This is a genomic window from Cedecea davisae DSM 4568 (assembly GCF_000412335.2).
GTDB classification, from domain to species: domain Bacteria; phylum Pseudomonadota; class Gammaproteobacteria; order Enterobacterales; family Enterobacteriaceae; genus Cedecea; species Cedecea davisae.
The window spans coordinates 1,125,914-1,181,930 of sequence record NZ_KE161030.1; the positions used below are offsets into that span (position 1 = coordinate 1,125,914).

53 protein-coding genes (2 of these 53 cut by a window edge) are annotated in these 56,017 nt (G+C 57.4%); 28 read left to right on the forward strand and 25 right to left on the reverse strand.

The window, feature by feature from the left end:
* Window positions 1–437 carry the 3' portion of a TetR/AcrR family transcriptional regulator gene (locus HMPREF0201_RS05355; protein ID WP_016535477.1) on the forward strand. The gene continues 130 nt to the left of window position 1, outside the view, so the window shows 437 of its 567 coding nt (coding positions 131–567); its start codon lies off the left edge, out of view; its stop codon occupies window positions 435–437.
* On the opposite strand, the gene HMPREF0201_RS05360 is transcribed toward HMPREF0201_RS05355, so the two are convergent.
* Window positions 434–997 carry a DedA family protein gene (locus tag HMPREF0201_RS05360; RefSeq protein ID WP_016535478.1) on the reverse strand — a complete coding sequence of 188 codons (564 nt, stop codon included), beginning with the start codon at window positions 995–997 and terminating at the stop codon, window positions 434–436. The two genes, HMPREF0201_RS05355 and HMPREF0201_RS05360, sit on opposite strands and share 4 nt — an antisense overlap.
* A gap of 164 nt (window positions 998–1,161) precedes the next feature.
* On the opposite strand from HMPREF0201_RS05360, the gene HMPREF0201_RS05365 reads away from it, so the two are divergent.
* Entirely contained in the window at window positions 1,162–1,749 is a 588-nt protein-coding gene (locus tag HMPREF0201_RS05365) for a Yip1 family protein (protein ID WP_039898013.1), read from the forward strand.
* Window positions 1,750–1,910: 161 nt separating this feature from the next.
* A complete protein-coding gene (gene pbpG, locus HMPREF0201_RS05370; protein WP_016535480.1) occupies window positions 1,911–2,852 on the forward strand; it encodes a D-alanyl-D-alanine endopeptidase in 942 nt (313 codons plus the stop codon).
* Here the strand turns inward: pbpG and HMPREF0201_RS05375 are convergent, their stop codons facing one another.
* Together HMPREF0201_RS05375 and dld are read right to left on the reverse strand one after the other, a co-directional pair.
* Window positions 2,853–3,407: a GNAT family N-acetyltransferase gene (locus HMPREF0201_RS05375; RefSeq protein ID WP_039898015.1), complete on the reverse strand. Its 555-nt coding sequence runs from the start codon at window positions 3,405–3,407 to the stop codon at window positions 2,853–2,855.
* A 125-nt stretch (window positions 3,408–3,532) separates the two neighbouring features.
* Window positions 3,533–5,272 (reverse strand): D-lactate dehydrogenase, encoded by a 1,740-nt coding sequence (dld, locus tag HMPREF0201_RS05380; RefSeq protein WP_016535482.1) that lies wholly within the window; start codon window positions 5,270–5,272, stop codon window positions 3,533–3,535.
* 178 nt (window positions 5,273–5,450) lie between these two features.
* On the opposite strand from dld, the gene bglX reads away from it, so the two are divergent.
* Window positions 5,451–7,748 carry a beta-glucosidase BglX gene (gene bglX / locus HMPREF0201_RS05385; protein WP_039898016.1) on the forward strand — a complete coding sequence of 766 codons (2,298 nt, stop codon included), beginning with the start codon at window positions 5,451–5,453 and terminating at the stop codon, window positions 7,746–7,748.
* A gap of 55 nt (window positions 7,749–7,803) precedes the next feature.
* On the opposite strand, the gene HMPREF0201_RS05390 is transcribed toward bglX, so the two are convergent.
* On the reverse strand, window positions 7,804–9,216 hold the full coding sequence (locus HMPREF0201_RS05390) for an alpha,alpha-trehalose-phosphate synthase (UDP-forming) (protein WP_039898017.1): 1,413 nt from the start codon (window positions 9,214–9,216) through the stop codon (window positions 7,804–7,806).
* Window positions 9,217–9,245: 29 nt separating this feature from the next.
* Entirely contained in the window at window positions 9,246–10,664 is a 1,419-nt protein-coding gene (locus tag HMPREF0201_RS05395; protein WP_016535485.1) for a glutamine synthetase family protein, read from the reverse strand.
* Between the two features lie 281 nt (window positions 10,665–10,945).
* On the opposite strand from HMPREF0201_RS05395, the gene osmF reads away from it, so the two are divergent.
* Genes osmF through HMPREF0201_RS05415 form a run of 4 tightly spaced genes read left to right on the forward strand, consistent with a single transcriptional unit; the run spans window position 10,946 to window position 14,684 of the window.
* The gene (gene osmF / locus HMPREF0201_RS05400) at window positions 10,946–11,857 is read left to right on the forward strand and encodes a glycine betaine ABC transporter substrate-binding protein OsmF (RefSeq protein ID WP_039898018.1); all 912 of its coding nucleotides are present in this window, start codon (window positions 10,946–10,948) and stop codon (window positions 11,855–11,857) included.
* Between the two features lie 16 nt (window positions 11,858–11,873).
* Window positions 11,874–13,028 carry an ABC transporter permease gene (locus tag HMPREF0201_RS05405; protein ID WP_016535488.1) on the forward strand — a complete coding sequence of 385 codons (1,155 nt, stop codon included), beginning with the start codon at window positions 11,874–11,876 and terminating at the stop codon, window positions 13,026–13,028.
* Window positions 13,025–13,969, forward strand: coding sequence for an ABC transporter ATP-binding protein (locus tag HMPREF0201_RS05410; RefSeq protein WP_016535489.1), 945 nt, complete (start codon window positions 13,025–13,027; stop codon window positions 13,967–13,969). The genes HMPREF0201_RS05405 and HMPREF0201_RS05410 overlap by 4 nt, the downstream gene beginning before the upstream one ends.
* Complete coding sequence (locus HMPREF0201_RS05415; RefSeq protein ID WP_016535490.1) at window positions 13,953–14,684, forward strand: ABC transporter permease; 732 nt, start codon at window positions 13,953–13,955, stop codon at window positions 14,682–14,684. The genes HMPREF0201_RS05410 and HMPREF0201_RS05415 overlap by 17 nt, the downstream gene beginning before the upstream one ends.
* Here HMPREF0201_RS05415 and HMPREF0201_RS23300 read toward each other — a convergent pair.
* From HMPREF0201_RS23300 to HMPREF0201_RS05425, 3 genes are all read right to left on the reverse strand, one after another.
* Window positions 14,665–14,772, reverse strand: coding sequence for a membrane protein (locus tag HMPREF0201_RS23300; RefSeq protein ID WP_039898019.1), 108 nt, complete (start codon window positions 14,770–14,772; stop codon window positions 14,665–14,667). The genes HMPREF0201_RS05415 and HMPREF0201_RS23300 overlap by 20 nt on opposite strands.
* Before the next feature lie 70 nt (window positions 14,773–14,842).
* Window positions 14,843–15,598, reverse strand: coding sequence for a MerR family transcriptional regulator (locus HMPREF0201_RS05420; RefSeq protein WP_039898020.1), 756 nt, complete (start codon window positions 15,596–15,598; stop codon window positions 14,843–14,845).
* A gap of 146 nt (window positions 15,599–15,744) precedes the next feature.
* Complete coding sequence (locus HMPREF0201_RS05425; protein ID WP_039898021.1) at window positions 15,745–16,866, reverse strand: ribosomal protein uL16 3-hydroxylase; 1,122 nt, start codon at window positions 16,864–16,866, stop codon at window positions 15,745–15,747.
* Window positions 16,867–17,153: 287 nt separating this feature from the next.
* On the opposite strand from HMPREF0201_RS05425, the gene HMPREF0201_RS05430 reads away from it, so the two are divergent.
* Window positions 17,154–22,619, forward strand: a complete 5,466-nt coding sequence (locus HMPREF0201_RS05430; RefSeq protein WP_016535494.1) for an AvrE-family type 3 secretion system effector — start codon at window positions 17,154–17,156, stop codon at window positions 22,617–22,619.
* A 10-nt stretch (window positions 22,620–22,629) separates the two neighbouring features.
* On the forward strand, window positions 22,630–23,049 hold the full coding sequence (locus HMPREF0201_RS05435; protein WP_244878501.1) for a type III secretion system chaperone: 420 nt from the start codon (window positions 22,630–22,632) through the stop codon (window positions 23,047–23,049).
* Between the two features lie 41 nt (window positions 23,050–23,090).
* On the opposite strand, the gene HMPREF0201_RS05440 is transcribed toward HMPREF0201_RS05435, so the two are convergent.
* A complete protein-coding gene (locus HMPREF0201_RS05440) occupies window positions 23,091–23,588 on the reverse strand; it encodes a lytic transglycosylase domain-containing protein (protein WP_039898022.1) in 498 nt (165 codons plus the stop codon).
* Between the two features lie 235 nt (window positions 23,589–23,823).
* On the opposite strand from HMPREF0201_RS05440, the gene HMPREF0201_RS05445 reads away from it, so the two are divergent.
* From HMPREF0201_RS05445 to HMPREF0201_RS05495, 11 genes are all read left to right on the forward strand, one after another.
* Entirely contained in the window at window positions 23,824–24,822 is a 999-nt protein-coding gene (locus HMPREF0201_RS05445) for a lytic transglycosylase domain-containing protein (RefSeq protein WP_016535497.1), read from the forward strand.
* Between the two features lie 807 nt (window positions 24,823–25,629).
* Window positions 25,630–26,604 (forward strand): sigma 54-interacting transcriptional regulator, encoded by a 975-nt coding sequence (locus HMPREF0201_RS05450; protein ID WP_016535499.1) that lies wholly within the window; start codon window positions 25,630–25,632, stop codon window positions 26,602–26,604.
* Between the two features lie 92 nt (window positions 26,605–26,696).
* The gene (locus HMPREF0201_RS05455) at window positions 26,697–26,906 is read left to right on the forward strand and encodes a hypothetical protein (protein WP_016535500.1); all 210 of its coding nucleotides are present in this window, start codon (window positions 26,697–26,699) and stop codon (window positions 26,904–26,906) included.
* Window positions 26,907–26,971: 65 nt separating this feature from the next.
* Window positions 26,972–27,388, forward strand: coding sequence for an EscI/YscI/HrpB family type III secretion system inner rod protein (locus HMPREF0201_RS05460; protein WP_039899153.1), 417 nt, complete (start codon window positions 26,972–26,974; stop codon window positions 27,386–27,388).
* Window positions 27,389–27,394: 6 nt separating this feature from the next.
* Window positions 27,395–28,195 (forward strand): type III secretion system inner membrane ring lipoprotein SctJ, encoded by an 801-nt coding sequence (gene sctJ, locus HMPREF0201_RS05465; RefSeq protein ID WP_016535502.1) that lies wholly within the window; start codon window positions 27,395–27,397, stop codon window positions 28,193–28,195.
* A gap of 15 nt (window positions 28,196–28,210) precedes the next feature.
* Complete coding sequence (locus HMPREF0201_RS05470; protein ID WP_016535503.1) at window positions 28,211–28,801, forward strand: hypothetical protein; 591 nt, start codon at window positions 28,211–28,213, stop codon at window positions 28,799–28,801.
* Window positions 28,802–28,819: 18 nt separating this feature from the next.
* On the forward strand, window positions 28,820–29,440 hold the full coding sequence (gene sctL, locus HMPREF0201_RS05475) for a type III secretion system stator protein SctL (RefSeq protein WP_016535504.1): 621 nt from the start codon (window positions 28,820–28,822) through the stop codon (window positions 29,438–29,440).
* A gap of 85 nt (window positions 29,441–29,525) precedes the next feature.
* Complete coding sequence (locus HMPREF0201_RS05480) at window positions 29,526–29,756, forward strand: HrpF protein (RefSeq protein ID WP_016535505.1); 231 nt, start codon at window positions 29,526–29,528, stop codon at window positions 29,754–29,756.
* A 129-nt stretch (window positions 29,757–29,885) separates the two neighbouring features.
* On the forward strand, window positions 29,886–31,961 hold the full coding sequence (gene sctC, locus HMPREF0201_RS05485; protein ID WP_016535506.1) for a type III secretion system outer membrane ring subunit SctC: 2,076 nt from the start codon (window positions 29,886–29,888) through the stop codon (window positions 31,959–31,961).
* 9 nt (window positions 31,962–31,970) lie between these two features.
* Window positions 31,971–32,156, forward strand: a complete 186-nt coding sequence (hrpT, locus tag HMPREF0201_RS05490) for an HrpT family type III secretion system protein (RefSeq protein ID WP_016535507.1) — start codon at window positions 31,971–31,973, stop codon at window positions 32,154–32,156.
* A 179-nt stretch (window positions 32,157–32,335) separates the two neighbouring features.
* Window positions 32,336–33,271, forward strand: coding sequence for a hypothetical protein (locus HMPREF0201_RS05495; RefSeq protein ID WP_016535508.1), 936 nt, complete (start codon window positions 32,336–32,338; stop codon window positions 33,269–33,271).
* 157 nt (window positions 33,272–33,428) lie between these two features.
* On the opposite strand, the gene HMPREF0201_RS05500 is transcribed toward HMPREF0201_RS05495, so the two are convergent.
* The 13 genes from HMPREF0201_RS05500 to sctW form a co-directional block, all read right to left on the reverse strand.
* Window positions 33,429–33,899, reverse strand: coding sequence for a type II toxin-antitoxin system YhaV family toxin (locus HMPREF0201_RS05500; RefSeq protein ID WP_016535509.1), 471 nt, complete (start codon window positions 33,897–33,899; stop codon window positions 33,429–33,431).
* Entirely contained in the window at window positions 33,899–34,237 is a 339-nt protein-coding gene (locus HMPREF0201_RS05505) for a type II toxin-antitoxin system PrlF family antitoxin (RefSeq protein WP_016535510.1), read from the reverse strand. Before HMPREF0201_RS05505 ends, HMPREF0201_RS05500 begins: the two co-directional genes overlap by 1 nt.
* A gap of 104 nt (window positions 34,238–34,341) precedes the next feature.
* On the reverse strand, window positions 34,342–35,424 hold the full coding sequence (gene sctU, locus HMPREF0201_RS05510; protein WP_016535511.1) for a type III secretion system export apparatus subunit SctU: 1,083 nt from the start codon (window positions 35,422–35,424) through the stop codon (window positions 34,342–34,344).
* Between the two features lie 23 nt (window positions 35,425–35,447).
* Window positions 35,448–36,257: a type III secretion system export apparatus subunit SctT gene (gene sctT, locus HMPREF0201_RS05515; protein WP_016535512.1), complete on the reverse strand. Its 810-nt coding sequence runs from the start codon at window positions 36,255–36,257 to the stop codon at window positions 35,448–35,450.
* Window positions 36,254–36,520 carry a type III secretion system export apparatus subunit SctS gene (gene sctS / locus HMPREF0201_RS05520; protein ID WP_016535513.1) on the reverse strand — a complete coding sequence of 89 codons (267 nt, stop codon included), beginning with the start codon at window positions 36,518–36,520 and terminating at the stop codon, window positions 36,254–36,256. Before sctS ends, sctT begins: the two co-directional genes overlap by 4 nt.
* 6 nt (window positions 36,521–36,526) lie before the next feature.
* Window positions 36,527–37,192, reverse strand: a complete 666-nt coding sequence (gene sctR, locus HMPREF0201_RS05525) for a type III secretion system export apparatus subunit SctR (RefSeq protein WP_016535514.1) — start codon at window positions 37,190–37,192, stop codon at window positions 36,527–36,529.
* Window positions 37,192–38,247, reverse strand: a complete 1,056-nt coding sequence (locus HMPREF0201_RS05530; RefSeq protein WP_016535515.1) for a FliM/FliN family flagellar motor switch protein — start codon at window positions 38,245–38,247, stop codon at window positions 37,192–37,194. The genes sctR and HMPREF0201_RS05530 overlap by 1 nt, the downstream gene beginning before the upstream one ends.
* Entirely contained in the window at window positions 38,244–38,861 is a 618-nt protein-coding gene (locus tag HMPREF0201_RS05535; protein ID WP_016535516.1) for a type III secretion system HrpP C-terminal domain-containing protein, read from the reverse strand. Before HMPREF0201_RS05535 ends, HMPREF0201_RS05530 begins: the two co-directional genes overlap by 4 nt.
* Complete coding sequence (locus HMPREF0201_RS05540) at window positions 38,858–39,325, reverse strand: hypothetical protein (RefSeq protein ID WP_016535517.1); 468 nt, start codon at window positions 39,323–39,325, stop codon at window positions 38,858–38,860. The genes HMPREF0201_RS05535 and HMPREF0201_RS05540 overlap by 4 nt, the downstream gene beginning before the upstream one ends.
* A complete protein-coding gene (locus HMPREF0201_RS05545; RefSeq protein ID WP_392397290.1) occupies window positions 39,309–40,676 on the reverse strand; it encodes a FliI/YscN family ATPase in 1,368 nt (455 codons plus the stop codon). The genes HMPREF0201_RS05540 and HMPREF0201_RS05545 overlap by 17 nt, the downstream gene beginning before the upstream one ends.
* Window positions 40,670–41,617, reverse strand: coding sequence for an FHA domain-containing protein (locus HMPREF0201_RS05550; RefSeq protein ID WP_016535519.1), 948 nt, complete (start codon window positions 41,615–41,617; stop codon window positions 40,670–40,672). The genes HMPREF0201_RS05545 and HMPREF0201_RS05550 overlap by 7 nt, the downstream gene beginning before the upstream one ends.
* An 11-nt stretch (window positions 41,618–41,628) precedes the next feature.
* Entirely contained in the window at window positions 41,629–43,725 is a 2,097-nt protein-coding gene (gene sctV, locus HMPREF0201_RS05555; protein ID WP_016535520.1) for a type III secretion system export apparatus subunit SctV, read from the reverse strand.
* 26 nt (window positions 43,726–43,751) lie between these two features.
* Complete coding sequence (gene sctW / locus HMPREF0201_RS05560; protein ID WP_016535521.1) at window positions 43,752–44,927, reverse strand: type III secretion system gatekeeper subunit SctW; 1,176 nt, start codon at window positions 44,925–44,927, stop codon at window positions 43,752–43,754.
* A gap of 261 nt (window positions 44,928–45,188) precedes the next feature.
* On the opposite strand from sctW, the gene HMPREF0201_RS05565 reads away from it, so the two are divergent.
* Entirely contained in the window at window positions 45,189–45,782 is a 594-nt protein-coding gene (locus HMPREF0201_RS05565) for an RNA polymerase sigma factor (protein ID WP_016535523.1), read from the forward strand.
* A 45-nt stretch (window positions 45,783–45,827) separates the two neighbouring features.
* Complete coding sequence (locus HMPREF0201_RS05570) at window positions 45,828–47,303, forward strand: PAS domain-containing sensor histidine kinase (protein ID WP_016535524.1); 1,476 nt, start codon at window positions 45,828–45,830, stop codon at window positions 47,301–47,303.
* On the opposite strand, the gene HMPREF0201_RS05575 is transcribed toward HMPREF0201_RS05570, so the two are convergent.
* Window positions 47,281–47,913, reverse strand: coding sequence for a response regulator (locus HMPREF0201_RS05575; RefSeq protein ID WP_039899157.1), 633 nt, complete (start codon window positions 47,911–47,913; stop codon window positions 47,281–47,283). The genes HMPREF0201_RS05570 and HMPREF0201_RS05575 overlap by 23 nt on opposite strands.
* A gap of 259 nt (window positions 47,914–48,172) precedes the next feature.
* Here HMPREF0201_RS05575 and HMPREF0201_RS05580 point away from each other — a divergent pair, with 259 nt between their 5' ends.
* From HMPREF0201_RS05580 to ybiB, 4 genes are all read left to right on the forward strand, one after another.
* Window positions 48,173–49,504, forward strand: a complete 1,332-nt coding sequence (locus HMPREF0201_RS05580; protein WP_039898024.1) for a hypothetical protein — start codon at window positions 48,173–48,175, stop codon at window positions 49,502–49,504.
* Between the two features lie 2 nt (window positions 49,505–49,506).
* Entirely contained in the window at window positions 49,507–49,905 is a 399-nt protein-coding gene (locus HMPREF0201_RS05585; protein ID WP_016535527.1) for a CesT family type III secretion system chaperone, read from the forward strand.
* A 260-nt stretch (window positions 49,906–50,165) separates the two neighbouring features.
* On the forward strand, window positions 50,166–52,325 hold the full coding sequence (gene dinG, locus HMPREF0201_RS05590) for an ATP-dependent DNA helicase DinG (RefSeq protein ID WP_016535528.1): 2,160 nt from the start codon (window positions 50,166–50,168) through the stop codon (window positions 52,323–52,325).
* Window positions 52,326–52,339: 14 nt separating this feature from the next.
* A complete protein-coding gene (gene ybiB, locus HMPREF0201_RS05595; protein ID WP_016535529.1) occupies window positions 52,340–53,308 on the forward strand; it encodes a DNA-binding protein YbiB in 969 nt (322 codons plus the stop codon).
* Between the two features lie 130 nt (window positions 53,309–53,438).
* Here ybiB and ybiJ read toward each other — a convergent pair whose 3' ends face one another.
* Window positions 53,439–53,699, reverse strand: coding sequence for a DUF1471 family protein YbiJ (gene ybiJ, locus HMPREF0201_RS05600; RefSeq protein ID WP_016535530.1), 261 nt, complete (start codon window positions 53,697–53,699; stop codon window positions 53,439–53,441).
* Between the two features lie 362 nt (window positions 53,700–54,061).
* On the opposite strand from ybiJ, the gene HMPREF0201_RS05605 reads away from it, so the two are divergent.
* Window positions 54,062–54,901 (forward strand): helix-turn-helix domain-containing protein, encoded by an 840-nt coding sequence (locus HMPREF0201_RS05605; RefSeq protein ID WP_016535531.1) that lies wholly within the window; start codon window positions 54,062–54,064, stop codon window positions 54,899–54,901.
* A gap of 29 nt (window positions 54,902–54,930) precedes the next feature.
* Here the strand turns inward: HMPREF0201_RS05605 and HMPREF0201_RS05610 are convergent, their stop codons facing one another.
* On the reverse strand, window positions 54,931–56,017 hold the 3' portion of the coding sequence (locus HMPREF0201_RS05610; protein WP_016535532.1) for a leucyl aminopeptidase family protein. It continues 356 nt past the right edge of the window; 1,087 of the gene's 1,443 nt are visible here — the last part of the coding sequence; its start codon lies beyond the right edge, outside the window; its stop codon occupies window positions 54,931–54,933.

The window sequence follows — 56,017 nt, forward strand, 5'->3', positions numbered from 1 at the left end:
TTTATCGGCATTTTCCGGCTAAGAATGACCTGATTGGGGCTTTTCTGGATTACCGGCACCGGCGCTGGATGGCGTGGTTTAGCGAAACGCTTAAGCAGGAAATGGCCCGCACGGGAAGTCTGGTGCAGTCTCTGGCGGCAGCGTTAGAAAACTGGTTTGACGACGAGGCATTTCGCGGATGTGCGTTTATTAACTCGGCGGTTGAAATGGCGGAGGCCCTGCCTGAAACATTACCCATCGCCCGGGCGCATAAACAGGCGATGGTCGAGTGTCTTGCGGGCTATCTGCCGCACAATGAAGCCGGAAAGCAGCAGGCCGAAATGCTGGCGCTGGTTATAGACGGGGCGATAGTCAAAGCCCAGCGTGACGGCGGCGGGGAAGAGGCGCTGATACAACTGCGGGCCTGGCTGGCGCTGTTGCCCGCAGCGGAGAATTAATCTTCTTTCTGGCGGTGTTTAAACCATAACCGCACGCCTATCACCAGCGCGACGGCGGCTATCAGCCATATCCAGTGTCGGAGATGTTGGTCGAGGTTATGCAGCCATGGGCCGACCACTTCGCCGCCCAGATAGCCGAGAGTGGTAAACAGCGTTGCCCAGAGGATCGCACCACAGATATTCAGCGGAATAAACAGCTTAGGCGGCAGCTTGCTGGCACCGATAATAATCGGCCCGACGATACGAAATCCGTACATAAAGCGGCTGCCAATCACAAACAGATAAGGATGGCGGTTAATCAGCGCCTGAGCCTTAGCAATTTTCTTGTGGTGTTTTTTGAACCGTGCCAGCAGCGAGCCGCCAAAATGCCTGCCCACCAGAAACAGAACCTGGTCGCCAATCATGCCGCCAAGCGCGACGGCGGCAACCACCAGAGGAAATTTGAGTAATCCCTGATGCGCGGCCACCCCGCCCAGCAGAGTAATCGTTTCGCCTTCCGCCATGCTGCCGACAATCAGCGCCGCATAGCCGTACTGCTCTATTAAACCGTTGATATCCATCAGCCCGGACTCATCTCCATGTTCATTGTTTCCCTAAAGCATACAACCCATAGCCGCCCGGTTTGCAAATAAACGCAGATATTTTTCACTTGGCTAAATATTAACCGCACGGTGAATTATACTTAGGCTATTGCAAGCATTTGCGCTGCAGGTCAGGAGGTTGTATGAGCCACGTCTGGGGATTGTTTTCCCATCCTAATCGCGAAATGCAGGAAATTAAGCGCGAGAACGAATCCGTCTCGCACCACTACACTCACCATGTGCTGTTGATGGCGGCGATACCCGTCATCTGCGCGTTTATCGGCACCACGCAAATTGGCTGGAATTTTGGCGACGGTAGCTACGTGCAGCTTTCGATGTTCACCGGCCTTTATCTCGGCATACTTTTCTACGCCTTGATGCTGGCGGGCGTTGCGGTGATGGGGCGAGTCATCTGGTGGATGGCGCGTAACTACCCGCAGCGGCCATCGCTCGCCAGCTGTATGGTATTTGCTGGCTATGTCGCCACGCCGCTGTTCCTGAGCGGGATTGTGGCGCTTTATCCGCTGGTCTGGCTGTGCGTAGCGGTAGGCGCTCTGGCGCTGGTTTACACCGGCTACCTGCTCTATGTCGGCGTGCCTGATTTCCTCGGGATCGACAGGGAAGAGGGCATGAGCTTCGCCAGCTCAACTCTGGCAATCGGCGTACTGGTGCTGGAGGTGCTGCTGGCGGCGGCGGTAGTGCTGTGGGGGTACGGCTATCGCCTGTTCTGACGGTGCGGAATTTTTAGAAACTTTTGATATAACGTTACCATTCTTAACTGGTAGTTTAACGGGGCGCCGGAGTATGATTCTGGCGCCCCGCGTCTTTGTTTATTCAGATAAATGTCTGCGGTGAGCCTATACTTTTCCGGAATCATTACAGAAGTGTCACCATGCCGACAAAAATCCGTTTATCGTTGTTCAGCCTTGCGCTGATGATGACTGTGCCTTTTGCCCCGCAGGCAGAAGCCAGTAAGGCCGTCACTCAGGCGGCCAGCGCCGGTCAGGAGATTGCCTCCGGCAGCGCCATGATTGTCGATTTGCAAAGCAACAAAATTCTCTATTCCAGCCATCCGGATCTGGTTCGTCCTATCGCCTCGATTACCAAGCTGATGACGGCGATGGTGGTGCTGGACGCGCATCTGCCGATGGATGAAATGCTAAAAGTGGACATCAGCCATACGCCGGAGATGAAGGGGATTTACTCTCGCGTGCGTCTGAACAGCGAGATCAGCCGTAAAAATATGATGCTGCTGGCGCTGATGTCTTCTGAAAACCGCGCGGCAGCGAGCCTGGCGCACCACTACCCTGGCGGCTACGACGCGTTTATTCGTGCGATGAACGCCAAGGCTAAGTCATTGGGCATGACCCACACGCGTTACGTGGAGCCAACCGGCCTGTCGATTGAAAACGTCTCGACCGCCAACGATTTGACCAAACTGCTGATTGCCACCCAGAAATATCCCCTGCTCGGGCAGCTCAGCACCACTCATGAAGATATGGCGACCTTCCGCAACCCTTCTTACACGCTGCCGTTCCGCAACACTAACCATCTGGTGTACCGCGAAAACTGGAATATTCAGCTGACGAAAACCGGCTTTACTAATAATGCCGGCCACTGTCTGGTGATGCGCACCGTGATTAAAGGGCGCCCGGTGGCGCTGGTCGTGCTGGATGCCTTCGGGAAATATACCCATTTTGCCGACGCTAACCGCCTGCGCAACTGGATGGAAACCGGGAAGATAACGCCAGTTCCCGCTGCGGCATTAAGCTACAAGCGTTCAAAAGCGGCGCAAATGGCAAACAACACCGTTTCCGCCGGGGAAGAAGAGTAATTATTGAGGCAGCGTCTGGTCTCCGCCGTTGAGCGGGCGCTGCATCATTACCGTATCGCGCCAGTCTCCAAGCTTGAACCCGACGCTGCGCAGCCGTCCTACCGTTTCAAACCCGTGCTGGCTGTGTAATCGGCACGATCCCTCGTTATTTTCGCCGTCACCAATCACGGCAATCATCTGCCGCCACGGCCCTTGCTCACAGCGCGCTATTAACTCGCCGAGCAAAGCTTTGCCGATGCCACGCCCCGTCATGCCGGTGTCGATATAAACGGAGTCTTCGATGGTGTAGCGGTAGCCGGGGCGAGGGCGATAAACAGTGGCGTAGCAGTAGCCAACAATCCTGCCATCTATAACCGCAACCAGCCACGGCAGGCCATAGCCACGAACTGCCGCTAGGCGCTCGGCCATTTGCTGCTCGCCAGGCGGCGTCTCTTCGAAAGAGCCTTTGCCGTTTAGCACATGCCATTGATAAATGCTTTTTATTGCCGGGATATCGTCTGGAGTGGCCTCCCTTATCCCCGGCAGTGTGGAAGGTAATACTGCTATTGCCGACATGTCTGTTTCGCCCCCTGGCAGGAAAAAAGGGTGAAGAAACATCTTCACCCTGTCTTTTTAATCTATGCCGAAAAAAGAGCGAAACATAGGCTGGTGGTCATAGGAGAAACTTATCTCCTGCCCGGTCAGCCATGTTCCTTGCCGCAGCCGCAATTATCCTCAGCCCAGCCTTTACGCTTCGTCGTTTTGCCGATACCGGGGTTCATGCTGTTGGTCGGATCGTTGGCTTTATAGAACTGCTTCAGCGTTTCCGGCGCTTTATAGAGATGGCCCACGTTGTGCTCCGCCGGGTATTGCGCCCCGCGCTCTTGCAGCAGGGCCAGCATCTGCTCTTTCAGCTCATGAACATCAACGCCTTTCTTAACAATGTAATCCTGGTGGAAAACATGGCACATAAAATGGCCGTAGTAGAGGCGGTGAATCAGCTTATCGCCAATTTCCGGCGGCAGCTCTTCGAACCAGTCGCTGTCGTTGCGGCGCAGCGCAATATCCAGCGCCAGAATGTCTTCCACCTCATCGGCATGAACCGCATGGTAGCGAATGGCCGCGCCTGCGGCGGCAAAACGATGAAGGAAAGCTTTGCTGCCTTCTTCCGGCGTGCAGACGAAGAAATCGCCCTCGGCGGTTTTGAAATACTCGCTTAGCCAGGCTTTGGCCTCATCGATTCCGTCGCCCGCCATTTTTAGCAGCAGATGGTGAGGATATTTATCGCGCCAGGTTTTCATGCGCTCCGGCAGGTGCGCCGGGAACGCGCCGCCAAGCTTTTGCATAAAGCGGTCGGTGAAATGCGGTTTAAACAGCGGAACCTTGTCCAGCATGGCATCTGCGCGGCCCTTCATGGTGAAGAAGAACGGCATTTTGTCGGTGCCGAGCTTATCGATCATCAGGAAGGTATCCTTGCCGTACTTTTCCGCAATATCGTAAATATCGCGGTGCATATACTCTCCGGCAACCGGCAGGTTTTCGAAGTTAGCCAGAATATGGCGGCGAATTTCGCTCAACACGGCGGGCTGACTGGTGCCGATGTAGAACACCTGCTGGCGTTTTTCCGCCGGGAAGGTGTCGAGGCGTACCGCAAAAACGGCCAGCTTTCCGGCGCAGCCGGAAGACTCAAACAGGCGGTCAGGGTCGGCGTTATAGCGGGCCGGAGTATCGGCTTCAACGTCGCGCACGCGGGTAACATAATCATGGTCATGAGCGTGGCGGCCGTCGTGCTGTACGTCGCTATCCTTCACGCGCTCGTCGTCCAGCGTGCTGAGGATCTGCTCCGGCGTGGCGCCAAGATTAATGCCCAGATGGTTCACCAGCTGAAGCTTGCCGTTTTCGTCGATGCGGGCAAACAGCGACATCTCGGTATAGGCCGGACCGCGCTGCACCAGCGAGCCGCCCGAGTTATTACAAATCCCGCCAATCACCGACGCGCCAATGCAGGAAGAGCCAATCACCGAATGCGGCTCACGCCCCAGCGGCTTAAGCGCTTTTTCCAGCGAATAGAGAGTGGTGCCGGGGAAAGCCAGCACCTGCTCACCTTTGTCCAGTAGATGTAATTTATCAAGGCGCAGGGTGCTGATAATGACGATATCGCGGTCGTAGTCGTTACCGCTCGGCGTGGAGCCTTCGGTCAGGCCGGTATTGGCGGCCTGCATCAAGATTATTTTGTCGGCCGCCACGCAGGCGCTGAGTACGCGCCACAGTTCCAGCAGCGAGCCGGGGAAGACCACCGCCAGCGCCTCGCCCTGCCCGGAGCGGAAGCCCTTGCGGTAGCGTGCGGTTTTAGCGGGGTCGGTCAAGACGTGGTGAGAGCCAACGTGGCGAGCGAGTTCGTTTATTAACGTTTTATTATCGGAAGTCATCAGAACAGACATGTATCCACTCCTTTGGTGGCAGCAAAAAGCCTGCCGTTAAGCATAGCGCCGAAAAACGTGAGCGTAACGAGGAAATATCTACGAAATCAGAACATAGCCTCTGCTACGCTCTTCTTACCCTTCGGGTGATGTGGCAAACTGCACCCCTTAACAAAAGCTTGTGTAGAGAGTGAATCCGATGAAATGGCTCTGTTCTGTAGGTGTCGCGGTAAGCATGGCGCTTCAGCCTGCGCTGGCCGACGAGATGTTTGGCCCGCACCCTTTAACGCCGGAAGCGCGTGATGCCTTCGTCACCGGCCTGCTCAAAAAAATGACCACCGATGAAAAAATCGGTCAGCTGCGCTTAATCAGCGTCGGCCCGGATAACCCAAAAGAAGCTATCCGCGAGATGATCAAAGACGGGCAGGTTGGGGCAATCTTTAACACCGTCACCCGCCAGGACATCCGCGCTATGCAGGACCAGGTGATGCAGCTCAGCCACCTGAAAATCCCTCTGTTCTTCGCCTACGATGTGGTTCACGGCCAGCGTACCGTGTTCCCGATAAGCCTCGGCCTCGCCTCCTCCTTTAACCTCGACGCGGTGAAAACCGTGGGCCGTATCTCGGCCTATGAAGCCGCCGATGATGGCCTGAACATGACCTGGGCGCCGATGGTTGACGTCTCGCGTGACCCGCGCTGGGGCCGCGTTTCAGAAGGCTTTGGGGAAGACACATACCTGACCGCCACTATGGGTCGCACCATGGTTGAAGCGATGCAGGGCAAAAGCCCGGCGGATCGCTACTCGGTAATGACCAGCGTGAAACACTTCGCCGCCTACGGCGCGGTTGAGGGCGGCAAAGAGTACAACACCGTTGATATGAGCCCGCAGCGGCTGTTCAACGACTATATGCCGCCGTACAAAGCCGCCCTGGACGCGGGCAGCGGCGGCGTGATGGTTGCCCTGAACTCACTGAACGGTACGCCAGCCTCGGCCGACAGCTGGCTGCTGAAAGATCTGCTGCGCGACGAATGGAAGTTTAAAGGCATTACCATCTCCGACCACGGGGCGATTAAAGAACTGATCAAGCACGGCGTTGCCAGCGACCCGAAAGACGCGGTGCGTATTGCCCTGAACTCCGGCATCAACATGAGTATGAGCGACGAGTATTACAGCAAATACCTGCCCGAGCTGGTGAAAAGCGGCGCAGTGCCGATGAAAGAGCTGGACGACGCTACCCGCCACGTACTGAACGTGAAATACGATATGGGGCTGTTTAACGATCCGTACAGCCACCTTGGCCCGAAAGATTCTGACCCGCAGGACACCAACGCCGAAAGCCGCCTGCACCGCAAAGAAGCTCGCGAAGTGGCGCGTGAAAGCATGGTGCTGCTGAAAAACCGCCTGCAAACGCTGCCGCTGAAAAAGAGCGCAACCGTCGCGGTGATTGGGCCATTGGCCGACAGCAAGCGTGACGCCATGGGCAGTTGGTCTGCCGCAGGCGTTGCCGCTCAGTCCGTTACTCCGCTGGAAGGCATCAGAAATGCCGTGGGCCAGCAGGGCAAAGTGGTGTTTGCCAAAGGCGCGAACGTCACCGATGAAAAAGACATTGTGGCCTTCCTGAACCAGTACGAGCCGGCGGTTACCGTTGACCCGCGTACGCCAAAAGAGATGATCGACGAAGCGGTTAATACCGCGAAAAGCGCCGATGTCGTGGTGGCGGTGGTCGGCGAAGCCCAGGGCATGGCGCACGAAGCCTCAAGCCGCACCGACCTGACGCTGCCGCAAAGCCAGCGCGACCTGATTGCCGCCCTGAAGGCGACCGGCAAGCCGCTGGTGCTGGTCCTGATGAACGGCCGTCCTCTGGCGCTGGTGAAAGAAGATCAGCAGGCAGACGCGCTGCTTGAAGCGTGGTACGGCGGCACCGAGGGCGGGAACGCCATCGCCGACGTACTGTTTGGCGACTACAATCCGTCCGGCAAGCTGCCGATGTCCTTCCCGCGCTCGGTTGGGCAAATTCCGACTTACTACAGCCACCTGAACACCGGTCGCCCGTACAACCCGGAAAAGCCAAATAAATACACTTCCCGCTACTTCGATGAAGCAAACGGGCCGCTGTATCCGTTTGGCTATGGCCTGAGCTACACCACATTCAACGTCTCAGACGTTAAGCTGTCCTCGCCGGTGATGAAGCGTGACGGCAAAGTTGAAGCTTCCGTTACGGTCACCAATAGCGGCGATCGCGAAGGCGCGACCGTGGTGCAAATGTACCTCCAGGACGTGACCGCTTCGATGAGCCGCCCGGTGAAAGAGCTGAAGGGCTTTAAGAAAGTGACGCTGAAAGCGGGCGAAAGCCAGACCGTCAGTTTCCCAATCGACGTTAACGCGCTGAAGTTCTGGAACGCGAAGATGAAGTACGAGGCGGAACCTGGCAAATTCAACGTGTTTATCGGGCTGGACTCCGCCCGCGTGAAGCAGGGCGAATTTGAACTGAAATAAGCCACGCTGAGTGATGAAAGCCACCTTCCTGAATGAAGGTGGCTTTTTTTTGCCGCTAATAAATTCTCTGCGGCGTAAAAATACCGTGATGGGAGGCGCGGAAGGGCGCGGCGGCGGGAGCCTGGTCGGCGCAGAGTTCGTCAAGAAACGCTCTGGCCCACCACTGGGCGTCGTATCTTTCCACTTTTGCCAGCAACTGATGATGCCTGCGTTTGCGCTCGTGCAAAGGCATGGTCAGCGCCGAATAAAGCGCGCGGCTGACCTCGGCAGCGTCATAAGGGTTGACCAGCACCGCCTCGCCCAGTTGTTCCGCCGTGCCGGTAAAGGCGGAGAGCATCAACACGCCAGGATCTTCCGGGTCCTGGGCGAGAATAAACGCTTTAGCCCGCAGGTTCATCGCCTCGCAAAGAGGAGTGAACATCGCCACGTGCGCCTTGCGGTAAAGGGCATAAATCAGGTCAGGGTGGCACAGGTTATTGCGGATATAGTTGACCGGATACCAGGACGCATCGCCAAATTTGCCGTTAATTTCCCCGCACTGGCGCTCAAGCCGGGCGCAAAGATCGTGCGTTGAATAGGGATAACCTCTGGACGTGTCGGAGAGTTGCAGCAGGCTGACGTCGCGCAAAAATTCAGGGTGGCTATGAAGAAAAATCTCCATTGCGTCCAAATGGTAATGCACGCCGCTGATATCGCTGATGGTGTCATTGCTGATAATAATCTGGCGATGATAGTTGCTCATCGCCTCCGCGCCGTTTTGCGTCAGCGGAGGCGTTTCTTTATCAATGCCGCAGGGAAAAATACCGAGCTTGATCGAGTGCCCATTCAGCTGAATCAGGTTATCCGCCAGCCGCTCAACGCGGTAAAACCTCAGCGCGTAGGCAAGGAAATTATTCACGTCGCCGCTGGACTGGAATCCGAGCAGGTCGTAGCTAAAAAAGGCCTGCATAATCGCGTCGTGCTCGGGAACCGAGCGCAGGATCTCTCCCGGCGGGAAAGGTTGGTGCAGAAAAAAGCCGCAGCGGTTGGCGTGGCCGTCTTCTCTGAGCATCTTCCCGCTCAGCAATAAATGATAATCCTGCACCCAGACCACATCGCTCTCGCCAATCTCGGCGGCAACTCTTTCTTTTACATCGTGATTATAATTTTTCCAACAGGTGAAATACTCTTTCTTATAGTGAATAAGGTCCGGGCGGTTGTGAAACACCGGCCACAGAACGTTATGCATATAGCCCTGATAGAAATTGTCGTATTCTCCCGGCGTCAGCCCCCAGCTGTGCTGCCGGTAGCCGGAATGGTGACTGCATCGATCTTTCCTGTATTTTTTACCGGGGCTGATTTCACCGCTCCAGCCAAACCAGATCCCGGGGCGTTTTCTAAAGATTGAACCCAGCGCCGCAGGGAGGAGGCTGCCGCTTTGGCCGTGCTCAGGCTCGCAGCGATTAGACAGCATAATAAGACGAGACATAAATCACCTCGGGTCGATGTTCAGGCGTTTTAACGGCTAAAAGCCGCTTCTTCCGGCGTGACGATGGTTTCAAACCGCGCCAGCTCCGTTAGCTTGTGGGTCACCCACTGCTGCGCAAAGGCTTCGCCGAGATTTGCGCTCATATAGGCGCTCTGGCGGAATTCTTCGATAGCCGTGTTCTGGAACAGCGGCAGCTCGGGGGCGAACAGGGCGGTATTTTTTAGCGTATCGCTGTCGATGTTCTCCAGCCCGTAAAGCATGCCGGTGAGAATGGCGGCCATCGCCAGATAAGGGTTCACGTCTGCCCCGGCGAGGCGGTACTCAATGCGGCGATTGCCGTCGTCAGAGCAGGGGATACGCAGAGCGGCGCTGCGTTTGTTATAGCCCCAGGAGCTAAACAGCGGCTCGTTAAGGTTTTTGCGTAGTCTTCTGAAAGAGTTAACGTGGGGCGCGATGACCGCAACGGTGGCGGGCATTAATTGCAGCATCCCGGCCAGGCAAAGCTGCGCCATCTCGTTCAGGGCCTCGGCCGGGGAAGCGAACACATTATCGCCATTACGGTCATTGAGGCTGATATGAAAATGCAGGCCGTTACCAGCTAGATGGGAAAAGGGCTTCGCCATAAAGTTGGCCTGGTAGCCAAACTTATCGGCCACGATGCTGGTCAACCGGCGCAGGGCCAGCACGTTCTCGCAGATTTCCACCACCTTGCGTGAATGCTTCAGGTTCAGCTCAAACTGCCCGGCTTCGGCTTCACAAACGATGGCGCTCAGCGGCAGACCCTGGGCGGCAGCGGCTTGTTCCAGTTCTTCAATAAAGGCGGTGTAATCGGAAGGGACGGGCATATAGAAACAGCCCTGCGCCGGGCTCTCCTGCTGGGCTTTACTCACCAGATAGAACTCAATTTCCGGGGCGGCTACCGGGTAAAGTCCGTGATAATGGAACTTATGCAGCACGTTTTCCAGCACCACTCTCGGCTCCAGCGCATACCCGGTGCCGTCGTTTTGCTTCATGGTTAGCAGCAGCTGCGCATTATGGCGCGGATCGTGAACGCAGGGCCTCAGCGTGCTCGCCACCGGGAGACAAAGACCGTCGGGCTCATCGTTTTCATGGCTGCCGTCGGCGTGGCTGAGCGGCTTTCCCTCGTGATCCATAGCGTAAACAGACTGCGGGAAATAACAGCCGGAAGAGAGCGCCAGCAGGCTGTCTACCGCAATACGCTTGCCGCGAAACGTGCCGTTTACGTCATTCAGGTAGATATCAACATGCTTAGTGTCGGGGTGAGACAGCAGATAGCGCTGCACTTCTCCGGCAAACTCTTTTGCGCGCTCTGCGGCAGGTTTCGAAGCCGCAGACCGGCTCCCGACTTCGTCGTTAGATGAAGTCTGAGGGAAAGCGAAAAGCGTGAAGATATTTTTGACAAGTGAATGATTAATAAGTGAGTTCATGATGTTCTTTGTCTGAGCCTCGCGGCGATGAACAGAGCATATTCACTGGGGTATAAAAAGAAGGTAAAAATTGCCGGGCGGCGGATAAAAAAAATATAAATGGCACTAAAACCAGGGGAATAGCCGCGAAGCCGGGCCTGTTGGGGGGCGTGGCGTTTCCCCCGAATCATCCAAACGTCCGCGCATATCATATACCGCTTAGTGCTTTCCCCCGCTTGTTAAAACTCGGCTATTCTTTGTTTACTGCATGATTTTTAAGTAAAGAACAACGAGGAATAACTATGAACTTATCAACACGTTGGGGCATGGCGGGTTTAGTGATGTTGGCGACGGGTGCGCAGGCAGCGGAGCCGGTGAAAGTAGGCTCAAAAATCGATACCGAAGGCTCGCTGCTCGGCAATATCATTTTGCAGGTGCTGGAAAGCCACGACGTTAAAACCATCAATAAAGTCCAGCTCGGCACTACGCCGGTAGTCCGCGGGGCTATCACTTCCGGGGAGCTGGATATCTACCCTGAATACACCGGCAACGGCGCATTCTTCTTTAAAGACGAGAACGACCCGGCCTGGAAAGATGCGCAAAAAGGCTACGAAAAAGTTAAGCAGCTCGACTACGACAAGAACCACCTGGTCTGGCTGACCCCTTCTCCGGCCAACAATACTTATACCATTGCGGTACGCAAGGACCTGGCAGAGAAAAATCATCTGGTTTCGTTGGCCGATCTTAGCGAATATCTGAAGAAGGGCGGCACCTTTAAGCTGGCGGCCTCCGCCGAGTTTATCGAGCGCTCCGACGCCCTGCCTGCTTTTGAAAAAGCCTACGGCTTCAAGCTGGATCAAAGCCAGCTGCTTTCTCTGGCTGGCGGCGACACGGCGGTAACGATTAAAGCGGCGGCGCAGCAGACATCCGGCGTTAACGCAGCCATGGCCTACGGCACGGACGGCCCGGTAGCCGCGCTGGGCCTGGAAACGCTGACCGACCCGAAAGGCGTGCAGGCCGTTTCCGCGCCAACCGCCGTTGTGCGTGAAGCGGTGCTGAAAGAGTACCCGCAAATCGCAGACTGGCTGAAACCGGTATTCACCTCTCTTGACCAGAAAACCCTGCAACAGCTGAACGCTAAAATTGCGGTGGAAGGAGAGGATGCCAAAAAAGTGGCAGCCGATTACTTAAAACAAAAAGGCTTCGTTAAATAGCCTGCTGGAATGACGTTTGCTAAAAATTCATAACAGGGTTTTGCTGCTGCTGGTGTTACTGCTGGCGGCAGCCTTGATGTTGCTCCCGATCATCAATCATGCGCCAAACCGCCTGGTATCCGGTGAACCGCTGGGGATAACCCAGCTTGCCGGTACGCTGCACTATTGGTTGGTGCTTCCGCTTGTGGTTCTCGCCGCTTTAACGCTGGCCCCCCGGCATCCAGGCTCCCTGCTGGCGACCATTATTACCGGTGAATTGCTGTTTATCGGCCTGTTGGTACTGATGGGGCACAGCGCGAGCCAGTTTGCTCAGGAGGGCAGCTCGCTTGCCCGCACCTCGCCCGGCAGCGGCCTGTGGCTGATGTTAGCCCTTAGCCTGCTATTGTGCGCCGACGCGGCTAATCGGCTGACTCCGAAGCCGCTGTGGCGTCTGCTGCTCAACCTGCAAATCTGGATTGTCCCGATAGCGCTGCTGGCAAGCGGCTATTTTGACTCTCTTTCGCTGATGAAGGAGTACGTCAACCGTCAGGATGTGTTCGATGATGCCCTGAGCCGCCACCTTGCGCTGCTGCTCGGCACATTAGTTCCCGCGCTGGTGATTGGCGTTCCGCTCGGCATTCTCTGCTACCGTCGTCCAGCCTGGCAGTCCGGCGTATTCTCCGTGCTTAACGTGATTCAAACCGTGCCGTCCGTGGCGCTGTTTGGCCTGCTGATTGCGCCGCTGGCCGGGCTGGCAGCCTGGCTACCGTGGCTTGGCAAAATCGGCGTTAGCGGGATTGGCGTTGCGCCCGCTCTGATTGCCCTGGTGCTCTATGCGCTGCTGCCGCTGGTGCGCGGCGTGGTGGCCGGACTGGAACATGTGCCCCGCAATATTGTGGAAAGCGCGCTCGGCATGGGAATGTCCCGTGTGCAGATTTTCTGGCGTGCCGAAGTGCCGCTTGCGCTCCCGGTTCTGCTGCGCAGCCTGCGCGTGGTTTGCGTGCAAACTATTGGTATGGCGGTCATCGCCGCGCTGATTGGCGCGGGTGGTTTTGGTTCGATAATTTTCCAGGGGCTGCTCAGCAGCGCGCTGGATCTGGTTCTGCTCGGCGTCATGCCGGTAATTGCCCTGGCGGTAATTATCGACGCGCTGTTTAAGCTGTTTATTTCATTGCTGGAGGCAAAACAATGATCGAGTTCGATCGCGTCAGCAAATACTTCCACGGCGAAGCGGCGGTCAGCGACCTGACGCTCAATATTCGCGAAGGGCAGTTTACCGTGCTGATAGGCACCTCCGGCTCGGGAAAGTCCACCACGCTGAAGATGATTAACCGCCTCGTCGAGCATGACGAAGGCCTGATTCGCTTTGCCGGAGCTGAAATTCGCAGCTTCGACCCGAAAGCGTTGCGCCGCCGCATGGGCTACGCCATTCAGTCGATTGGCCTGTTCCCGCACTGGACGGTGGCGCAGAATATTGCCACCGTGCCGGAGTTGCTGAAGTGGCCGAAGGCGCGCGTTGCCGAACGTATTGATGAACTACTTGAGCTGCTTGGCCTCGATGCTGAGCAGTTTTGCGACCGCTACCCGCACCAGCTTTCCGGCGGCCAGCAGCAGCGCGTGGGCGTTGCGCGAGCGCTGGCGGCTGACCCGGAAGTGCTGCTGATGGACGAGCCTTTTGGCGCACTTGATCCGGTAACCCGAGCCACCTTGCAGCAGGAGATGATCCGCATTCACCAACTGCTCGGGCGCACCATTGTGCTGGTCACGCACGACATCGACGAGGCGCTTATCCTGGCGGATAACATTGTGCTGATGGACGGCGGGAAGGTGATTCAGCAGGGCACGCCGCTGGAACTGTTAACCCGCCCGGCCAACGACTTTGTGCGCGACTTCTTTGGCCGCAGCGAGCTGGGCGTAAGGCTGCTGTCGCTGCGCTATGTAGCGGACAGCATTCGTTCCGACGAGCGGCTGGAGGGGGAGCCTATTCGCGCCGACATGACGCTGCGCGAAGCGCTGTCGCTGTTTATTGACCGCCAGTGCCAGCGGCTCCCGGTGGTGGATGCGGATAATCAGCCCTGCGGCGTGCTGCACTTCAGCGATCTGGTGAGGGGTGAAAATGCGACTGCTACGTGACCCGCTTCTTTGGCTCATCATCCTGTTTGTTGGCCTGCTTGAGCTGCTGCCCCACACCAGCGGGCTGTTTAGCTGGCTGTTTCCGCAACTGACCCGGCCGCTTTACCAGCAGGATAGTTTTACCTCGCTGGCGCTGGCCCACCTTACGCTGGTGGGCATTTCAAGCGTGGTGGCTATCGTGATTGGCGTCGGGCTTGGCGTGCTGGTGACGCGTCCTGCGGGGGAAGAGTTTCGTTCCCTGGTAGAAACCATTACCGCCGCCGGTCAAACATTCCCGCCGGTTGCGGTGCTGGCTATTGCGGTCCCGGTGATGGGGTTCGGCCAGGAGCCGGCGATAATCGCCCTGGTGCTTTACGGGCTGCTGCCCATTCTTCAGGGGACGCTGGCCGGGATTGGCGCGGTGCCGGAGTCGGCGCGTGAGATTGCTCTGGGAGTCGGCATGAGCCGCTGGCAGATGCTGCGTAAGGTTGAGCTGCCGCTGGCCGCGCCGGTGATTCTGGCGGGGATCAGAACCTCGGTGATTATTAATATCGGCACCGCGACTATCGCCTCCACCGTCGGGGCTAATACTCTCGGGTCACCGATTATTATTGGTCTCAGCGGCTTCAACACCGCCTACGTTATTCAGGGTGCAGTGCTGGTGGCGCTGGCGGCAATTGTGACCGACCGCCTGTTTGAGCGCCTGTTGGGCTACGTTACGCGCCATGCAAAATGACGATGTAGCCGACCAGCATCACGCCGCCGATGCCGCCGACCGCCATGACAACCATTCCGCCCACCAGGGCTATTTTAGACAGTTTCATTATTCGCTCCGTTTGTTAACGAAGCGATTATAAAGGGAAGCAGGGTTGTTAATGAAGCTGCAAATGCGGATTATCCGGCAGGCTGCCGGTGTTCGCCCGCGCCAAGGGCAAAAACCGGCAGTCCTGCGCTTTGCCACGACTCAAGCTGGCTGATTTGGCGCTCGCCGGGGCAGTCGCCGCACCACACCAGCAGCGTCTGGCGTTCAAACATCTCAGGTTTAAGCTGGTTCAGGGAGTTTGCCAGGACGTCTACCCGCCAGCCCTGCTGGCTGGCAATCCACGCCGCCAGCCACAGCCGGGTGGTGTCCTGCACGTTCCAGCCCACCACTAACGCATCCCTGCCGCTTTGCTTGCGGGCGGAGGCGATGCACATGGCGATATAGTTAATCAACGCTCCGTCCAGCAGGCTCAGCATGGCGCAGAGCGCAACCTGCTGCCCGTGGAGACGGCGTCGAAGCGGAAGATAAAGATGGTGAACCAGGGTTTGGGCGGGATAGATGCGTCCTATGTCGGCAATCCAGGCGCGCAGCAGGTTTGGGTTACCGCTTTGCAGGTGGCGCAGCAGCGTTTCCTGGCGTTCTCCCCAGGCGTGTTCTTTATCGCGATGCTCACCGCTAAGCAGCGCCTTCACCTTGCCAACCTGTACGCCTTGCTCAATCCAGGCCTGAATCTCGCGAATACGTTCGATGTCGGCGTTATCAAACAGGCGATGACCGCCGTCGCTGCGCTGCGGTTTCAGCAATCCGTAGCGTCGCTGCCAGGCACGCAGGGTTACCGGATTGATATTGCAAAGCGCAGCCACTTCTCCAATGGAATAAAGCGCCATGTCATCACCCCAAGCCGCACGGGAAGACCCCATTTAACTGTAGTAACTTCTACTGAATTCGGGTGATTTTATCGCCAGTTCTCAGACTTTAGTGGCGGATAAACAAAACCCGACGAGCGCTCGCCGGGTTTCGCTTCAGGAAGGGATTAATCTTCGAAGTACCAGTAACCCTGGTTGATTAAGTCAGTCAACTGGCGGATGAATGCTTCATCCTGTACCGCATCGCCCAGCTCGCTCTTCATCAGCCGGGTATAGCGGCACAGCGCTATGGCAGCGTCCCGGTGATTCACTTCCATCGGTTCGCTGTTAACAAAGAACTCATCGCCCACCTGCAACACCCGCAGCCCGCTCAGACGCACCAGCTCTTCGCCAGACTTCAGGGCTTCGGCCACTTCTTCTGGCTGGTACGGCGGTTCGGCGGAGGCGATATCCAGTTCGTGGCGCGGAGTAGTAACAAAGCTGCCAAACCACTGGTTGAACGCTTCCGGCTGGCTTATCAGATTGGTCATCATGCTGCGCAGACGTTCCAGCTCGTAGTTTTCCACTTTGCCAGGATTAGCGCGGCAGGTGAGATCCGGGTCGCTGTAGTGATCGCCGCCAAGATCGTTTTCCAGCACGTAGTCGGCAAAGCTGCTTATCAAGTCCCGGCTGTTAGGCCCGCGGAAGCCAACGGAGTAGTTAAGTGCGGTTTCATGGGTGAAGCCGTCGTGCGGGAAGCCCGGTGGAATATAGAGAATATCGCCCGGCTCTAAATCTTCATCGATGATCGGCGTAAACGGCTCAACGTGCAGCAGCGCCGGATGCGGGCAGAACTGCTTAAGCGGCAGACGGTCGCCCACGCGCCAGCGGCGGCTGCCCATGCCCTGAATAATGAACACGTCATAGTTGTCGATATGCGGGCCTACGCCGCCGCCCGGCACCGAGAAGGAGATCATCAGGTCGTCTAAACGCCAGTCCGGCAAGACGCGGAACGGTCGCACCAGTTCGGCAGCAGGCGCGTGCCAGTGGTTCACCGCCTGGGCCAGCAGCGACCAGCCGCTATCGCCAAGGTTATCAAAGTGCTCAAACGGACCGTTGCTGGCGTGCCATTTTCCCTCTTTAAAGCTGACCAACCTGCTGTCGACTTCGTTTTCCATCGCCAGGCCCGCCAGTTCGTCCGGCGTAATAGGGTCGACAAAGTTCGGTAGCGCGTTTTTCAGCACCACCGGCTTTTTCTGCCAGTAAGTTTCCATAAACTCTGGCCAGTTGAAATTGAGTTGATAATCCACGGTTATTTACCCCTGTACGAAAGGAGGCCGATTATAAGTAGCCTGCCTCAGTCGTCGCCTTGTCATGGGTCAAGCAGCCGCTAATCTTCCGGCTTATTGCTGCCTCTGGATCGGATGGCTATCGGTTTTTTCTGATTTGTTTTTTCTCTCTTATTTCGCCACAGGCCCCGCTATTGCTGGTTTTTTAGATATTCAGGCGGTCTAAGAAAAATATTAATCGGGAACCGGAACCCCGTTCATTCCACCTATCAAACGGAGAAAGTGTTTGACTGTTGAGGAGTAACAGAATGGGACCGGGAATATCAGCTTTTATCAAACCAGGCCGCGCTATCCGCGACCAGGAAATCGCCAATCTACAGCAGGGGAGAGCGCAAACCGCGCAGCTTAAACAGGCACATGTCGCGCCAACACAAACCGCAACCGGATCGTTATTCTCAAGGGCGGCACAGGCGCAGGCTCCGGCCGGGGTGAAGCAGAGCGCTGGCGAAGCGCAAACGTCGAACAAAGGGATGTTCAGCCGTTTTCTTAGCCGCAAGCGCGGCCCGGACCTGCCCGAGTCAATTCATACCGGCGTATCTAACGCCAGCAGCCCGAGCCTCTATAGCCAGCAAAGCGCCGACAGGCCGGGCGTGTACGGCCAGGCCAGCGCCAGTTCGCCGAGCCTCTACAGCCAGCCGGACATTTCCGAGCCAAACCCTGTCCCCAGCAACGTGGTCGGCACGCCGGGCAGCCATTTTGCCGAGCTGGCGACGGAGCCGGAACCTGAAAAAAATATGCTGCTGGAGACAAAGCTGACGCTGGATAAAAAGGGTCGTCTCGAAATAGACACGCCCGAAAGCTCGGCCCCTTTGCATGCGCTAATGAAAGAAACGCTCGGCCACGACCGACTTCGCTACCAGACGCATCTCGCCAGCGATGACGGCCATCAGCATGTGCTGCTGGATAAAGAGGGGCGGCTGATGACCGTGCGCAGCGAGCCGGGCGTATTTATCGCCCTCAGCCACAGCCAGCAGAAAGTCGAATGGGAAGAGGTGTCGCGGCACCGCAGGGGCTTTATGCGCCGCCAGAGCCTGGAGCCGACCACTCAGCCTCTCTCCTGGCATGACCGCCAGACGGTGGATATCGGCGGTGAGAAAGTTCGCCTTCCCGAGACCGGCGTGCGCGACCGCCTGACCGACAGCGTGACCGACGGAGACGGCACTCGCTACCGCCTGCATGATAAAAAACTCTTTGGTTTTAACAGCGCGGCCAACGCCTGGCAGCCGCTTTCCGCTGAAGACGACAAGCTTTCGGCCCTGTCGCGCCAGGGGGACGGCATGCTGTGGCGGGTTAACGACGATAAGCAGCTCGGCAGCGCGGTGGGCGGGACGGTTAACGTTAAGTTCGACCATAAGATCGATCACTATTCCGTTGGCCCGAAGCGCGACGCGCTGGTGCTGATGAGCGACGACGAGAAAAAACCGAAGGTAGCGTATGTCGCTAACCTCACCGCGGCGGACCCGCAGCCCAAAGAGCTGACGCTGCCGGAAAATATGACCCTGAAAAAAACCGCGCTGCACGGCTCGCTGCTGTTTGCTCTGGACAGCAATGGCCGCCTGCACTGCGGCGACAAACCGGGAGAGCAAAGCACTTCCCTGAGCTTTGATGGCGCAAAGCATAAGCCTTTACTCGACAATATCTCTCAGTATGTCACCGCCACCGTGGGCGACGGGGCGAAGCTTGAAGATATGCTGGCCGATGAGACCGACCGCCTGCACCTCATCGTCAAAGACGGCTATGACCAGAAGCACGCCATTACCTTCCACTGGCACGGCGGCGATTTGAAACCGCAAAGCAGCTGGAATCTCAGCGACAGCCTGGTGCTGGACTACCAGAAGGGCCTGCCGCAGATAGCCCCGGCCGCGCACGACGTGGTTGACCTCGGGCGGCTGGGAAAGCTGGCTCTGCATGAAGGCAAAGTGCATTACTTCAATGAAACGACCGGCCTGTGGAGCGCTTCGGACGAGAAGGCCGACAAGCTCCAGTGCGGCCTTGACGGCCAGCCGTGGCTGATGAAAGACGGCGAATTAAAGCGCCTCAAGGTTAACCTGAGCAGCAATAAAATTGACCACGGCAGCAACGTGTTCGCCCTGGGGCAGGTGACCAAAAGCGTCAGCGCCGACCTGGCGACAGCCGGGCTGGATAAAAACGAAAAAGCGCAGGCCTTCACGGTCATAGACAGCAGGCGCTACCTGGCGGTGAATGAAAAGGGCGACATTGGCCTTCACCATATCGACACCACGACCCGCCGCAATCAGCGCGGCACACAAACCCTGAGCCAGGAAGCCCTGAACGCCCAAATCGCTAAACTTGAATCGGCAAGCGCGGGCAATGAAGATGCTTCCAGAGTCAGCGACCTGGCGATGAGCGAAGATAAGCAGCTGTGGTTATTGAGCAAGCAGGGAGCGCTTTTCAGACTGCCGGAAAATAGCTGGAACAGCGGTAAAACCGACGGTATGACGAAAGCCGCACTGCCCGCCAATGAGGACGGCAGCCAGCCTGAACTCAGCGCCCTGCAAACCTCGGCCAAAGGGCAAATCAGCGCCCAGGATAAGCAGGGAAACACCTTTGTCTTCAAAGAAGGAGCCTGGGCAAAAGGCGAGCCGCTCACCGCGCAGGCCGATGAGCCGAACGTGGCTCGTCAAAACTATCAGCGGTTAACTCAGGCTTCAAAAGACTGGCGTTTGCCCGGAACCGGCATCACCTTCAAGCGTGAAGTCAACTTCCTCGGCCAAACCGGGCAGGACGGCAAGCATGTTCGCACCTCGTTCCGTACGCGCATCAGCACCTTTGCCTTCCGCCCTTCGCTTGAATGGCCGCGCCCGATCAAAACCGCCGCCTATTCTATTCAGCATCGCTACGCCGGGCGCGAAGGGTTAAAAGACGTTTACCAGCAGCAGGGGGCGCTTACCCGGCAGCTAAAGGCAGCGCACCAGCAGCCGGGGACGCATACGCCAAGGCCGGGCCTTAGCCAGCGTCTTGAAATTATGCGCGGCGAAGAGGCGCGGCGCTGGCAGCCGCAGGAGAAAACATTGCTGGATGAAATGGCAAGCTTTGCGCGCCAGCTTTCCGACAGCAGCAACCATTATTGCGAGCAGATTGGCCAGCACTACGGCGTGCGCGACGAGCGCCGCCAGGCGGCAACGCCTTCACGTTTTGGCCTGAACCACGGCAACAGCGGGGCATTAAATCCGTCGAGCAGCCGCCAGGATAATCTGACCGGGCAGCTAAGCGATATGCTGCGCCGCTACCCCGCAGACAAGAGTAACCACGCCGGGGCAATTATTGCCGAGCTTGAGGCGCGCGCAATTACCCTTAATCACCAGAAAGAGCAGGTGCCGATGGGCCGCCAGCGCGACATTCACGACGACATCGGACTGGTGAAGTCGCGGGTGATGCTGGACACGCTGACCCTGAAATCACTGCATGATTCGGTGGATGAAATGCAGCAGGCGTCGCTGCTCAGCGAGCCTCAGCGTTCGGCGAAAATAACCGATATAGCGGCTAACTTCTCTCGCCTTCGTGACTCAGAGTGGGGCGGGAACGTGATTAAAACGGTGACTACGCAGGGCTTTGGCAACCACAAATCGCTGGAGGCCAACTACGACGCCATTAAGGCGATGACCAAAGCATTCAGCAAAGAAAATCACGGGGTGAATATCAATACCAAAACCGTGATGCAGGCCGAGAGCCAGCGCGAAATGCAGGAGAAAATGGTGGCGACCGTGCTGTCGCTGGAGAGCGGGGAAAACCTCTCGTTCAGCCGTACCTATGGCGCTTCTGCGACCGCAACCGTGGCGCCCGGAACCCAGGTGATTGCCGGTGTTGGCGGGAAAGTGGGCGCAGATCGCGGCTACACCATGAGTTTCTCTCGCGGCGATACCGGCATTAACGTTAGCTTCGGGCGAACCGGAGCCGTTTCGGCAACCGGCATTGTCGGAGCGGGTTACAACGTGCTGACCGACTACAACAAAACCCATAAAACTTATCTCGATGGCGACCATAAACATCCGCTGTCCCAGGGCGTTCGTCTGGGCGGCGGCGTGACGCTTGGCGGCCAGCTACAGTCGCAGCACGGCGTCTCCTTCGAGCTGGCTGAACACGAAATCCCCGGCTTCATAGAACAGCTCAGCAGCGGCACGCTGGATCCGCTGGAGTTTCTTAACCGTGGGGCTAACCACAGTGTTAAGAGCGGGGCCACCCAAAGCTTCAGCGTGGACATTAATGCCGCCGCGCTGGCGAGCGTGGGCTTCCCGTTTACCGACAGCCACGAAAAAGATTTCCCCACCAGCGCCCGCATCGGCGGCGGCGTTTACGCCAACACCAACCTGCTGGCGGGCAGCAGCGAGCAAACAGAATCGCGCAACGCCGAGGGGCAGGGCATCAGCCACAGCGACCATCGCCTGAGGGCGTTTAACCAGATGAACGTGGGGGCCAACATTGCTATTCCGGTCAGCACCACCGTTCAGCCGAAACACAAAGATCCGTTCTCGGTTGGCGTGGGCGTGGGCGCAAGCGTGCAGTTGTCTATCAACAACCGCACGGCGCACAGCCTCACCGTTGATTTAAAAAATGCCCAGCCGGTGGAAAGCGTTCACCTGGAGAAATTGATGACCACGCTGGGCAAGCAGTTCACCGACAGCGCCTCTGCCCAGCTGCTGGCCAGGCTGAAAGAGGAGCCGAAGGAGGGCGAGCTGCCGCTTTCGGTAGCCGATAAGCTTAGCCAACTGGAGGCGCATTTTACCGCCTGGTATCCGCCGGTGGATAACGCTAAAACGCAGCGTCCGCTGTTGGATACGTTGCAGCAGCTTATTAAGCGCCAGCAGCAGGCCGACTCTCTTTCCGTGCAGTCAAATCTGCCTGAACCCGGCAACGATGAAATCGACCAGTTGATTAGCGGCATGCGGGCTGAATTTACCGATCTTGCCAGCCGCAAACTGTTCGACGAGCTGACACCTGCCGAAGGTGCGCCGCGCCTGCCGATGTCCGCCAGCGAGCGGCTGGGCAAGCTTGAGAACCACTTTGCCCGCTTTATTCCGCCTTCGCGCCACCATGAGATGGTGGGCAACGGGCCGCTGGCGGCCTTGCAGTCGCTGCAACAAACCGTGCGCCAGCAAAGCGCGGTGCTCAACCAGCAGCAACTGGTGAACAAAGCGGAATACCAGTCGACCTACAAAAACCTTTCGCGCATCGACAGCAACGGGTTGTTCCACTTCGTGCGTCATTTTATGGAAGGGGAGTTTTCCCCCAGTAACGCCGACCGAATCACCCAGATGATGGGGGAAGATTACCGGCTGAAAGCACTACTGCGAGGGTTGCAGGATAATAGCAGCTCGCAGGCGGTGGTGTCGCTGGAGCTGAAAACCAAGCCGCGTGAAAAGCTGGCAGACCAGTGGGCCAACCATACGGTGACCCAGGACTCGATAGTCGATTTACTCAAAGATAGAGACAAACTGCGCCTGAAGTCGATCGCGTTCACCAAAACGCAAAGCAAGTCGGACGGTTTCTCCACGCCTTCGTTTTTGCTCGGCGGATCTAACGGCGTGTCGCTGTCGATGAATGAAAACCTGGGCACCATCAACTTCAGCTACGGCGATGACGATAGCGCGCCGCTCAGCTATACGGTGGACGGCGGCGTGGCCCAGGCCGAGCAAGAGGTGAAATCGGCGCTGCGTGAGGCCGCCGAAGCGGGATTTATGGTGAAAGGAGGATAAGGAGATGGTTATGCAACAACGGCTTCAACAGTGGCTTGACGCCTGGGGGCGGCAGCAGAAAACCACGCTGCGTCTCGAGCAGGGAGTCTGTTTATTAACCAACGCTCAGCAGCAGGAGGTTGCGGTTATCGAGCTGCCCCCGGGGAGCAGCGCGGCTATCCTGCACTGCAAGGTAGCGGAGCTAACCGGGCAGGATGCGCTGCTGCTGCCGAACCTGCTGGCGATGAACTTTGAAATGAACGCTATGCGCGGCTGCTGGCTGGCGCTCGACGGGAAAAATGCGGTGCGCCTGTGTACCCAGAGCGAAATGGCGGCGCTGGATGCGGAAAGTTTCGGCCGCTGGCTCAGCGCGTTTATCAGCCAAAGCGAAGAAGTGAGGGCCTTTATCACCGAGCTGCCGGAGATGCTGGAGGAGGCGCAGCCGCGCTAAGGTTTACTGAAACGAAAAGGCCGGGGCTTATCCCCGGCTTTTTATTGCTTAATGGTTTCGTTGCTGGCGAATAAATCCTGCTCCCGCCGGGGCTGCTGCTTTTGCAGAGTGTTATAAATCTTGTGTACTTCGTCGGCGTAACGCTGGCGCAGCTGGCGGCGCTTTTCAGAGGGGCCGGTGTTATACATGCCGACGGTATCCCACGAGCGGCCATGCTGGCGAAACAGGCTATGCAATACCCATGCCCCGGTGGCGATGCAGGTGCAGGGATCGTGCAGCAGTCCCTCGCGCGTTACGCCGAGCTGTTTCAGCCGCCCAAAATGAACGCTGTTTACCTGCATCATGCAGACATCTTCGGTGCGGTTAGCGTTGGCGGCGTTGACCGCAGAGAGATTAAATCTCGACTCTTTCCAGGCAATGGCTTCCAGCAGCGCCGGAGAGATGCCAAACGCATTCCCGACTTTTTTGAAGCAGTCCGCCTGCGCGAGAGCCGGAAGGCTAAGCAGTAAAAGGCCCAGCCGCCACGACTTTGTCTGCATAGAAAGTTCTCCTTTTATCATCACTGGCAATGTGTAGCGAAAACGGGCGTTCGGTTCCCGTTTCGGACCTTTGCCCGTATCAACTAATTCGCCACAGACGGCTTTGCGGCGGGAACTCTTTAGCGGTGGCTCTCACTTAGAGAGACATTCCGGGCGCGGGCGAAGCTGAACTTTGCCATGAGGCGGGGCCGCGGCCGGTTATTGCTACTGGGTATCACTTAGGGGAGTGTGTTGTATGCAGATATCATCGGGACCGGGTGGATTCTCACCTCTTTTGCCGGAAAACCATTTTCCGGGCCTGGACGGGGCGCCACCCGACTCACAAAACGGCGGGAACAGTATTACCGCTAAGCTGCTGCTGAATAACGGCGGTAACACGCTGGCCATTCCGTTAGCGCTGAACTTCGCCAACGCGGGCGCCAGCGATAAGCCTTCGGCCATTAACTTCGGCGCTTCACCGGCGGGGAATAGCGGCCCGGCAAATAATCCGGCCAGCACTTCACAAAGCGACGGCAGCAATTCGGCAGACGGAATGATGCAGGAGCTACAGCAAATGCTCCAGCAGTTCCTGAAAGAGCTGATGCAGCTGTTTGGCATGAATACCGGGCAGAATAAAGATGACGCCTCATCTTCTTCCCCGGCCAGTGGCGTGGGGTCGGGTTCCGGCAGCAGCGGCAGCGGGGCTGCATCCGGTGCGGATGACGCAGGTGCAGGCGCACCGGCGGCTGGCCCGGCGGGAGCTTCCGGCGCTTCAGCCGACAGCCTGCCACCGGGCGACACCAGCCTGAAAACCAGCGATCCAACGCTGCAAAAAATCGTTTCTCAGTTTGGCGGCCAGTATGAAAAGGCCTCCGCTGAAACCGGCGTTCCGGCTAAATTACTGGCCGCGCTGACGATGCAGGAGTCGGGAGGCGACGTGAATGCCAAATCAACCAACCCGGGCAATGGCCTGACCGACAGCGGCATGAACCAGATTAACCCGGACACCTACAGGGCGATGCAGAGCAAATATCCGGACAAGCTGGGCAGCGACATGAACTCTCCGGCTAACCAGATTATGTGCTCGGCGTTGATGCTGAAAGAGGGCAAAGAGAAGTTCGGCAGCTATGATGCCGCGCTGCGCGCCTATAACTCAGGGGATAATCAGGTGAACCTGCACAACCTTTCGAGCGTCTCTCTGGGCGACCCGAACTATGTGAATGAAGTGAACAGCCATATGGCGAAATTCGCCTGATAACAGGCCATATCCTCTCATGGCCGGTTTACAAATACGCTGAAAACAGCGGTCGTTTTCCTCCGGGATGCGGCCGCTTTATTGTTGGCTAAAGCAGTTTATTGTCTTTTTGAGGCTAAATATGCGCGATAAATGGCGATAAACTCGACCAGGAATGTTCCCAATTAAGCATAAATACTGAAACTGAAATATATTTCAAAGGGAAACAGGTATGTCTGCCGGCAGTTATTATTGTAAATAATGGTAAATGGATATTATTTGAATTGACGATTGTGCAGAAAGACCATCAGCCAATTTATCTTTACCCCCGGGATTTAGCGATGAAAGTTCATTTTCCCGCCAGCCGGAGCGAATAGTCCCTGGGTTCACCTGTTTTTAATTAATTTATTCATATTTATCATTTAGTTAATTTTTTAACGATACATTTAGAATCTTTATAATACATTTGGAAATAACTGAATCGATCCTCGTTTTTTTCCAGTGTTGTTCGCGGAACCGACGCGGGAGAGAGCACTTTCTTCCCCGGCCCATCGGGCAAAAAAACGCCCCTTATCCAGACATCGGAACAGTTGAGCGCTTATCCGGGGGTAGGGATATCCCTACAGGTCGCTAAAATTTTGACTGATTGCCATTCTGCCACTCGGTGATAGCTTAACGCTGCTTCTCATAAACAAAACTCATTAATTACTGCCGGTCGCCGGGTATTTCCGGGCGGCAGTGGGCAGACAATCGTTTTACGGTTCACGTTTATGGTTCATAAGTTGGACTCATACGCCAGACCTTGAATAAGCAGGCAGCGGGGGATTTATGAAAGAAAACAGTTTGAATCACTGGGAAATAAAGCATATGCCGGTCGATATCGACCTGAATATGCCGCGTTCGGCCGCAGCTTTGCCTCCTTCTGAAAATGTACATGACGGGCTGGATATTTGGCTTCAAACGTTAGCACCCCTTAAGGTTGATTTGGTGCTGGAGGGGGAAACCGGCACCGGAAAGGACACCTTTGCCCGCCGGATTTACGAGCATTCCGGCTGCCGCGGTGCTTTTGTGCCGATTAACTGCGCGGCAATACCCGAGACGCTGGCCGAAAGCGAACTGTTTGGCGTGACGGCAGGAGCTTATACCGGCGCAAATCACTCCAGAGCAGGTTATATCGAAAGTGCTAATAACGGCGTGCTGTTCCTCGACGAAATCGACAGCATGTCCCTCAGCCTGCAGGCCAAGTTACTGCGGGTGCTTGAAACCCGAACCGTCGGGCGGCTGGGCAGCACAAAGAGCATCGCGCTCAATTTGCGGGTGATTGTGGCCTCGCAAAAGCCGCTGGCCCAGTTGATGGAGCAAAAGCTGTTTCGCCAGGATCTGTTTTTCCGCCTGACGACGGTCAAAATTTCACTGCCCGCGCTGCGTGAACGCGTCGAATGCATTATTCCGCTGTTCCGGCGCTTTGCCCAGGAGTCCGCCGCCCGTCTGAACCGGGCGCTGCCGCCGATGTCGCAGCAGTTAAGCGAGGCGCTGCTGATGCACCGCTGGCCGGGGAATATTCGTGAGCTGAAGGGGGCGGCAGAGCGGTTTGTGCTGGGGCTGCCGGCGCTGGGGCAGGTTGCTCACCCGGAAATGCGTTCCGTGCGCCTGCGCGAAAGGCTTCGCCGCATCGAATACAGCCTGATTGAAGACTGCCTGTCGCGCCACGAAAACCGGGTAGTCAGCGCGGCCCATGAATTAGGTATTCCAAGAAGAACCCTGTATCAACGAATTAAGTCTCTGACTGAAAAGGAAAATTAATTTTAATCTTTTTGGGAACTGCCGACTCCGCCGCGCCACTTAATCTGTGAATGACGCAACATTTACTGTTTAATTAACGAGGAGTAAACATCATGCCTTCAGTCAACACCGGTAACAACGCAGGCGCAAGCGGCAGCCTGGCAGATAGCTTCCAGTCCCAGATGGACTCTATCGAAAACAAATCAATGCAGGACTCGCTGGACAAAGCTGAACGTGACCGTAAAAACGCCTACGTTTCCGGCTACCAGAACTCCGCCACTACCATGATCAGTTCTCTGGCGCAGAACAAAATTTCCTTCTAATGATTATCAGGGATTCGCCGCAGTGTGAATCCCTGATCCTCTTCTCTGCTGGCGGAATCACTCATATGCACATTCTTAATCCTGCTACCGGTATGCCTTTGCCAGACCCCGACTCCCTGAGTTTGTCATCGGGCGCAGTCCCCCAGTCTTCGCCGACCTCTTCCGTAAACGGCGCGGCTAACCAAAGCGATGCGGCATTTTTTTCCGCGGCGCTGGAACAGCCGGAAGCCGTGTCGGCAATGGGCGGTATTGGCGGCAAACCAGCGCCGATGTTTGAAAAAGCTTCCGGTATGTTCAGGCAGATGGACAGCGACCAGAAGCAGATGAATAACGTGCTGCGTAAAGCCGCGCGCTCTACCGACCCGCTGGTGCTCAACCAGGTGGACGACCAGCTTTCCAACTATTACCTGGAAAGCATGATGAACGCCAAGATAGTCTCGAAGAGCGTATCGGGGCTAGATAAACTGACCAACTTGCAGTAATCCATCATGCAATTAAGCTGGCGAAAAATCCTGCAGCCCTGGCTGCTGGTCCTGCTGCTGGCAGGCTGCGACTCGCAGGTGGTGCTGAATACCGGCCTGACGGAAACCGATGCCAACGACATCATCTCCGAACTCTCGAAGTACAAAATTGAGGCCGATAAGCAAATCGATAAAACCGGCGTCACCGTGATGGTAGCTCAGGACAATATCGAGCGCTCGGTTCGCATTCTTAACGCCAACGGTTTGCCGCACAAGGCGCGCACTAATCTCGGCGAAGTTTTCCAGAAAAACGGCATTATCTCCAGCCCGCTTGAAGAGCGCGCTCGCTATATCTATGCGCTCTCACAGGAGCTGGAATCAACGCTTTCGCAAATTGACGGCGTAGTGGTGGCGAGGGTGAACGTGGTGCTGCCTGAGCGAGTCGCTCCCGGTGAGCCGGTGCAGCCCGCATCCGCGTCGGTATTTATCAAATACACCCCGGAGATGGACCCCGACAGTATTGAACCGCGTATTCGTCGCCTGGTCGCGGCCAGTATTCCCGGCCTTTCCGGGAAAAATGATGGCGCGCTTTCGGTCGTCTTTGTCCCCGCAGCGGCCTATCACGACCGCATCGAGCTGGTCACGCTTGGGCCATTCCAGCTGACGCTTTCGCAGTACGCAACGGTAAGAACGCTGTTCTTCTCGCTGCTTGGGCTACTGCTGCTAATTGGCGGTATTTTTACCCTGATCCCAAAACTCAGGGCGATAAAACGCGGTAAACAATCGCCCTCGACCGAACTGACCGTTGTTCCGGCAGAGCGGCGGTAGCGGATTGTGGAAGCTATGGATAACACATCCCCGGCGGCATGGCTGCGCTGGTGGAGCCGGGCTTTTTGGCAACAGGCGGACGCCAGCTGGCACCATTTGGCCTGGTTTCAACTGCCGGAAAGCCAGCGCAGTAGCCTGATAATCAAATCGCCGCAGGCTGTTTCAACTCTGCTGGAACTGCCGCCTGGCCTGCCGCATGAGCCGGATGAACGTCTGCTTATGCTGGCCTCGCTGAGCCAGCAGCAGAGAATGATATTGCTGGCGCTGGTGGCTGAGGTCTGCCAGCGCGGCAGCGGAGCGGCAAGGCTTGAAGACGCCCAGCTCGTCTGGTGTGAGCGCCTCACCCGGGGTTTGCGCCCCGGCGTCTGGCTGCCCGCTGGCCTGGACTTTGCCCGGTGGCCGGAAGCCTCCGCGCTCTGGCTACTGCGCCCGCTGTTTGTACCCACAGCATGGCAGCGGCTCAGGCTGAGTTTTCCCCACGCCGCCGTAACGTTAAGCGAAACGCTAATGCTTGAAGAACCCGCGCCGCCGCAAAACCGCCTGCTGGCGCTGTGGGATGGCGCAGTCTGGCAGGCCCGGCAGCACTCTTTTATGCCGAACGACTAATTACGGGAGCAAGACAGCATGTGGATCGGCCGCAAGGTGGCGTTAGAGGACGCCTCGTGTGCAATTGAGGGCGTTCTGCTACCGCAGAAAATGCTGCTCGAGCAGCAGCAGGCGTTGAGCGTTCTGGCGCTGGCGCAGCAGAGAAGCGAGGCGATGCTGGCCGAAGCCGGGCGGCAGGTTGAGCGGCTGTTGACCGAGGCGCAGCAGCAGGCTGAACGGCAGGCGGCTGCTCGCTGCGAGGAGGCCGAGCAGGCATTTTGGCAGCGTTCGGAGGCGCTGTTTAGCGAGTGGCACGATGAACGTACGGCGCAGCAGAACCAGATACTCAACCAGGCGCAGTCGCTGATTAACGCCGCTTTCGAACAGCTTTTTGGCGGCCTGACCGAGCAGCAAAAGCTTACCGGCCTGCTGGCCCAGTTGCAGCAGGCTGGCGGGCGGACGACAGAGGTGACGCTTTACCACGCCTCGCGGCATGAGGCGGTGCTGGCCGAATGGCTGGATGCTCATCCGCAGCTTGGCTGGTCGCGCTGCATCGACGATGCGATGGCGGCGGAAACCCTGCTGCTGCAAACCGCCCAGGGCGAGTTCAGTATTAGCTGGAATTCACTTCGCCAGCACCTGCTGCGCCTCGCGGATTAAGCCGTCGGAAGTTAATTTTCCGGCGGCGGGAACCCCCGCATTTTTACCGCCACTCATCATACGATTTCAACGCGAGGAGAAACGTATGAGCAATTCCTTTGATATTCAGCGCAATCTCGACAGCCAGCTGTCCCGCCTGCACCACTCGGTAGCCGAGCTGGCGCAGGGCACCCTTGGGCAGCCAGCGCCGAGCATGGGCGACATGGTTGAGTTTAAAAACGCCCTGATGAAAGAGGCCGCGGCCACTTTTACCGACAGCCAGCTCGGGTCGCTCAAGCACAGCCTGAGCAAGGAGATTATCGACTCCATCAACTAGTTATGCCGTCAACGGCTTATGCGTAAGCCGTTTTTAACTCAGCTTGCACCCTAAGCGGCCAGCTTAACGCGCCGTTGATAACAGGAGATTGAGTCGTTGAATCAGCACGTTCGTTTACTTCGTGCGGCCATGTTTGCCCTGGCCGCAACCGCCTGCGGTTTCAGCGCTCCGGCCAGCGCCCAGACGCCCGCAGACTGGCAAAATGGTGCTTACGCCTATTCGGCACAGGCCACGCCGCTGCGCACCGTGTTGCAGGATTTCGCCAGCAGTCACGGCGTCAACCTGCGTATGGGCGACGTGCCGGACAGCGCGGTTGACGGACGCCTGCGCGCCGACAGCGGCGTCGCGTTCCTCGACAGGCTGGCGCTGCAATACCGCTTTCAATGGTTTGTTTACAACGGCTCGCTATTTGTTAGCCCGCAGTCGGCTGAAACTTCAAAACGGGTGACCGTTTCGGCGGATGCCGCGCCAGATCTCAAACAGGCGCTGCGAGACGTGGGGCTGCTGGAAGACAAATTTGGCTACGGCGAGCTCCCGGATGACGGCGTGGTTATCGTGACCGGGCCGCCGGAATATGTCGCGCTGGTGGCCGACTTTAGCGCCAAAGATAAAGACAAAAAGCAGAACAAAGAGATGATGGTTTTCCCGCTTAAGTACGCTTCGGTGGCGGACCGTCAAATAAAATATCGCGAGAAATCCCTGCTGGTGCCCGGCGTTGCGAGCATCCTGAACGAACTGCTGGGCAAAAAAGATAACCGCTCCTCTCAGGGCATTCAGCCGGGGGGCGAAAGCGCTTCGCGCGAGGCGCTAAGCAAGTCGTTCCAGGAGCAGTCAGACAACATTCTCTCCGGGCTTATCCAAAGCCAGGACGGGCGGATGCGTAACTCCGGCGGCGATGATGATACCGAGCTTAACCCCATGGTTTCGGCGGACGTGCGCAATAACGCCCTGCTGGTGCGCGACGATCCGAAACGCCGCGAGCAGTATCAGGCGCTGATTTCGCAGATAGATGTGCCGCAAAAGCTGGTCGAGATAGACGCCATGATTATCGATGTGGATCGCCGCGCATTCTCTAATTTTTCCAGCAATCTTGGCGCAACTTTCGGCAACGTGACCGCCGGTTCCGCGATGTTGCAGGGGGCTGGCACGCTGTTCGTTACCGACTACAGCCGCTTCTTCGCGCAAATTCAGGCGATGGAAGGGAGCGGCAACGCTTCTATCGTGGCTAATCCGTCGATTCTGACGCTGGAAAACCAGCCTGCGGTTATCGATATGAGCGATACCGCCTTTATAACCGCTACCGGCGAACGTGTGGCAAGCATTGAGCCGGTAACCGCCGGAACCAGCCTTCAGGTCGTGCCTCGCGCCATCGGCAGCGGGCCAAACAGCACGGTGCAGCTGGTGGTGGATGTGGAAGACGGCAAAGTTGAAACCAACGATGACGGGGCGGCTACCGGGGCGAAACGCGCCACGGTGAGTACCCAGGCGCTGGTTCAGCAGAACGGTTCCCTGGTCATGGGCGGGTTCCACTCCCGCGAAACCGGCGATACCGACCACCGCATTCCGCTGCTCGGCGACATTCCTTACCTGGGCAAATTCTTCTCCTATACGCGGCATGAAACTTCGCAGCGCGAGCGCCTGTTCATTATTACCCCGCACCTGGTGGGGGATCAGGTTGACCCTACGCGCTATATCGACGAGCAGGATCGTCAGCAGCTCTCATCGGCGATGAACGAAGTTCAGCTGCGCCAGCGCTACAGCTCGATGAAGGGCGATATCGAAAATGCGATGCGCGACCTGGCTGAAGATAAAGTGCCGACCGGTTTTCAGGCGGGCGGAGAGGGCGTAGGCATCGCTCAGCTATGCAACACCCGGCCGGGGCTTTCTTCCGACAGTTCCCGCAGCCAGTGGTACAGCAACTCCTCAATACAGATAAGCGTGGGCCTGGTGCGCAACATCAGCAGCAAGCCGCAGCGTTTTGATGAGTCCAGCTGCCGCGATGACGATGTGCTGGCCGTGGCGGCATGGCCGGGCAGTAACCTGGCGCCCGGCCAGTCGGCGGAGGTTTACATTGCCTACCGCACGCGCGGCGAGGGGCGACGCAGCCGTCAGTCGCTGCTCTCCTCTGCACCCGTGTCCGGACAGCCGTCTGCTTTATCAAGATCGCATAGCTATCTGCTGCCCCCGCGCCCCGCGCTGCATTAAGGAGAGACGATGAAACCTTCAATTTTGTGCCTGCTGGCGCTGGCCTTCGCCCTTAGCGGATGCGCCACCCGCAACGATAACGGCTGCGAGAGTCTGGAGTGCAGGCCCCTGTCGGACAGCCATCACCTGACCATCTGGTGGCCTGCCGATATGCGCAACGGCGTACAGGATTACTCGCAGATGCCGGTGCGCTAATTTTTGCGGCGAGCGCCCGTTGTTTCGCGCTCGCGGCTTAAAAACGCCATTTTTTTCTTAGTGTTAGGCAGTTTTGTGGAACCGAAGCCGGTTTCTTTTCACTTAACAGGCGTCTATATACTGCGAACCAGCAGGGCTGGTCGCCTGTATCAACCCCGTTGTCATGGTGAGGTAATCTAATGAGTACGATTGGAAATATGCTGAATCTGGCCACTGCATTACCGCAGCTGGCGCTAAACGCCACCCCTGAAGGTATGGCGGCTAATTTGCTGAAGAACGTTGGCGATCAGATGGTGAACGACATTGCCTCTAAATTGACCAACCTGCTGTTCTCTGGCGGAATGAACGGCAATAACAACAACACCTTTATGTCGCCGCAGAGCCAGGGCGGAGCCAGCATGGGCAATACGCTGGCGGCAAGCAATATGCAGCAAATGCTGCAACAGGTGATTCAGCAAATGGGCGTGAATTCCCAGAACAGCCCGTTTAACAGCCAGGCCGGAGCAGGCAACATGAACGCCTTCAACGGCGGCCTGAGCCACGGACTGCAATCTCCGTCTACCGGCATCGGCCTGGTTCAGCTGCCGCTGTCTACCACCGGCAGCAACAGCGCCAACAGCTTTAACCAACTGGGCAACAATATGGGCAGCCAGCTGGGCAGCAAAATGGGCCTGCAGGCGCTGGACGACGTGAAGTCCGACACCAGCGGCCTGTGCGGCGCGCTCGGCGGCGGCGGTAAAGTGGAAGGTGGCTCCAAAGAAACCCGCGCTGAAATCGGTAAATTTATGGATCAGCACCCGGAAATTTACGGCAAGCCGCAGAGCGTTGGGGCGGGCATGCCGGGCCTGGTGCATATCGGGAAAGGTCCTTCCAGCTGGGAAGATGCCCTGAAGAACAGCAAACCGCTGAGCGGAGACGCGCTGAAGGCGTTCCAGTCGGCGAAAAATGACCTGAAAACTTCGATGGTTGGCGGCTCTATCGCCGGTTCCGGCACGACGCCTGGCTCTTCGAGCCTGCTGATGAACGCCGATGCCCAGTTGTTTAACAGCAACATTATTCAGAACTCGCTGAAGCACCACCACGGCGCGATTCTGAACCTGGCAGCGCTGGCCTAAGTTTTGCTGTTGTAGTCCACAGGCTTTCTTTTAACGCAGGGTGTGGAAAAGCCCGCCATGCGTGATTCGCTCCGACTCTTCTTCGCCCTCTATTTGACCGGTTTTTCTGCGTTAATCGCGTGGTAAACCGGTCTTTTTTTATGGCTTGATCTTTGCATTAAAGAGATTCCAGCGCCGCTTCCTGCAGCAGTTGATTCCACTCTTTTGGCGGCCTTCCCCGATGCAGCATTTTTTCGAAAACTTTATAGCTGTCGGTTTTGCTGCCGTATTCCCGAAGCGCTTCGCTATCGTTCATCCAGGCCAGAACAATAATTTTCGCGGCGCTATGGTAACGGAAAAATAAGCGATATCTGGCGTTGCCAAATTTAGCTCGTGACCAGTCTTTATTGGTGTTTCCCAGGGTTTTTCCCTGGCGATACATTGGTGAGGAGGGGTCTGATGTAATTCCTTCTTCAATGACCTTGTGCACGACGGCAAGAAGTTTTGTTGCGGCTTTCTTCCGGTATCCCTCCGGGTCTTTAATCCTTAAAGCTTCGACTTGCTCAACTAACGCGTCGTAAGCTTCCTGAAAGCACGGATGGGCATAAATTCTCCATCCGTTAATTTCCTCCGGCAGTCCTTTTTTCATTAGTCCTCGTCGCGGATCTCATCATCAAGATTAACGTCCACACCGCTAATCAACTCGCGGCCACGGGACATGTCGAATGGTTGAATGTTTTGAGGGGCATTTTTGATATCGGCGGCTAAAAATTGCAGGAACGCTTCCATAACATCATCCTCCGGTGTTTCTTCTCTGCGGCTAAGCAGAACTCTCCCGCCCGGCAAAATTTGGTATTGGAGATGATCTTTACCAGGCTGAATTTTTAGTGCCTCACGAACCGGCGCGGGTATCGTCGTTTGGCTACGGGTTGTTACCTTAGAATCGACGGTTAAAGCGGCAGTGCCTGAACGATCGTCAGCGTACATAATCTCACCTTAGATGACACGGACTTTGATTAACTTCTGAGCAGGAGTATAAGGCGAGGAAAATGGTAATGCAATTGCATTACCATGAGTGAGGGGCTTTCAGTCTACTCCTCAAACTCAATAGTCTCGCCCTTAATGCGGCCTTCGAGCTTGCGCAACAGGCGGTAGATGGCAGCCACGGCTTTTAGCGTGTCGCGGGGGATATAGGCACCTTCTTCGGTGGTGCGGTAGAGGTTGCGGGTTAGCCACACGTAGCGGACCACCGGGATATTGGCGGCGTGCGCCATTTTGATTAGCGCTTTAGCCTCCTCATCCTGTGCTTTGAACAGCAGCATTGGCAGCGGCGTTTCGTCCGGTTCGTATCGCAGCCCGACGGCAAAGTGGGTTGGGTTAACCAGCAGCACGTCGGCCTTTTCCATCTCCTGCGGCGTGACCTTTTTCGCCGGGCCGTTGAGGATCTCGTGAGCAACGTGTTTGCGGTGGCCTTTGGTGTGCGGGTCGCCTTCCATCTGCTTATATTCGTTTTTCACGTCTTCGTGGCTCATGCGGTTTTGCTTGAGGAAGAAGTATTTTTGCAACGCAAAGTCGGCTACCGCAAACACCAGCATCACGCCGACGATAGTGTGGGCGAGGGTTTCCAGAATCGCCACGCCTGCGTGCCAGAAGCCGTCCAGCGTGCCGCCCGCAAGGTTGGCCAGCAGCGGGAGGCGGGGCTTAATCAGCAGCCAGAACACGACGGAAAGGGTGATAGCTTTCAGCAGGCTGTTGAGGATCTGAAGAAACTGCTTAACCGAAAACATCTCTTTAAACTTGTTGAGCGGGTTTAACGCTTCAAGTTTTGGTGCCAGCGCGGCAATAGCGAACAGCGGGCCGAACTGGAGCCAGCCTCCGGCGATGCGCAGCAAAATAACCGTGCCGACCGTCATCATAAAAAAGACCCCGACGGTGAGCAGCGCCGCGCCGCTCACCTCGCCTAAAGCCTGAGTGAAAGGCGCGCTCAGGCGCAGCAGCGGCAGGGTCATCAGCGCCTGCAGTTTGTCCATGCTGGCATCCATCATGGTAAAAATAAGCTGCAAAACGCCAAACATAATCAGTAGTTTGGGAATATCCTGGCTCTGGCTGACCTGGCCCTTTTTGCGCGCTTCCTGGAGTTTATGGGGGCTGGCCTGTTCTGTTTTTTCGCTCACTGGTTTTACGCTCCGCTAGCGGGTTACCACGTCGCCTTACGCGCCGGTAAAATATCGGACAAATGTGGGATCAGGTCGTTTAGGGCGCTGAACTGATGGCCGGCGAAATATTCCAGCGTCGGCAGGTAAAAAATAAAGAACAGCAGCCCGGCAATGCACTTAAGCGGCACGGTAAGCACCGTGGCCTGGGGCTGAGGGCTGTAAATGCTGAGCACGCCGACGGCGAAATCGAGGAACAGCAGCAGCAGTACCAGCGGGCCTGCGTACAGCACGGTGTCGATGAACATCTGTTTGACCTGGGCGAGGAACGCCAGAAACCCCTGCTCTCGGAAGGCCGGGAGCCAGCTGTCTACGGGCCACAGGCGGTAGCTGTCCCAGATAACCTGGGTCGCCAGAGAGAGGCCGAAATTGACTATCAGCACCATCATCGACCATTGCAGCAACATATAGCCCAGCGGCGTTTCATCCGCACCCAGCGCCGGGTTGAGTTGCCCCCCGCTCAGCGCCCCGCGCTGGTTGTCAAACAGCACGCCGACCGACTCAAAAAGCCAGAACGGCAGCGCCAGCAGATAGCCGAGAAAAATCCCCAGCACCACTTCTTTGAGCATCATGGCAACAATGCCCCACTGGCTATGGGGCGCGCCGGCAAGCAGCGGCACAATAGTTGGCGTGACGAACAGCGCCAGCGGAATAACGATAGCGGTGCGGATCATGCCTTTCAGAGCGGAAAAAGCGAACAGCGGAGTCAGCAAAACGCAGGGGTAGATGCGGGCAATGGCCAGCCCGAGCGCCAGCATACCGTTGAATATGGGCGTCAGTTCGGCCGCAATCATCTCAGCGACCCTGAGGCGGCCATCATCGAGAAGGCGGACTGGGCCAGCTCAATCATTTGCAGCCCAATCCAGCGCCCGCTTAAGGCAAGAGTCGTCCCCACTGCCACCAGCTTGATGGCGAAGGGTAGCGTTTGATCCTGTAGCTGAAACACCGCCTGCAACAGGGAAACCACGATGCCCACCAGCACGGCGACCACCAGCGGCGGGGCGGAAAGTACCACCACCATCAATACCGCCTGCTTAAACATGTAGATCATGTCCATAACGCCTCACATATAGCTATAGAACAGGCCGTCGAGCAGGCGCGTCCAGCCGCTCACCATTACGAACAACAGAATTTTTAGCGGCAGCGAGATGGTCATCGGGGACACCATCTGCATGCCTAACGCGAGCAGCACGTTGGAGACAATAAGGTCGACCACCAGGAAAGGGATGAAGATCAAAAAGGCGATTTTGAAACCGTTTTGCAGCTCGGAGAGTACGAAAGATGGTATCAAAATCAAAAGGTTGTCGCGCTGGTTGATGATTTTGTCGGACAGCGCTTTCGGCCACATACGCTGGCTGTTTTCCATCAGGTGCGTTTCCAGATCCGGATCGCTGTTGCGCAGCATAAAATCAGTCAGCGGCTTGATGCCGTATTGCAGGCTGCTCTCTAAGCGTTCGGCATTGGTGGTGTCGATGGGTTTTTCCTGAAAGCGGGTTTGCATCCCGTCGAACACGGGTGCCATCACGAAGATTGTGGCCGCCAGCGCGATGCCGTACAGCGCCATGTTCGGCGGGGTTTGCTGCACGCCGATGGCGTTGCGCGTCAGCATCAGCACCATCGAAATCTTTAAAAAGCTGGTGGTTATCATCAGCACCAGCGGCAGGAGAGAAATCGCACCCAGCAGAATGGCCAGAGCCAGCGGGTTGAATGAACTGATATTCTCCGCCATCAGACCGGCTCCAGCGCCGCACCGGTATTGCGCAGCATCCGGGTAATCTGAAAGCCCAGCGTGCCGTTAACGTCAACCAACTCACCCTTAGCTAGCAGGTTATTGCCGTGGCACAGCAGCGCTTCGCCCGGCGTAACGTGCTGCACCAGCACCGTCGAACCCGCATCCAGCTGCTGCAATTCGCCGAGCGTTAGCTGTAAGTTGCCGCAGCGGATCGTCAGTTCCAGCGACAGGTCGTCGAAACTCCCCCTTGTTGTCTGCCATTCAGCTCCGGGGACAACGTCGCCGTCCCGTTGCTCGTCATACTCCAGGGGGGCGTTTGGGTAAGTCATGGTTAGCTCCTCGCTAAACGTTATGTGTAGTAAGTCTCTGTGAGCGGTTTGGGCCGCCGGTTCCAGCTGGACCTGAAATTGTCGCCGCGCCAGCGGCAATGCTCCCTGTCCGTCGGGGGAAAAAAATGTCTCCGTGGGCAGCAGCAGATCTCCAGCGGCCAGGCCGCGAGCGCGCCCGCAGGAAAGTTGCAGCCTGCCGACGGTGAGCGGGAGCCGCAGGGGCAGATCCGGGGAGAGCGGGATAACAAGCCGTTGCCAGGCCGGGTGCCGTGCCAGCCGCTGTAGCGTATTCCAGCTGAGCGAAACCGGGCTATGGGCTTGCTCTTCACCCAGCGTAATCTCAAGGCGCAGCGTGATATCGACTAGTTCTGCCTCCGCTCCCGTCGCAGGGCGCAGGTATTCGAGTAATTCAACCAGCTGCGGGCTGAGCTGCTGGCTAAAGTAGCTCCAGTACCAGCCGCTTTCCGGGGAGGGTTCGCCGGGGAGCGCGGGGCAGTCGGCCATCAGCCCCAGAACCGGGAGTGGAGCGCCGAATAGCAGCGTTCCTGCCGCACAGCTAAAAGCTTCCGCCTGCCCTGGCTTTTGGGCGGCGAGGGTTGAAGGCAACAAGCGCAGTTCGCCGTGTTCGCCAGCGCAGAAAAAAGGAAGCCGCCGACCGCTGCCAATCCAGCGCCGCAGCTGAGCCTCCTGTAAGGGCTGAGGGCTAAATGCCAGCCGCTTCATACCGCCTCCCGCCGCTTAAAACGCAGGCGCACGTTCTTGCCCAGGCGGCCGCTTAACGAGCGTTGTCCGTCTTTTTCAAAGCCGCGTACTTTGTCCCAGGCGTGGCCGGAAAAGCCGAGTGCAATATCCAGCACATCGCCGCTGGCGGGGGTGATTTGCGCCACGACTTCGCCCAGCTCCGGCAGCAGCAGGCTAAAGCGGGCGGGCAAGGTTTCCTGCTGTTCGATACCCTGAATCAGATGCGGCTCAAGCATCGCCATCAGCCGGCTGGCCTGCGATTCCGTGGCTTGCTGAGGTTGCTCTGCGCCGCCTAAGGAGCCATCAAACAAATTGAGTGAAAGCACCGGCATCAGCGGAGACGGTTCTTCGTCGGACAATAAATCGCTGAACTCTTTTTCATCGCGAGCCAGTTTCTGGCGGTCGCCGGCGCGGCTGAAGGCCGGAGCGCGTGCGGTCGCAGACGGCATATTGGGCATCGGCGCATTGTTGCCCGGCTGGCGGGGAATGCGCGGCGCTGGCTGAGCGTTATCCCGAGCTTTGTGTTCGGGCGCAGCAGGATGCGTTTGCTGCCAGGGCTTAGGTTGCTGATGTGTTTTTAGCGCGTGATGGATCATGCCGGGTCCCCCTGGTTCTGTTTAAGCAAATACTCCATTTTTTCTATTTCTCGTCGGCAACGCTGCACCGCGAGCTGCGCGGCGCTGAGCTGTTCCTGTTGCTGCTCAACTTCTTCATTTAACCGGTGCGTATGCTGAAGCTGCTGAATAACATCCGAGCGTTTCGATTTTTCAACATCCAGCGTTTCCCGCAGGTCGTTGAGCGGCTGAATGACGCCGCTGTACTGCGGCACAAACGCTTCCCGCAGTTGCAGATAGCCGAGCTTCTTCTCTTCAAGCAATTGCCTGCTTTGCCCGGCAGCGTCCCGGGTCCGCGTGAGCTGGCATTCCTGCTCATGCTGTTCGCGCTCGCAGCGGCGCAGCCTGCGGCGGCGGATCGGCAGAAGCGTGTTCAGCACCTGATTCAGCGCCAGCAGTTGAGGGTCGGGAGAGAGCGGCATTTCGGCATCAATGTGGCGGCGCATAGGCAATCACTTCCTGTAGCAGTTGGCGGGTAACGTCGAATTCGCTGGGCGCGTGGTTTGCCTGGCGCAGAAACCCGTTAATCGCATCCTGGGCCTGTACGGCGGCGTCGGTCATTGCATCGTTGCCCGGCTGGTATTCGCCGAGGCGGATCAGCATTTCCACCTGCTGATAAGCCGACATCATCTGGCGCAGCGTGCTGGCCTCGGCAACGTGCTCCCGCGCTACCACGTTGCTCATGGTGCGGCTGAGGCTGGCGAGAACGTCAACGGCAGGGTAGTGGCCGCGCTCCGCCAGGCGGCGGGTCAGGACGATGTGCCCGTCAATCAGGGAGCGGACTTCGTCGGCAACCGGGTCGTTCATTGAATCCTGCTCAATCAGCACCGAATAGAGGGCGGTTATCGAGCCGCGTGACGTTTTCCCCGCCCGCTCCAGCAGCCCCGGCAGAAGGGTATAAACCGAAGGCGGCAGGCCGCCGCGCCCCGGCGGTTCACCCAGCGCCAGGCCGATTTCACGCTGGGCGCGGGCAAAGCGCGTCAGGGAGTCGATAATCAGCAGCACGTTTTTGCCTTTGTTGCGGAAGGCTTCGGCAATCGCCGTGGCGGTAAAAGCGGCACGGGCTCGCTCCATGCTGCTGCGGTCGGAAGTGGAGCACACCAGCACGGTGCGGGCGCGCAGTTCGGCGTCCAGTTCGTGGTCGAGAAATTCACGCAGCTCGCGGCCACGTTCGCCTATCAGCCCAAATACGATGGCGTCGCAGGGCGTGTTGCGGGCCATTTCGGCCAGCAGAGTTGTTTTCCCGCAGCCTGCTCCGGCAAACACGCCAACCCGCTGACCCACGCCAATAGTCAGAACGCTATCAATGGAGCGGATGCCGGTTGGCAGCGGTGTGTCGATGCGCGGCCTGTCGGTTGGCGGCGGAGCATCGCCCAGCACCCCGCTGGCGTCGGGCGTTTCGCTGGCGAGGGCAAATGCAGACAGGCTATCTTCGTCGATGGCGCGGCCAAATCCGTCCAGCACGCTGCCGAACAGGCTGTCTGACACGCAAATTGAATGCGGCTGAAACAGCGGCGTGACGCGAGCTCCCTGGGCGATGCCGTCCAGCGGCCCCAGGGCGGAAAGCAGCGTATGGCGCGGGTTAAAGCCAACGACTTCTGCCATCACTTCCCCATCGGCACCGCGGCTGATAAGGCAAAGATCGCCGATACGCGCCTGCGGCAGGCTGCTTTCAAGCAAAATGCCGCTGATGCCGGTGATGCGCCCGTGGGCACTGACGGCGTTGAGTTTGCCCAGGGAGCCGTGACGGCTGGCGAACCAGGTGTTGAGGTCGTTCTGAGCGCTCATCATTACCACTTCACCGCAATATTTTCACGGCCGCCAAACTGCACGCTGTCGCCGGTGATGCTGGTCAGACGTAGCCCGTTGCGTTCGTCACCAACGAACAGGCGCTGTCCGTCTTCGGTGACAATATTGGCGTGCGGCCCGGCGGTTATCTGTACGATGCGAAACGGCAGGGTGGCTTCGCGCACTTTGGTTTTGTTGTTCAGCGCCACGCTAAGCTGGTAGTCACCTCGAATGCTGTCCACCATGCGGCTGACGATGGGCAACTGGTTTTCTTGTAAATCACCGCTCAGGATAATGCCCTGCGGAGTGCTGGTGATCTGCACCTTGTTGTACAGCTCGCGTTCGCGAAGATCCTGCTCGAGCACTACGCGCAACTCGTTGCTGTTAGTGATTGCCGGTTTAATCTGCGGCTCCTCGTCGCTGTTTTGCTGGGCGATACCCGGCTGGAGCACCCAGCTAAAAATGGTAAAGGTCAGCAGCAGCAGGCCAGACAGGGTAAAAATCTGCGCCCAACGCGGCAGTATTCTGCCAAGCCACGAGCGGCGTGCCGCCGGAGCGGGCTTATTCGCCGGGCTGCCGATGGGCTCGCGCGCTGCGGATGCGGGCTCGTTGTGGTCCGCCACCGGCAGAGGCGGCGGAAGAGGGCGGCTGTCCCACTCTTCATCGGCCGCTGCGAGGGTCAGCCAGACGCCGCCTACGGCAAAAATTTCGCCGGGCTGCCAAAGCTGCTGCCCGGTCAGCCTCTCGCCGTGGCGCTGGCAGACCGTGCCTTCCATCGGCGTGAGCATCCAGCCTTCGGCGCTGCGGCTAAGCTGGGCATGGCTGGCTTTTATTCCGCCGTCGCTCAGCTGCAAATCGCTTTCGGCCGCGTTGCCAAGCCGCCAGCGCTCGCCGCTAAGGGGCAGCGCTGCGCCTTCATGTAATCCGTTTAATACTCTCAGCTCATACATGGCGGCTACCTTTATGCTGTGAAGGCGTCAAGCGCGTTTTGGTGGATATCGAGGCGGCCCAGAACGTTAACCGGCAGGTTGAATTGCAGCTCGGCGAACGACAGGACGGGAACGTGGTGGAACTCATCCTGGATAAGCTGGCGCAGCGGGCTGCGCAGGTCCTGAGCGGAGAGCAGCACGCTGGTCTGGCGCTGGAACAGGGGGAAAACTTCGCGCAGCTGTTCCAGCAGCAGGGCGTGCTTATCCTGGCTGAGGGCAAAGAAGGTTTCGTTTTGCGTCTGGCGCAGGCTGTCGCGCAGTATCTCTTCGGTTTCCGGCGTCAGTAGCCAGACCTGCATCCCGCCGTCGTGGCTGTACTGGTGGCAGATATGCTCTTTAATATCGATGCGCACCTGGTCCACCAAAAGGCCTACGTCGCGCTCGTGCTGGCCGTGAACGATAAGCGACTCGGTGATGCTGCGAACCGAACGCAGGGAAATACGCTCGGCCACCAGCCGCTGTAAGACCGCGCTCAGGCGGGTTATCGGGAAAATACGCTGGAACTCCTGGGCCAGTTCAGGGAGGTCCATTTCCAGCCAGGAGATAATGGCGCGGGTTTCCTGAAGCCCGATAAAGCGCGGCCCGGAGGCGAAAAGCGCCTCTTCCATACGCGCCAGCAGCAGCTGATGTGAACTCCAGGACTCTATCTGGAACTTATCCAGCAGCGGGTCATTCTCTTCCAGCCACGCCCAGCCTTTTTCCTGCGGGTAGCCTTCCACCGCGAGTTCGGTCCCGGTCTCTTCCTGCTCCAGCAGGCGGTAGTCGAGCGCGCGTTTATGCGGCGTAAAAGTGCCGATGACCTTCGGGACTTCATAAACCAGGAAACGGAATTCGTCGTCCTCCTGGTAGGGGGAAAAGTCGATGTTGAATACCGGCAGCGTGAAGCCGTATTGATTCACGATGCGGTTGCGCAGGCGGCGGATGTCTTCTATCAGCGCCAGGGTTGCAGGGTCGCCCGCGCGGGCTGAGGAAAAACTCAGCACAAACAGGCGGCTGGGGTTAAAGGTGCGAATATCTTCTTCACCGTTGGCCTCGGGGGCGACAAATTCGGTGGGTGAACTGTTGGCTTTTGCACGTTTGGCGCGCCACAGCTGAAACAGGCCGGAACCCAGGGTAATAAAACCGAGCACGATAAAGACCAGCGTCGGCATGCCGGGCAGCAGGCTGAAGCAGAACATGCCGATGGCCGACATTATCCAGGCTTTGGGCTGGTTGGTGAGCTGGTCGCTGATTTCGCGGCCAATGTTGTTGTTCGGGATATCTTCGTTCGCCGACACGCGGGTGATCATCATCCCGGCGGTAAGCGAGATAAGCATCGCCGGGATCTGGTCAATCAGGCCGTCGCCGATGGTCAGAATTGAATAGACGTTGGCCGCATCTCCCGCCGCCATGCCCAGCTGTAGCACCCCGATACAGAAGCCGCCGACCATGTTAATGCTCAGAATCACTATTCCGGCTACCGCATCGCCCTTCACAAACTTCATGGCGCCGTCCATCGCCCCGAAAAGCTGGCTCTCTTTTGCCAGGTCTTCACGCTTGCTTTTCGCCTGCTGCACGTTGATAAGCCCGGCGCGCAGGTCGCTGTCGATGGACATCTGTTTGCCCGGCATCGCATCAAGGGTGAAGCGCGCGGCGACTTCCGCGATGCGCTCCGAACCTTTGGTGATAACCAGGAAGTTCACCACGGTGAGAATAAGAAACACCACCAGGCCTACCGCCAGGTTGCCGCCGACCACAAAGTTGCCGAAGGCGGTCACGATATGCCCGGCATTTTGCTGGAGCAGGATCTGGCGCGTGGTGGAGATAGACAGCCCGAGGCGGAACATAGTGGTCAGCAGCAGCACTGCCGGGAAGGTGGTAAACGCCAGCGGCTTCGGGAGGTACATCGCCGTCATGATAAGCAGGCATGAAACGCTGATGTTTACCGCAATCAGCACGTCGATAAGCCCCAGCGGCAGCGGGATTATCAGCATGAACACTACCGCCAGAGCGATGAAAGCCCCGACCACTTCGGAGCGCTGCATGGCGGTTATCGCCAGGCGGTTAAGAAGATTAAACAGAGTGTTCATTGGTTATTCATCCTGGTGAAATCCATTTACTGCGCAATCTGGCTGCGTTTTTCCCACGCGGCATACTCGCCGTTCAGGGTTCTGAGCAGCAGTAGCGCATTGTTGCGGGTGTCATCGTTGCCGCCCCAAATCTTCTCCGGCAGCCCCTGTAACAGAGTTAACAGCCCGTTGAAAAACAGCGATTGCTGCATCGGTTTTTCCCCGACAACTTGCAGGCCAAGCTGGGTCAGGTCGCGGGAGTAAAACCCGTTGCGGCACATGCTGAGCAGGGAGCGGGTCATCACGTCGGCCCCCATCGTGACGTGCTGGTATTTGCTTTTTAGCCGGTCGAGGAACTGGGCCACTTCCGACAGCGTGTGGGTAATAGCGCGGGCATCGTTCAGGCCGGAGAGTAAACGGCGCAGCGCGGTGGGTGGAGCGGAAGGGGCCAGGGCGGCAATATCGTCCGACATGGCGCGTTGCAGGGTGCGCAGCGCCGGAACAAAACCGTCCGCACCAAACTTATCCAGCAGCAGATCCATGATGTTGTCCGCCGACTGCTGGTTGATAACGCCGTCGTAGTAAAGCTTGCGTAGCTCGCGCTTCTGCGCCGGGTCGCTGGTGAAGGCGGCAATTGCCGGAGCGGTATTGACCCCGGCGTTGATCTTCTCCGGATGGCGCTGCTGGAGTTCGGCCAGCATCTGCCCGACCTGCGCCGCCAGTTCAGGGTTGCTGCCGTTGCGCAGGCGCATCGCCATCAGGCTGAGGGTCACAAAGGCGGATGCGGGATCTCCCTCGGCCAGCTCAAGCAGGGCGTCCAGGTCGGGGGCCTTATGGCCGCTGCCGGAAAGTAGCTGCTCAAAAGCCGACTCGCGCCCGGCCTGGCTCTGGCCGGAAGGGCTTTCCAGCAGGCGTCCAAGCTCTACCAGATGGGTCACTTTAATTGCGGCTACGGAGATGCGGCGCAGCTGGCTGCTCTGCGTGCGCTGCTCTTCGTGTTTTATCTTCTGCTCAATACTTTCGGCAAAGGTCGCCGCCATAGACTCCTGGGCGGCGCTCGGACGCTGCGGCGTGGGGGCCGCTCGCGTGGCGGAGGACGTGCTGCTTGACGTGCTCTTGTCGCTATTTGTGTCGTTGAGCAGCTCATCGACCAGGGCGTCGGCCTGTTCGCTTTCAAGACGCAGATTATGGTGATGGTGGTGCTGGGGAATTCTCATGTTCATTGCGGTATGCCTTAGCCGATTCGCCTGTCCATATGTGGGCTAAGGCCCTGGCGGGTTCCCCGTGAATAAAAAAATTTCCGCCGCTGTAGGTTGTGTAAAAAGTTGCACAAATCGCTGATTGGTCTGTGTTTATTGTTACGCAAATAGTTCTGATTTCTTTAGTTTAATTGAACAAAATCATGTTGTTATGATGTGATTTTTCGCTGGCATAGCTCTTGCTAAACGACGAACTCCTGAATCCATTCAAAAAAGGTGTTCACTATGTCAGCGATGTTTGATTTCGAATCACAGGTTTTCCCGTCAGCGCAGCCCGCGTTTGAAGCCAACGTGGTGCAGGGAGAATTCCCGGCGGTAAACTGGGAGCGCGTCATGCGGGACAACGAGCAGCGTCTGTATAATTTTATTCGTAAAAGGGTGGCGAATTTTGCCGATATAGAAGACCTGGTGCAGAACACCTGGTATGAGGTTTTCCGCAACAAGCATAAGTTTTGCGGTACCTCGCGCCCGGAAACCTGGATGTTTGGTATCGCGGTCAACCTGGTGAAGAACCACTATAAATCGGTCAAGGTCAGCTACCTGCATGACGAACTGAACGACGATGTGCTCGGCACGCTGGTGCACTCCGAGCAGCCGGAAGGGATAACGGAAGGGAAGGATATCCTGTCTAAAGTGTTACAGCGTATTGCGCAACTCCCTGAAGACTATCAACAATTATTGCAATTAATCGTCGATAACGATATCAGTTATCAGGAGGCGGCCGAGCGAATGACAATCCCTATCGGCACCGTTCGCTCCCGCCTTTCCCGCCTGCGGCAGTCGCTAAAACAGGACCTGGGGTGGGACAGCCTGAACTGAGCCTGTGGCGCTTCGTTATCCTCTGAATGAGAAGAACAACAACCTATGAAACAAGACGGCGGGCCGCACCTACGGCCCAATGACTATCCGCACCTGCTAAGCGCCGCTTTCAACAGCATGTGCGAGATGGTTTTCATTGTTGACAGGGATTTCAATATTGTTTTTGCCAACCAGAAAGCGCTCGGCATTTGCCTGACGGCGGATGCCGGGCTGCTGACCGGCGAGAATATTTTCACCCGCCTGCGCGGCTACGGCGATTTGCCGCTGCTGGGCGTGGTTGAGCGGCAGCTGGAGCGGCCGGAAAATGCGCCCTACGGCGATAAAATCAATGCCCGATTTGATGCCGGAGAGGGGCAGGTTATTCCGGTGGAGGTTTGCCCGAGCCGTTTTGAATATCAGGGCCAGATCTGGACCATGATGGTGGTTTGCGATACCCGGCATCGCAATGATATTCATCGGTTTTATTACGATCGCGAGAACGAGCTACGCGATATTCTTGATAACGTGCCGGACGCGATTCTGCGGGTAGACAGCGAGCAGCGGCTGCTGTACGCCAACGAAACCGCGCTGTGCTGTATGCCGAACGGGGCGGCCTCGATTGGCCTGAAAATGGACGCTTTGATCGGCGATTCATCCCTGATGGAGCAGATTGGCTGGTCGCTACAATTGGTCCTGCGCAAGCACGTCCAGCTGGAGGCGGTGCTTCACGGTGTGGTAACCGGCTCGCGGGTGGCGCGTATTTACCAGGCACGTTTTATACCCGAGTTCACCCGGCAGCAGGTTTTACGCTCCGTGCTGGTTATCGCCCGTCCGGCCTCGCGGCAATATTTTGCCGAGCAGCAGGTGCGCCAGACCCACGAGCAACTGCGGCAGATGACCCAGAAGCTGCAAAGCAGCGTCGAGAACGAGCGTAAACATATGGCGCGCGAAATTCACGATGAACTGGGCCAGCATCTGACTTCGCTGCGGGTGGGAATTTCGCTGCTCGGGCAGAACCATCCCGCTCTGCAACATGAAGTCGAGCCGCTCACCCAACTGGTTGATGGCACGATCAAAGTTGTGCGCGATATCGCCACTCAGCTGCGCCCTGCGGTGCTGAATATGGGGCTGAAACCGGCGTTAATCTGGCTGCGCGATCAGTTCAATAAACACCGCTCCGGGGTCTGCACGCTGACCATCCAGCCGCTGCCTGTGTCGCTGTGTGATGATGAGGTGACGGCGATTTTCCGGGTGGTGCAGGAGTCTTTGACCAACGTTCAGCGCCATGCGGGCGCGCGTGAGGTGGAAGTAAAAGTTCTGACGCGGGGCAAAATCGTGCTGGTGTGTATTAATGATGATGGCCAGGGGTTCGATCCTGGCCTGGTATCCGACCGGGCTTTCGGCCTGCTGAGCATGCGCGAGCGCTGCATGATGAGAGGCTGGATCTTCAATATCAACAGCACGCCGGGAAAGGGCAGCTGCGTACACATTGAAATTCCGTTTTCCGCCCCCGGCGTCGCTAAAGCTTATGATAGCGAATAGCGAACTTAATGATGTCGGCGTTATTGTCGAACTGCATTTTCTCCATCATGCGGGTTTTGTGGGTGCTGACGGTTTTATTGCTGATGTTCAGCGTCCCGGCAATACCGTTGACGTTCTCGCCGCCGCTGAGCAGGCGCAGGATCTGTTTTTCCCTCTGGGATAGCGTGGCGTAGCGGCGCAGCTGGTCGTTTTCCTGAGTTGAGAAAACTATCGCTTCCGCAAGGGAGGGATCGATGTAGCGCTGGCGGGCGGCGACGCGATGGATGGCGTGCAGTAATGTTTGCGGCGCCTGATCTTTAGTAATAAAGCCGTGAGCGCCGCTGGCAAGCACCATCTGGGCTATTTGCGGCTCGTTATGCATGCTAAGCACCAGCACCGGCAGGCTCGGCCACAGCCGGGTTATCTGCTGCACCAGCTCCGGGCCGGACTCGCCGGGCATCGAGAGGTCAAGCAGCAAAACATCAACTTCTATTTCCGTTAGTAGCGAGAGTACCGTGCGCCCGCAGCCGGCTTCCGCCACCACTTTGATTTTCTTATCCAGCGAAAAGATTTGTTTCAGGCCCTCGCGCATCAAAATGTGATCGTCGGCGAGGAGGAGTCTGATTGCCATACCGTCTGTCATCCATAATTTATAGTTATTAAATTGTTCATTTTTATAAAAATAGTTATCACGCACGAATTGCAAAGACGCGTGTTAAATGAACATAACAGCCCCGCCGCGGCGAATCTACCTTTGCCTGGAGCGATAAAGGTTGCAGCTTGTTACAAGTTCTGTGCGCGGGCAGCCTCTCTTTTGTTGCCGCGAAGGAACCAGGCAGCGCCTCTCCCCACTTAACCTTTTGACTCAACAACTAAAGTGGAGAGATATCATGCCGTTAAACAGCGTAGATACCAGCTTGCGGGTCGATCCTGGCCTGATAAGCGGTAATGCTAACCGTCGGGTTTCTATGCGCATCGCGCTGGAGCCGACTAATCCTGAACATTACGAGCGCACGGTCAATGTTTCTGCCCGCCAGGCCGACGCGCTCTATTACGCCAACAAGGCGATCGACGATACCTGGCGCGTGCTGGATATGGGCTCCGGCAACCAGAAGAACCATATTCGCGCCACCATGGGGGAGTCCTACAAAAGGACGCTTTTGTCGCAAAAGGCAACCGGGAATGGGGATTACACAGTTCGCGCCTGGGAAGCGTCGAAGTTTCGCGCCGGTAACTGCGGTGAAATGGCGGCGGTAAATGCGCTGCTGCTGGCTAATTCTCGCGTAAAGCAGCCGGTTTCCGTGGTGCACAATCGGGATGTAGACCATGCCTTTGTAATAATCGGCGACCCGCGGGCTGACAACAAATCGATTGTTTCGGACGCCTGGCCGGAATTTGGCCGCGCCATCCGGCTGAAGGATGCCAAATTCGGCGATACTTTCCATGTTTTGCAAACTTTCCAGCCCGGGCACCGGGACGATGATATCAGTGAGAAGCTGCTGCGAGGCAGAAAGGCGACTCAGGCCGAGGTGGATAAAGAGTTCCGCAAGGCGGCACCGCAGCTGGCGAAACTCAGCCCCGAACAGCTGAGGGACAGCACGGTAGCCGGGCCGGGATACGTTCAGCGCCACGTTTCGAGGAACCTCGGCATTCGCTATGACGGGGAAGACAGCCGCGGCGCGATGCAATCATTCGATCAGTCTTTGTCGGTTAGCCAGCTAAGGTCGCGGATGAGCGGGCCTGCCGCCGCGTCCGAAGCGCAACAGCGTGTGGCCCCGACGCCAACGTTTAGCAGTAACGATCGCCCGCGTAACCGTACCGACTCCTTTGCCGCAGAATCTTCATCCCGCGGGCGCAGGCCGAGAACCGCATCGAACGCGGTGCCGCCGCCGGTGAACCGCCGCCGCGCAAACTCCATTGATGTGCGCCCGGCGCCCGTTTATGCCCCGCCTCCGGCACCGGGAAACATGTACGGCACGATCCCTTTACCGGCATCCGGGCCTGCCTACAATTATGGTCCGCCGCCCGTCGCGCCGGTTTATAGCTACGGGCCGCCGCCGGTCCACGCCCACCCGCATGCTCCGGTTTCGGCCAGCCGCCCGCTTTACCGCGAGCCGCCGGTTATTCCGCCGGACGTTTACGGCACCGCGCCGGCGCCCGCTCGTTCGCGCCCTCGCTCAAACTCCGTGACCGCCGCTTTCCGGCGGATAATAGGTAGCTAACCATGCCCGCACCCTCACATTTAGCGCAGGTATTGCAGCCGCTGCTGGCCGATGAGTCAGGCCAGCGTGCCGAGCTGGAAAATGCAGAAGGCTATTCCGTTGAGCTGAGCGCGGGCGTGACGCTGGAGATAAGCGAATCCCCGCCGGGGCATATTTTGCTTAGCTGCGTGCTCCCCGCACGGCCGACGAGGCTTAGCGACCCGGAAACGCTGTCGGTGTTATTGCAGGCCAATTTGCTGGGAATGGATTACCCGCCGGTGCTCACCGGATTGTTAACCGAACAGCAGCAGGTGGTGCAGTGGAGCTGCCTCCCGTTCCATCAACTGGAGCCGGAAGTCCTGAAGCGGTTGTTTAACCGCTTTGCATTGCAGGCCGAAAAACTGGCCGCCTGGCTGGTGTAGCGTGAGTCGTCACGTTTTAGCCGCCGTTGCGCGGTTAGAACGTGCCGTTCCGCAAGTCAAAAGTGAGAAAAAAACATTAGGGGAGAGGAGCGGAAAGGTGAAACAATAGTGGCTGTTTATACAGTGTCTCGTCATACTTCGAGCCACAGGCGCGTTGGCGTCACTAGCTCGCCCCAGTCACTTACTTAAGTAAGCTTCTGGGGATTCTCTAGCTAGCCGCCTTCCTGCAACTCGAATTATCCAGAGAAAGAAGTGATGTTATGGCTTTGTCGTCGGCGCAAAAAGCGCAAATCGGTGCCTGGTATAAGGCGCTCCAGCAGCAGATCCCGGATTTTATTCCGCGAGCGCCTCAGCGGCAGATGATAGCTGAGGTGGCGAGAACCCTTGCCGGTGAAGAAGGGCGGCATCTGGCGATAGAAGCGCCGACCGGCGTCGGCAAAACGCTCTCCTATCTGATCCCCGGTATCGCCATCGCCAGGGGGGACCAGAAAACGCTGGTGGTAAGCACCGCCAACGTCGCCCTACAGGATCAGATTTTCAGCAAAGATCTGCCGCTGCTGCGCAAGATTATCCCCGACCTGAAATTTACCGCCGCCTTTGGGCGCGGGCGCTACGTTTGCCCGCGTAATCTCGCGGCGCTGGCGACGGACAACTTTGCCCAGGGCGATCTACTGGCGTTTCTCGACGACGAAATGGCCCCCACCAGCAAAGACGAGCAGCAGCGCTGCGCGAAGCTGAAAACCAGCCTCGACGGCTATAAATGGGACGGCCTGCGGGACCATACGGATGAGGCGATTAGCGACGATCTGTGGCGGCGGCTGAGTACCGATAAGGCCAGCTGTCTTGGGCGGAACTGCCACTGGTATAAAGAGTGCCCGTTCTTTGTTGCCCGCCGGGAAATCGACGAGGCGGAAGTGGTGGTGGCTAACCATGCGCTGGTCATGGCGGCGCTGGAAAGCGATGCGGTGCTGCCGGAAGCGAAAAACCTGCTGCTGGTGCTTGATGAAGGGCATCACCTGGCGGACGTGGCGCGTGACGCGCTGGAGATGAGCGCGGAGATAACGCCGGGCTACAGCCGTTTACAACTCGACTTGTTCAGCAAGCTGGTGGAAACCTGCATGGCGCAGTTCCGGCCTAAAAGCCCGCCGCCGCTAACCGTTCCCGAGCGTTTGACCAACCATTGCGATGAAGTCTACGAACTGTTGCATTCGTTTAACGCCATTGTCAGTCTGTGGCTGCCCGGCGAGCGCGAAGGCGAGCACCGTTTTGAGATGGGCGTTTTGCCCGAAGAGATAATGGTTATTTGTCAGCGTCTGGCCAAGTTGATGGAGTCGCTGCGCGGCTTATCCGAAGCGCTGCTTAACGATCTGAGCGAAAAAACCGCCAGTCATGACATCGTGCGTTTGCACCGTGCGCTGCTGCAAATGAACCGTGCCCTGGGCTATTTTGAAGCGCAGAGCAAGCTGTGGAAGCTGGCTGCGATGGAGCAGGCCTCGGGCGCGCCGGTTTCAAAATGGGTCGCGCGGGAAGTTCGTGAAGGGCAGGCTCATCTGTTTTTCCACTGCGTGGGCATCCGGGTGAGCGATCAGCTGGAAAAAATGCTCTGGCGTAAAGTGCCACACGTGATTGTGACTTCCGCCACGCTGCGCTCGCTTAATCGCTTCGATCGCCTGCAGGAAATGAGTGGGCTGCGCGAGAAGGCGGGCGACCGTTTTATTCACCTCGACTCGCCGTTTAATCACATCGAGCAGGGGAAAATCGTCATTCCCAAAATGCGCTACGAGCCGCTGATGGAGCATGAAGCGCAGCATATTGCCGAAATGGCGGCCTTTTTCCGCGCCCAGCTTGCAGCGGGTGAGCACAAGGCGATGCTGGTGCTGTTTGCCAGCGGCCGGGCGATGCAGCAATTTATGACCCACGTTACCGATCTGCGCCTGATACTGCTGGTGCAGGGCGATCAGCCGCGTTATCGGCTGGTGGAACTGCACCGCAAGCGGGTTCAGGCCGGGGAAACCAGCGTCCTTATCGGGCTACAGTCCTTTGCCGAGGGGCTTGATCTGAAAGGCGAGCTGCTCACCCAGGTGCATATCCATAAGATTGCTTTCCCGCCGGTGGACAGCCCGGTGGTGATAACCGAAGGCGAGTGGCTAAAAAGCCTTAAGCGCTATCCGTTTGAAGTCCAGAGCCTGCCGAGCGCCTCTTTTAACCTGATCCAGCAAGTCGGGCGTTTAATTCGCAGCCACGCCTGCTATGGTGAGATTGTGATTTACGATCGTCGTTTGCTGAGTAAGCGCTACGGCGAACGGCTGCTGGCCGCGCTCCCGGTGTTCCCCATCGAGCAGCCCGAAGCGCCGGAGGCAAAACCAATAACAACGACGCCGAAACACACCGTGCGGCGCAAACGTGTGGGCAAGAAATAGCAAGGAGAGTCTGAATGGACTACCGCAAAATCATTAAAGAAATTGGCCGTGGGAAAAACCACGCCAGGGATCTCGATTTTGATACGGCTCGCGGGCTGTACAGCCATATGCTGAAGGGGGAAATCCCGGAACTTGAGCTGGGCGGGGTGCTGATTGCCCTGCGCATAAAGGGTGAGGGCGAAGCGGAAATGCTCGGCTTTTATGAAGCGATGAAGCAGCATCTGATCGCCCTGACGCCGCCGCCCGGTAAACCGATGCCGATTGTTATTCCTTCTTATAATGGCGCCCGCAAGCAGGCCAACCTTACGCCGCTGCTGGCGCTGCTGCTCAGCAAGCTGGGCTATCCGGTGGTTGTGCACGGCGTAAGCGATGATCCAACCCGCGTGCTGACGGAAACTATTTTTACCCTGCTGGGCATCGAGCCGACTCGCCATGCCGGGCAGGCGCAGGCGAAACTGGAGTCGCATCATCCGGTTTATATTCCTGTCGGCGCACTTTGCCCGCCAATGGAAGAACAACTTGGAATGCGCTGGAGAATGGGCGTGCGAAACAGCGCCCACACGCTGGCGAAACTGGCGACGCCGTTTGCAGAAGACGCCGCCCTGAGGCTTGCCAGCGTTTCCCACCCCGAATATGTGTCCAAAGTAGCGAAGTTCTTTGCCGATATTGGTGGCCGTGGGCTGCTGATGCACGGCACGGAAGGCGAGGTGTATGCCAACCCTCAGCGCTGCCCGCAGATAACGCTAATTGACGGCGAAGGCGCCCGGGTGATTAGCGAGCGCCAGACCGACCTTGAGTCTGAAGACGTTGTGCTCCCGGCCGGTAAAGATCCTGATGTTACCGCCCGCTGGATTGAACGCTGCGTGGCGGGCGTGGAGCCGGTACCCCGGTCGCTGAAGATTCAGCTGGCCTGCTGCCTGGTCGCCACCGGTGAGGTTGCAACGCTTGAGGCGGGTTTAGCTCGGGTAGCTGAAGTTTTCTGAATGACAGGCAAAAAAAGCCCGCGACAGGCATCGCGGGCAAACAAGGGTAACATCAGGGTTAAACAAGGGTAGTGCTATCAAGGCCGATGAGGGTATCAGCCTTAATGAGGGTAATGCTCAGGTGCAGTGATTATTTGTAGATAACTGCGGTGCCGCTCATACGGCCATCGGTGTTAGCAGAAGTGATGGCGTAAGCAGATGCGCCAGCAGCGTCGGCTTTAGCGGCCAGTTTTGCTTCCAGGCTGTCCAGAGTAGATGCGCCGGTTACGGAAACTACGCCAACTTTATTCAGGTTTTGTGCCTGAGTTTCATTCACTGATTGCGCAGCGAAAGCACCGAAAGAAAGAGTAGAAAGAGCGATTGCAGCTACAGCATATTTGATGGTTTTCATGGCTAAATTCTCGCAGGTTGTTCTGTTAAGGTGACGTTGTTCCGTCGATGTGATTATGGTCACACTTTTAGGCGGAAGAATAAATCGAAGAGAATTGACGGCCTTAATCAAAAAAATTGAATTAGTTATAACTTATTGAAATAAATAATGATTGCCGGGTAAATAGTTTCACTGCGTGACGTTAACCATGGAAACCCTTAGTTTGCGCACTTTTTGCTACTCTTTTTGCCGCTGCTGGTCTTACCTGATGTGCAATCGCTTGCGCAGCATTTTTAGCGTTGTTTTGGCTTTTAGCGCTGTATGCTGCGGGGGGAGCTTTTATAATGATGTTCTTACTTTTCAACCCGATCGGATGAGGTTCGATGGAGATAAAGCTGCACTCCAACGCCACAACTACGCCGCGTACCCGCAAGTACATTCAGGAGTCCGATAAAACGGACGGCGAGCTGGCGGAGGAACTGAACATATCTGTGGATACCGTTCGCCGCTGGCGCATGCGCGATGACTGCTACGATAAATCCCATCGTCCGAATACTATTCACCGGGCGCTGAGCCACGAGCAGGAAGCCATACTGGTGTTTCTGCGCCTGCGGCTGGCGCTTTCGCTGGATGAATTGCTTGAGGCTGCTCGTTTGCTGGTGCAGCAGGGTATCTCCAGGGCCAGCGTCAGCCGTGCGTTGCAAAATTGGCAGCAATCGAGAATTACCCGTCCCGATCTGAACAGCGCCTGCGGCCATTTATGGCTCGACGTTTTCCCCCTCCCGGAAGTGATTAGCCATAAGCAGGGCGAGCTTCTGGTCTTTAGCGACCGGGTTTCTGGCTATATGGCGGTGGCGCTGCGCGAACGCGGCTGCGTGGGAATACCCGACCCGCTGGTCGGCTTCTTGCGTCAGGGTCTGCTGTTGCCGGTGCTTTCTATTACCGCCCGACCTTCAACTTTTGCTCAGCAGCTGGCGGAGGCACTTTCGGTGCCGCTGCATCCTGCCCCCGAGGAAAGCTGGCAGCAGCAGGCTAAGCAGGGGAACTATCGGCAGGAGCTCGAGGCGCTATTAAACGGTGAGCGTTTTGACAAACGTCTTGGGCTGGGCGCGGTGCTGCTGGAGTTCGAAGATTTGCTGAACCAGAGAATTATCCGCAGCCGCCTGAAAAACCTTACCCCGGCGGCGTGGCTCCGGCTAAATCAGCCGTCGGCTGGTAAATAAAAAAAGCGCCCGGATGGCGCTTTTTTGGGTTATCTGGCCTCGCAAAGCGAAAGCAAATAGTGGGTTAACAGGTGCGCGGGGCGGCCGCTCGCCTGGGTAAACTTGCCCCGTGAAAGCGCGGTTCCGCTGACGTCAAGGTGCGCCCAGGGGCGATGATGGCAGAATTTACTCAGGAACTGGGCGGCCGAAACCGCAATCGCCGCGTTGTTCGGCGGGGTGTTGGTCAGGTCGGCAATGGTGCTTTTTACCTGGCCGTCGAAGCTTTCGTCCAGCGGCAGCGGCCAGACGCGATCCTGCGTCAGGTTGCCCGCGTGCTGTAAGCGCTGGCTCAGGAATTCATTGTTGCTCATCATGCCGGAGATATCGTAACCCAGGGCTTTCACTACCGCGCCGGTCAGGGTTGCCACATCAATTATTTCTGCGGGTTCGAAACGTTCGGCGGCGTAGCTAAGCGCGTCTGCCAGCACCAGCCGTCCTTCGGCATCGGTATTCATGATTTCGACGCTAACGCCAGCGTGCGCCTTAACCACGTCACCGGGGAGCATGGCCGTACTGCCCGGCATGTTTTCGGCCAGCGCCATCACCGCGACAATATTGAGCGGCAGGTTTAACGCTTTTACCGTTTCCATCATGCCAAACACCACCGCCGCGCCGCACATGTCATATTTCATGGTGCGCATCCCTTCGCCTTCTTTCAGCCACAGGCCGCCCGTGTCGAAGGTAATGCCTTTCCCGACCAGGGCGTAAACCGGGCTATGCTCCCCGGCACCCTGCCAGCGCAGCGTCACCAGGCGGGGAGGGTTTACGCTACCTTTCCCCGTGGCGTGCAGGCAGCCGAGGCCGCCGTCAAAAATAGCCTGCTCGTCGAGGACTTCACAGCAAGTTTGCGGGTGTTGAGCTGCCCACTCTTCGGCGCGGCGAGCAACGTCCTGCGGGCGGCAGTCCTGGGCGGGTAAATCCGCCAGCTGGCGCGAGAGCAGCATCCCCCGGGCAATGGCTTCTGCCTGGGCCGCCAGACGCCGGGCCAGAGCGTTGTTCGGCTCGGCAACCAGCCACAGTTCGCCTTTACTTTGCGGCTGTTCGCGACGGTAGCCAAGTTGAGGCAGCTGATAAAAA

Excerpts from the sequence above, each read along its gene's own strand:
- HMPREF0201_RS05360 (WP_016535478.1), bottom strand. The coding sequence starts at position 997 with ATGGATATCAACGGTTTAATAGAGCAGTACGGCTATGCGGCGCTGATT.
- HMPREF0201_RS05365 (WP_039898013.1), top strand. The coding sequence starts at position 1,162 with ATGAGCCACGTCTGGGGATTGTTTTCCCATCCTAATCGCGAAATGCAG.
- pbpG (WP_016535480.1), top strand. The coding sequence starts at position 1,911 with ATGCCGACAAAAATCCGTTTATCGTTGTTCAGCCTTGCGCTGATGATG.
- HMPREF0201_RS05375 (WP_039898015.1), bottom strand. The coding sequence starts at position 3,407 with ATGTCGGCAATAGCAGTATTACCTTCCACACTGCCGGGGATAAGGGAG.
- dld (WP_016535482.1), bottom strand. The coding sequence starts at position 5,272 with ATGTCTGTTCTGATGACTTCCGATAATAAAACGTTAATAAACGAACTC.
- bglX (WP_039898016.1), top strand. The coding sequence starts at position 5,451 with ATGAAATGGCTCTGTTCTGTAGGTGTCGCGGTAAGCATGGCGCTTCAG.
- HMPREF0201_RS05390 (WP_039898017.1), bottom strand. The coding sequence starts at position 9,216 with ATGTCTCGTCTTATTATGCTGTCTAATCGCTGCGAGCCTGAGCACGGC.
- HMPREF0201_RS05395 (WP_016535485.1), bottom strand. The coding sequence starts at position 10,664 with ATGAACTCACTTATTAATCATTCACTTGTCAAAAATATCTTCACGCTT.
- osmF (WP_039898018.1), top strand. The coding sequence starts at position 10,946 with ATGAACTTATCAACACGTTGGGGCATGGCGGGTTTAGTGATGTTGGCG.
- HMPREF0201_RS05410 (WP_016535489.1), top strand. The coding sequence starts at position 13,025 with ATGATCGAGTTCGATCGCGTCAGCAAATACTTCCACGGCGAAGCGGCG.
- HMPREF0201_RS05415 (WP_016535490.1), top strand. The coding sequence starts at position 13,953 with ATGCGACTGCTACGTGACCCGCTTCTTTGGCTCATCATCCTGTTTGTT.
- HMPREF0201_RS23300 (WP_039898019.1), bottom strand. The coding sequence starts at position 14,772 with ATGAAACTGTCTAAAATAGCCCTGGTGGGCGGAATGGTTGTCATGGCG.
- HMPREF0201_RS05420 (WP_039898020.1), bottom strand. The coding sequence starts at position 15,598 with ATGGCGCTTTATTCCATTGGAGAAGTGGCTGCGCTTTGCAATATCAAT.
- HMPREF0201_RS05430 (WP_016535494.1), top strand. The coding sequence starts at position 17,154 with ATGGGACCGGGAATATCAGCTTTTATCAAACCAGGCCGCGCTATCCGC.
- HMPREF0201_RS05435 (WP_244878501.1), top strand. The coding sequence starts at position 22,630 with ATGCAACAACGGCTTCAACAGTGGCTTGACGCCTGGGGGCGGCAGCAG.
- HMPREF0201_RS05440 (WP_039898022.1), bottom strand. The coding sequence starts at position 23,588 with ATGCAGACAAAGTCGTGGCGGCTGGGCCTTTTACTGCTTAGCCTTCCG.
- HMPREF0201_RS05445 (WP_016535497.1), top strand. The coding sequence starts at position 23,824 with ATGCAGATATCATCGGGACCGGGTGGATTCTCACCTCTTTTGCCGGAA.
- HMPREF0201_RS05450 (WP_016535499.1), top strand. The coding sequence starts at position 25,630 with ATGAAAGAAAACAGTTTGAATCACTGGGAAATAAAGCATATGCCGGTC.
- HMPREF0201_RS05455 (WP_016535500.1), top strand. The coding sequence starts at position 26,697 with ATGCCTTCAGTCAACACCGGTAACAACGCAGGCGCAAGCGGCAGCCTG.
- HMPREF0201_RS05460 (WP_039899153.1), top strand. The coding sequence starts at position 26,972 with ATGCACATTCTTAATCCTGCTACCGGTATGCCTTTGCCAGACCCCGAC.
- sctJ (WP_016535502.1), top strand. The coding sequence starts at position 27,395 with ATGCAATTAAGCTGGCGAAAAATCCTGCAGCCCTGGCTGCTGGTCCTG.
- HMPREF0201_RS05470 (WP_016535503.1), top strand. The coding sequence starts at position 28,211 with ATGGATAACACATCCCCGGCGGCATGGCTGCGCTGGTGGAGCCGGGCT.
- sctL (WP_016535504.1), top strand. The coding sequence starts at position 28,820 with ATGTGGATCGGCCGCAAGGTGGCGTTAGAGGACGCCTCGTGTGCAATT.
- HMPREF0201_RS05480 (WP_016535505.1), top strand. The coding sequence starts at position 29,526 with ATGAGCAATTCCTTTGATATTCAGCGCAATCTCGACAGCCAGCTGTCC.
- sctC (WP_016535506.1), top strand. The coding sequence starts at position 29,886 with ATGTTTGCCCTGGCCGCAACCGCCTGCGGTTTCAGCGCTCCGGCCAGC.
- hrpT (WP_016535507.1), top strand. The coding sequence starts at position 31,971 with ATGAAACCTTCAATTTTGTGCCTGCTGGCGCTGGCCTTCGCCCTTAGC.
- HMPREF0201_RS05495 (WP_016535508.1), top strand. The coding sequence starts at position 32,336 with ATGAGTACGATTGGAAATATGCTGAATCTGGCCACTGCATTACCGCAG.
- HMPREF0201_RS05500 (WP_016535509.1), bottom strand. The coding sequence starts at position 33,899 with ATGAAAAAAGGACTGCCGGAGGAAATTAACGGATGGAGAATTTATGCC.
- HMPREF0201_RS05505 (WP_016535510.1), bottom strand. The coding sequence starts at position 34,237 with ATGTACGCTGACGATCGTTCAGGCACTGCCGCTTTAACCGTCGATTCT.
- sctT (WP_016535512.1), bottom strand. The coding sequence starts at position 36,257 with ATGATTGCGGCCGAACTGACGCCCATATTCAACGGTATGCTGGCGCTC.
- sctS (WP_016535513.1), bottom strand. The coding sequence starts at position 36,520 with ATGGACATGATCTACATGTTTAAGCAGGCGGTATTGATGGTGGTGGTA.
- sctR (WP_016535514.1), bottom strand. The coding sequence starts at position 37,192 with ATGGCGGAGAATATCAGTTCATTCAACCCGCTGGCTCTGGCCATTCTG.
- HMPREF0201_RS05530 (WP_016535515.1), bottom strand. The coding sequence starts at position 38,247 with ATGAAGCGGCTGGCATTTAGCCCTCAGCCCTTACAGGAGGCTCAGCTG.
- HMPREF0201_RS05535 (WP_016535516.1), bottom strand. The coding sequence starts at position 38,861 with ATGATCCATCACGCGCTAAAAACACATCAGCAACCTAAGCCCTGGCAG.
- HMPREF0201_RS05540 (WP_016535517.1), bottom strand. The coding sequence starts at position 39,325 with ATGCGCCGCCACATTGATGCCGAAATGCCGCTCTCTCCCGACCCTCAA.
- HMPREF0201_RS05550 (WP_016535519.1), bottom strand. The coding sequence starts at position 41,617 with ATGTATGAGCTGAGAGTATTAAACGGATTACATGAAGGCGCAGCGCTG.
- sctV (WP_016535520.1), bottom strand. The coding sequence starts at position 43,725 with ATGAACACTCTGTTTAATCTTCTTAACCGCCTGGCGATAACCGCCATG.
- sctW (WP_016535521.1), bottom strand. The coding sequence starts at position 44,927 with ATGAACATGAGAATTCCCCAGCACCACCATCACCATAATCTGCGTCTT.
- HMPREF0201_RS05565 (WP_016535523.1), top strand. The coding sequence starts at position 45,189 with ATGTCAGCGATGTTTGATTTCGAATCACAGGTTTTCCCGTCAGCGCAG.
- HMPREF0201_RS05570 (WP_016535524.1), top strand. The coding sequence starts at position 45,828 with ATGAAACAAGACGGCGGGCCGCACCTACGGCCCAATGACTATCCGCAC.
- HMPREF0201_RS05575 (WP_039899157.1), bottom strand. The coding sequence starts at position 47,913 with ATGGCAATCAGACTCCTCCTCGCCGACGATCACATTTTGATGCGCGAG.
- HMPREF0201_RS05580 (WP_039898024.1), top strand. The coding sequence starts at position 48,173 with ATGCCGTTAAACAGCGTAGATACCAGCTTGCGGGTCGATCCTGGCCTG.
- HMPREF0201_RS05585 (WP_016535527.1), top strand. The coding sequence starts at position 49,507 with ATGCCCGCACCCTCACATTTAGCGCAGGTATTGCAGCCGCTGCTGGCC.
- dinG (WP_016535528.1), top strand. The coding sequence starts at position 50,166 with ATGGCTTTGTCGTCGGCGCAAAAAGCGCAAATCGGTGCCTGGTATAAG.
- ybiB (WP_016535529.1), top strand. The coding sequence starts at position 52,340 with ATGGACTACCGCAAAATCATTAAAGAAATTGGCCGTGGGAAAAACCAC.
- ybiJ (WP_016535530.1), bottom strand. The coding sequence starts at position 53,699 with ATGAAAACCATCAAATATGCTGTAGCTGCAATCGCTCTTTCTACTCTT.
- HMPREF0201_RS05605 (WP_016535531.1), top strand. The coding sequence starts at position 54,062 with ATGGAGATAAAGCTGCACTCCAACGCCACAACTACGCCGCGTACCCGC.